The 57671-nt window shown below is 45.7% G+C and carries 42 protein-coding genes and 3 pseudogenes (2 of these 45 cut by a window edge); 31 read left to right on the plus strand and 14 right to left on the minus strand.

Annotation, left to right across the window (positions count from 1 at the left end; all coding sequences use genetic code 11):
* The 10 genes from H583_RS33900 to H583_RS37365 form a co-directional block, all read left to right on the plus strand.
* Window positions 1–187 carry the 3' portion of a YciI family protein gene (locus H583_RS33900; RefSeq protein WP_036710469.1) on the plus strand. Its footprint begins 113 nt before the window's first position, so 187 of the gene's 300 nt are visible here — the last part of the coding sequence; the start codon falls outside the window, past its left edge; the stop codon is at window positions 185–187.
* A gap of 1 nt (window position 188) precedes the next feature.
* Window positions 189–656, plus strand: a complete 468-nt coding sequence (locus H583_RS0121990) for a DinB family protein (protein WP_036710472.1) — start codon at window positions 189–191, stop codon at window positions 654–656.
* Between the two features lie 116 nt (window positions 657–772).
* Window positions 773–1249: an SRPBCC domain-containing protein gene (locus tag H583_RS0121995; RefSeq protein WP_028562353.1), complete on the plus strand. Its 477-nt coding sequence runs from the start codon at window positions 773–775 to the stop codon at window positions 1247–1249.
* A gap of 337 nt (window positions 1250–1586) precedes the next feature.
* On the plus strand, window positions 1587–3206 hold the full coding sequence (locus H583_RS0122000) for a response regulator transcription factor (protein ID WP_028562354.1): 1620 nt from the start codon (window positions 1587–1589) through the stop codon (window positions 3204–3206).
* Window positions 3206–5008, plus strand: a complete 1803-nt coding sequence (locus H583_RS33905; protein ID WP_036710475.1) for a sensor histidine kinase — start codon at window positions 3206–3208, stop codon at window positions 5006–5008. Before H583_RS0122000 ends, H583_RS33905 begins: the two co-directional genes overlap by 1 nt.
* Complete coding sequence (locus H583_RS0122010; RefSeq protein ID WP_051236832.1) at window positions 4992–5975, plus strand: substrate-binding domain-containing protein; 984 nt, start codon at window positions 4992–4994, stop codon at window positions 5973–5975. Before H583_RS33905 ends, H583_RS0122010 begins: the two co-directional genes overlap by 17 nt.
* Before the next feature lie 419 nt (window positions 5976–6394).
* On the plus strand, window positions 6395–7903 hold the full coding sequence (locus H583_RS0122015; protein ID WP_028562356.1) for a sugar ABC transporter ATP-binding protein: 1509 nt from the start codon (window positions 6395–6397) through the stop codon (window positions 7901–7903).
* Between the two features lie 25 nt (window positions 7904–7928).
* Window positions 7929–8924 carry an ABC transporter permease gene (locus tag H583_RS0122020; protein ID WP_028562357.1) on the plus strand — a complete coding sequence of 332 codons (996 nt, stop codon included), beginning with the start codon at window positions 7929–7931 and terminating at the stop codon, window positions 8922–8924.
* A gap of 63 nt (window positions 8925–8987) precedes the next feature.
* The gene (locus tag H583_RS0122025; protein WP_028562358.1) at window positions 8988–9995 is read left to right on the plus strand and encodes an ABC transporter substrate-binding protein; all 1008 of its coding nucleotides are present in this window, start codon (window positions 8988–8990) and stop codon (window positions 9993–9995) included.
* Window positions 9996–10112: 117 nt separating this feature from the next.
* Window positions 10113–15998 (plus strand): glycosyl hydrolase family 95 catalytic domain-containing protein, encoded by a 5886-nt coding sequence (locus H583_RS37365; RefSeq protein WP_081667431.1) that lies wholly within the window; start codon window positions 10113–10115, stop codon window positions 15996–15998.
* A 587-nt stretch (window positions 15999–16585) separates the two neighbouring features.
* On the opposite strand, the pseudogene H583_RS36235 reads toward H583_RS37365, so the two are convergent.
* A pseudogene (locus H583_RS36235) lies at window positions 16586–17405 on the minus strand (Rpn family recombination-promoting nuclease/putative transposase).
* Window positions 17406–18244: 839 nt separating this feature from the next.
* On the opposite strand from H583_RS36235, the gene H583_RS0122050 reads away from it, so the two are divergent.
* The 7 genes and pseudogenes from H583_RS0122050 to H583_RS36240 form a co-directional block, all read left to right on the plus strand.
* Complete coding sequence (locus H583_RS0122050; protein WP_028562361.1) at window positions 18245–18685, plus strand: GNAT family N-acetyltransferase; 441 nt, start codon at window positions 18245–18247, stop codon at window positions 18683–18685.
* Window positions 18686–19018: 333 nt separating this feature from the next.
* A complete protein-coding gene (locus tag H583_RS33915) occupies window positions 19019–21154 on the plus strand; it encodes a transglycosylase domain-containing protein (protein ID WP_081667432.1) in 2136 nt (711 codons plus the stop codon).
* A gap of 307 nt (window positions 21155–21461) precedes the next feature.
* A complete protein-coding gene (locus H583_RS0122065) occupies window positions 21462–22472 on the plus strand; it encodes a helix-turn-helix domain-containing protein (RefSeq protein ID WP_028562362.1) in 1011 nt (336 codons plus the stop codon).
* 142 nt (window positions 22473–22614) lie between these two features.
* A complete protein-coding gene (locus tag H583_RS0122070; RefSeq protein ID WP_036710479.1) occupies window positions 22615–23622 on the plus strand; it encodes an ABC transporter substrate-binding protein in 1008 nt (335 codons plus the stop codon).
* Window positions 23619–25694, plus strand: coding sequence for an iron ABC transporter permease (locus tag H583_RS33920; RefSeq protein WP_051236836.1), 2076 nt, complete (start codon window positions 23619–23621; stop codon window positions 25692–25694). The genes H583_RS0122070 and H583_RS33920 overlap by 4 nt, the downstream gene beginning before the upstream one ends.
* Before the next feature lie 55 nt (window positions 25695–25749).
* A complete protein-coding gene (locus H583_RS0122080) occupies window positions 25750–26928 on the plus strand; it encodes an MFS transporter (RefSeq protein WP_028562364.1) in 1179 nt (392 codons plus the stop codon).
* Window positions 26929–27101: 173 nt separating this feature from the next.
* Window positions 27102–27401 (plus strand): annotated as a pseudogene (locus H583_RS36240) (pyridoxal-phosphate dependent enzyme); the annotation flags it as partial.
* Between the two features lie 155 nt (window positions 27402–27556).
* Here the strand turns inward: H583_RS36240 and H583_RS0122090 are convergent.
* The 3 genes from H583_RS0122090 to H583_RS0122100 are packed head-to-tail and all read right to left on the minus strand — an operon-like array spanning window position 27557 to window position 29505.
* On the minus strand, window positions 27557–28240 hold the full coding sequence (locus tag H583_RS0122090; protein WP_028562366.1) for a hypothetical protein: 684 nt from the start codon (window positions 28238–28240) through the stop codon (window positions 27557–27559).
* 1 nt (window position 28241) lies between these two features.
* Window positions 28242–29111 carry an ATP-binding cassette domain-containing protein gene (locus H583_RS0122095; protein WP_028562367.1) on the minus strand — a complete coding sequence of 290 codons (870 nt, stop codon included), beginning with the start codon at window positions 29109–29111 and terminating at the stop codon, window positions 28242–28244.
* 7 nt (window positions 29112–29118) lie between these two features.
* Entirely contained in the window at window positions 29119–29505 is a 387-nt protein-coding gene (locus H583_RS0122100) for a GntR family transcriptional regulator (protein ID WP_036710482.1), read from the minus strand.
* A gap of 232 nt (window positions 29506–29737) precedes the next feature.
* Between H583_RS0122100 and H583_RS0122105 the strand changes: the two genes are divergently transcribed.
* The 3 genes from H583_RS0122105 to H583_RS0122115 all read left to right on the plus strand — a co-directional run bounded on the left by H583_RS0122105 (window position 29738) and on the right by H583_RS0122115 (window position 33502).
* Complete coding sequence (locus H583_RS0122105) at window positions 29738–30442, plus strand: ABC transporter ATP-binding protein (RefSeq protein WP_028562369.1); 705 nt, start codon at window positions 29738–29740, stop codon at window positions 30440–30442.
* A 2-nt stretch (window positions 30443–30444) separates the two neighbouring features.
* Entirely contained in the window at window positions 30445–32769 is a 2325-nt protein-coding gene (locus tag H583_RS0122110) for an ABC transporter permease (protein WP_028562370.1), read from the plus strand.
* Window positions 32770–32884: 115 nt separating this feature from the next.
* A complete protein-coding gene (locus tag H583_RS0122115) occupies window positions 32885–33502 on the plus strand; it encodes an acetate uptake transporter (RefSeq protein ID WP_028562371.1) in 618 nt (205 codons plus the stop codon).
* A 225-nt stretch (window positions 33503–33727) separates the two neighbouring features.
* Here the strand turns inward: H583_RS0122115 and H583_RS0122120 are convergent, their stop codons facing one another.
* The 6 genes and pseudogenes from H583_RS0122120 to H583_RS0122145 all read right to left on the minus strand — a co-directional run bounded on the left by H583_RS0122120 (window position 33728) and on the right by H583_RS0122145 (window position 39529).
* Window positions 33728–35032 (minus strand): catalase, encoded by a 1305-nt coding sequence (locus tag H583_RS0122120; protein WP_245585966.1) that lies wholly within the window; start codon window positions 35030–35032, stop codon window positions 33728–33730.
* Window positions 35033–35196: 164 nt separating this feature from the next.
* Window positions 35197–36165, minus strand: a pseudogene (locus H583_RS36245) (MFS transporter); the annotation flags it as partial.
* A gap of 257 nt (window positions 36166–36422) precedes the next feature.
* Complete coding sequence (locus tag H583_RS0122130; RefSeq protein ID WP_028562373.1) at window positions 36423–37319, minus strand: Rpn family recombination-promoting nuclease/putative transposase; 897 nt, start codon at window positions 37317–37319, stop codon at window positions 36423–36425.
* Between the two features lie 93 nt (window positions 37320–37412).
* Window positions 37413–38225: an NmrA family NAD(P)-binding protein gene (locus H583_RS0122135; RefSeq protein WP_028562374.1), complete on the minus strand. Its 813-nt coding sequence runs from the start codon at window positions 38223–38225 to the stop codon at window positions 37413–37415.
* Between the two features lie 59 nt (window positions 38226–38284).
* Window positions 38285–38731, minus strand: coding sequence for a MarR family winged helix-turn-helix transcriptional regulator (locus H583_RS0122140; RefSeq protein ID WP_028562375.1), 447 nt, complete (start codon window positions 38729–38731; stop codon window positions 38285–38287).
* Between the two features lie 114 nt (window positions 38732–38845).
* Window positions 38846–39529, minus strand: coding sequence for a DNA alkylation repair protein (locus H583_RS0122145; RefSeq protein ID WP_028562376.1), 684 nt, complete (start codon window positions 39527–39529; stop codon window positions 38846–38848).
* Between the two features lie 331 nt (window positions 39530–39860).
* Here H583_RS0122145 and H583_RS0122150 point away from each other — a divergent pair, with 331 nt between their 5' ends.
* Complete coding sequence (locus tag H583_RS0122150; protein WP_028562377.1) at window positions 39861–41729, plus strand: assimilatory sulfite reductase (NADPH) flavoprotein subunit; 1869 nt, start codon at window positions 39861–39863, stop codon at window positions 41727–41729.
* An 87-nt stretch (window positions 41730–41816) separates the two neighbouring features.
* Entirely contained in the window at window positions 41817–43550 is a 1734-nt protein-coding gene (cysI, locus tag H583_RS0122155; RefSeq protein ID WP_028562378.1) for an assimilatory sulfite reductase (NADPH) hemoprotein subunit, read from the plus strand.
* 137 nt (window positions 43551–43687) lie between these two features.
* On the opposite strand, the gene H583_RS0122160 is transcribed toward cysI, so the two are convergent.
* Window positions 43688–45148, minus strand: coding sequence for an MFS transporter (locus tag H583_RS0122160; RefSeq protein ID WP_028562379.1), 1461 nt, complete (start codon window positions 45146–45148; stop codon window positions 43688–43690).
* 193 nt (window positions 45149–45341) lie between these two features.
* Here H583_RS0122160 and H583_RS0122165 point away from each other — a divergent pair, with 193 nt between their 5' ends.
* The 5 genes from H583_RS0122165 to H583_RS0122185 all read left to right on the plus strand — a co-directional run bounded on the left by H583_RS0122165 (window position 45342) and on the right by H583_RS0122185 (window position 50952).
* The gene (locus H583_RS0122165) at window positions 45342–47999 is read left to right on the plus strand and encodes a winged helix-turn-helix domain-containing protein (RefSeq protein ID WP_342663548.1); all 2658 of its coding nucleotides are present in this window, start codon (window positions 45342–45344) and stop codon (window positions 47997–47999) included.
* 92 nt (window positions 48000–48091) lie between these two features.
* A complete protein-coding gene (locus H583_RS0122170) occupies window positions 48092–49003 on the plus strand; it encodes an NAD(P)-dependent alcohol dehydrogenase (RefSeq protein WP_028562381.1) in 912 nt (303 codons plus the stop codon).
* A 188-nt stretch (window positions 49004–49191) separates the two neighbouring features.
* Complete coding sequence (locus H583_RS0122175) at window positions 49192–49848, plus strand: TetR/AcrR family transcriptional regulator (RefSeq protein ID WP_028562382.1); 657 nt, start codon at window positions 49192–49194, stop codon at window positions 49846–49848.
* A gap of 10 nt (window positions 49849–49858) precedes the next feature.
* Window positions 49859–50224: a DUF4180 domain-containing protein gene (locus H583_RS0122180; RefSeq protein ID WP_028562383.1), complete on the plus strand. Its 366-nt coding sequence runs from the start codon at window positions 49859–49861 to the stop codon at window positions 50222–50224.
* A 26-nt stretch (window positions 50225–50250) separates the two neighbouring features.
* The gene (locus H583_RS0122185; protein WP_036710485.1) at window positions 50251–50952 is read left to right on the plus strand and encodes a formylglycine-generating enzyme family protein; all 702 of its coding nucleotides are present in this window, start codon (window positions 50251–50253) and stop codon (window positions 50950–50952) included.
* On the opposite strand, the gene H583_RS0122190 is transcribed toward H583_RS0122185, so the two are convergent.
* From H583_RS0122190 to H583_RS0122200, 3 genes are all read right to left on the minus strand, one after another.
* Window positions 50928–51863 (minus strand): bifunctional helix-turn-helix transcriptional regulator/GNAT family N-acetyltransferase, encoded by a 936-nt coding sequence (locus H583_RS0122190; RefSeq protein ID WP_028562385.1) that lies wholly within the window; start codon window positions 51861–51863, stop codon window positions 50928–50930. The genes H583_RS0122185 and H583_RS0122190 overlap by 25 nt on opposite strands.
* Window positions 51864–52050: 187 nt before the next feature.
* Window positions 52051–52791: a CAP domain-containing protein gene (locus tag H583_RS0122195; protein ID WP_425414539.1), complete on the minus strand. Its 741-nt coding sequence runs from the start codon at window positions 52789–52791 to the stop codon at window positions 52051–52053.
* 300 nt (window positions 52792–53091) lie between these two features.
* Complete coding sequence (locus tag H583_RS0122200) at window positions 53092–54297, minus strand: MFS transporter (protein ID WP_028562387.1); 1206 nt, start codon at window positions 54295–54297, stop codon at window positions 53092–53094.
* Between the two features lie 149 nt (window positions 54298–54446).
* On the opposite strand from H583_RS0122200, the gene H583_RS0122205 reads away from it, so the two are divergent.
* The 4 genes from H583_RS0122205 to H583_RS0122220 form a co-directional block, all read left to right on the plus strand.
* A complete protein-coding gene (locus H583_RS0122205) occupies window positions 54447–55043 on the plus strand; it encodes a TetR/AcrR family transcriptional regulator (RefSeq protein WP_028562388.1) in 597 nt (198 codons plus the stop codon).
* Between the two features lie 448 nt (window positions 55044–55491).
* Entirely contained in the window at window positions 55492–55944 is a 453-nt protein-coding gene (locus H583_RS35580) for a hypothetical protein (RefSeq protein WP_051236838.1), read from the plus strand.
* Window positions 55945–56193: 249 nt separating this feature from the next.
* A complete protein-coding gene (locus H583_RS0122215; RefSeq protein WP_028562389.1) occupies window positions 56194–57219 on the plus strand; it encodes a cysteine peptidase family C39 domain-containing protein in 1026 nt (341 codons plus the stop codon).
* Between the two features lie 303 nt (window positions 57220–57522).
* Window positions 57523–57671, plus strand: the beginning of a protein-coding gene (locus tag H583_RS0122220; protein ID WP_028562390.1) for an ABC transporter substrate-binding protein. 1171 nt of this gene lie beyond the right edge of the window; 149 of the gene's 1320 nt are visible here — the first part of the coding sequence; it begins with the start codon at window positions 57523–57525; its stop codon lies off the right edge, out of view.

A 57671-nucleotide genomic window follows, 5' to 3' on the forward strand; every position in this document is an offset into this window, starting at 1 on the left:
GGTACGTTTTGCGGGAAGCGGCCGTAAAATTATTTCGCAAGATTCGATTAACGATTACTCCGGAGACATATTCGGCGTTTCCATTATCGAAGCTGGTTCTTTGGAGGAAGCGATTTCGTTAACTTCGGATTGGCCGGAATTGCAATATGGAGGTAGGATTGAGATCGTAGAAGCGTTAGGTGATTAATATGTCCGATACCTATATATTGAATTTGTTTGCAGATCTTAGAAAACAAATATTGAGCGTAATAGCAAGATTGTCAAAAAGTCAAATGGAACACATTCCCAAAGGGTTCACTAACAATCTCCATTGGCAGCTCGGACATGTGCTGACGATAACTGATAATTTAATATTTGAGTTTTCGGGTGTTGGTTCAAGGATTTCACAGCACTATAGAACTTATTTTGCGACAGACACAAGTCCCTCATGCTGGCTGGGGCAACCGCCAGGGATCGAAATGATTCTTAAGGATTTGGAAAGTCAGATGGTGGAAATATGCGATAAGTATGACGGTCTGCTGGCGCAACCTGTAGCAGATGAGAATAACTTTCTTCAAGCAAGTGTAATCGGTGAACTTTTCCATGTTCTAATTGCACATGAAAGTATGCATCTAGGAATGATAATTGCGATGGACAAGGTTTTGCAGAATGAATAAATGGATAACGACTGCGATTTAAGGGTTCGCCCGCGATGTGATGATATGAATGGATCGAGTATCCTGTTGAACCTATTTTTATAGATGAAGAAAAAGGGAACGAAGGAGGTAGTTACATGGTAGATGCATACACTAACAAAAGAATTGATACTGCTTCAAGAGTCATTAGGGCGTCAGCACAAGTCATTTATCAAGCAATGTTGAAACCGGAAGCGCTCGCTTTATGGCTTCCACCGGAAGGAATGTCTGCTCAAATCGATACATTTGATACAAGGGAAGGCGGCATTTATAATATGACTCTTATCTACGAAGGGGATGAAAAGATACAGGGAAAAACCTCAGAAAATAGAGATGTCACTGAAGGAGTATTTTTGGAGCTAATTCCAGATGAACGAATTGTTAAAACCGTTCATTTTCATTCAGAGGACACACGATTCTCTGGTGAGATGATCCAAAAATGGCTATTAGAAGCCCATTCAGAAGGAACAAAAGTGACTGTCATTTGTGAGGATGTTCCTGAAGGGATACGAAAAGAAGATCATGACGTTGGTTTGAGATCCACGTTGGAGAATCTTGCAGTATTTACTGAGTGATAAAAGACTTTTTGTTATAGCGTATCGGAGCCACATTTACATGCAAGTTGAAGCCCGGCCTTACATGGTTTGGGCTTTTGTTCATATCTATAGATAAATCGGGACAATAAAAACAAAGCGTAACTACCTTTGTATGGTTAAGTATTGAAGCGTCATTGCAATGGCTGCGAGTACTTTTTAATCTCATTAGAAAAAGAGGGTTTGGTCTACAATTGGTGAAGTAATAAAATGAATATTTTGTTAAAAATTAATTGATTGCGCTTTCACATACTTTTGTTAACGTTTGGATGGTTGATGTCTATATGCAATGTACTTTAGATAACAAGGTGGGGATCTCATGTACAAGCTGTTGATTGTCGACGATGAGGCGCTGGTTCGTGAAGCGATAGAGGATCAAATGGACTGGCAAAAGCTTGGTTTTGAATGCGTAGGTACTTGCGAGGACGGTAAGGAAGCGCTTGATTTCGTCAACCGCCATACGCCGGATGTCGTATTGACCGATATCGGAATGCCGTTCATGGACGGAATAGAGTTGACCCGCGAGCTTGCTATTCGTTTCCCGAAAGTAAAGGTTATTATTTTTACAGGATACGATGATTTTGATTATGCGCAGCAGGCTTTGAAATTACAAGCTTTTGATTATATTTTGAAACCGGTTACAGCGGCGGAACTTGAACAGGTCATTTGTAAACTTCGTTCTGAGCTGGATAGCGAAAGAAATCAAATACAAGATTTCGAACAGCTGAAGCGTCAATTGAGGGAGAGTCAGCCTTTGTTGAAAGAGCGATTTTTAGAACGGTTTTCGACTTCGCCGATGACAGAAAAACAAAAGAACGAGAACTTCAGTTATTTCGATATTGAGTGGAACGGCTCCTTCGTGATCGAGCTGGCCATAGAAGTGGACGAGTTTGTATGGAGTCAACCTAAGACTTTGTCTGACGAGGAACTTATTCGTTTTGCTGTGTATAACATTACCCAGGAAATTATAGCTGACCTTTCCGGGGCACTTATTTTTAGAGATCGGGAAAATCGTGTGCACGTCATCATGTCTGGTCATCAGACGGATGAACTGCATGATCTGTCGACGCAGGTGGCTGAAGAAATCCACAATACGATTACCGGTTACTTGCCTGTTAAGCTATCTATAGGCATTGGACATGTATGCAACTTAACAGACAAAGTGCAGCGTTTAAATCAATCTGCTTTGTCAGCACTTGATTATCGTTTTGTCATCGGTACCAATCAAATTATATGTATATGGGATATGGAGCAGCGTAAGCGGCCGGAGTTGATGTCGCTCATGGATTGGGAAAGTGAACTGGTCACGAAACTGAAAACCGCTTCACCGGAAGAGATGGATGAATGGATTGGGCAACTATTCATCATGTTCCGGGAGCATGCTTTTCCATTCGATATTTGTCACATGTATCTGCAACGAATTGTATTGACGATTATGCACACGCTCTATGTCATGGGCATTGACAGTACACAAGTGTTCGGAGAGAGCCAAGATCCAATGACTGAAATGACTACGTTTGCGTCGATGGGTAAAGTTGAATTGCGGCTGAAGGATCAATGCGCGAAGGTAGTCGGATCAATCAAAAGCATGCGGGAGCACCAATGTGTGTTTCAAGTCGCGAAAGCGGTAGATTACATCAAATTGAATTATATGGACCCGAAGCTCTCATTAAAGTCGGTGTGTTATCATGTATCGCTGAGCTCGAGTTACTTCAGCAGCATATTCAAGCAAACCAACGGTAAATCGTTTGTGGAATTCGTAACCCATCTGCGTATGGAGAAAGCGAAGGAATTATTAATCGTGTCATCTTTAAAGAGCTACGAGATCGCATATGAAGTTGGATACAGCGATCCCCAGTATTTCAGCGGCGCATTTAAGAAGCATACAGGAGAAACCCCAACAGATTATCGTCATAAAAAAATAAAAGGGATCATGTGATGCGAGCGAGAATATTTTCGGGATTGCCCAGTATTCAGACAAATATGGTCCTTGCCTCGGTCGCGCTTATCATGATGACAAGTATTATGATGAGCGTTACTTCCTTTTACTTAACTAAAGATACTGTTAATTCCACAGCACAGACTTACACTACGGAGCTGGTGAAACAGGTAAACAACAATATTAAATCCTACATAAACGGCATGAAGTATATGTCTGACCTGGTAGCTGGCAATTATGCGGTTCAAGCTTATTTATCCTCAACTTCCTTTAATAGTTTAAAAGAAGAGAAGGATTACAAGGAAGCGATCTCAGAAATGCTGGGTGCGATGCTGGTATCAAGGACGGATATTAGCTCAGCTAACATTTTCGGTTATGAAGGACAGTTTGTGTCCGGCCGCAAAGAGCTCGAGTTAAATCCAAACGTTGATATTACAAGTATGAATTGGTACAGGAATGCGAAGAGCATGGGCGGGCAAAGCGTAATTTCATCTTCTCATGTGCAGCCTATTTTTAAAGACCGGTATCCTTGGGTCGTATCATTGAGCAGGGAACTAATCAGCAAGGATGGAGACAAGAAGCTGGGCGTTTTTCTGGTCGATTTGAATTTCAGCGTTATGAATGACATGTTCAAAGATATTCGGCTAGGTCAAAGAGGTTATTTATTCATCATCGATTCGGATGGGAATATCGTCTATCATCCCCAGCAGCAATTGATTTACAGTAATTTGAAAACAGAGATGATTGATAAAGTGCTGGAAGTTGGAAACGGAACCTTCATAAGCAAAGAAGGCAGCGAAAGCCGAATGTACACGGTTCAGAGTTCTGAGTTCGGGTGGAAAATTGTTGGGGTCTCCTACGTGAGCGAATTAGCTGAAAATCAGAATAATGTGCTACTCTCTATCATTGTTTTGGGAATCATCTGTGTGATTATCGGAATTATGATTTCATTATTTTTATCTCAACGTGTGAGCCAACCGATCAAAAGATTGCAGGGCTATATGAAGGAAGTGGAAAAAGGAAATTTCAATATCCATGTCCCCGTTCACAAAACGATAGAAATTCAAGGTCTTGCAAGAGCTTTTAATTTAATGGTAGGGAAAATTAAAGAACTGATGCAGCAGACGGTATTGGATCAGGAACAAAAACGCAAGAGTGAGATCAGCGCCCTTCAAGCCCAAATCAACCCTCATTTTCTTTATAACACGCTTGATTCCATTGTATGGATGGCCGAGAGCAATAAGTCCCGGGAAGTTGTGCTGATGACTTCGGCGCTTGCCAAGCTTTTCCGTTCATCAATCAGCAAGGGCGAGGAACTGGTTGCAATTAAAACTGAAATTGAGCATATAACGAACTATCTAATGATCCAGAAAATGCGGTATAAAAATAAGTTGGATTATCATATCGAAATATCCGAATCGGTTCAGGAATATCGGACCATTAAAATCATTATGCAGCCGCTTATTGAAAATGCGATCTATCATGGCATTAAGATGAAGCAGGGACCGGGTTTCATCCGGGTCGCTTGTGAAGAAACGGACACGGACATTATTCTGATCGTTGAAGATAACGGCAATGGGATGGACGAGGAGAAATTAAAGTCGCTTCATCTTCCAGCTGCCAGTATGGAGGGTGGAAGAGGAGTCGGTATACGAAATGTTCAGGAACGGCTCAAGCTTTATTACGGGGCGCAATACGGATTAACCTACCAGAGCGTTCCAGGAGAGGGAACAACCGTGTATATCCGTATTCCTAAATTACGCCAGGTTCTGGAGGACGAGAGACATGGCAGGTATTCATAAGTGGGTAACAACCGCCGCTGCACTCCTTCTCATCGCTGTGGCCGTTTTTGTATATGGTCATCATGGATTATCTGCGAAAAAGAAGATAGAGGTTACGGTCATCCTTAAAACCATTGATACATCCGTAGAGTTCTGGCAGGTATTAATCGACGGCGTGCACGAAGCTTCCCAGGAGTTCAATGTAAACGTTCAGGTATGGGGGACAAAGTCAGAAACGGACGTTAATGAACAAATTGCCCTTGTGGAGAAGGCGATATTAAACCGGCCGGATGCAATCGTATTGGCCGCGACCGATTATGAGAGACTTGTACCTGTCTCAGAGAAAATAAAGAAGAGCGGAATTAAGCTCATTATCGTCGATTCGGGAATCAAGTCAGATGCTGCCGACAGCATAGTAATGACCAACAACGTCAACGCTGGCAGAGAAGCGGGCGAAGCGATGAAAAGCTTGATCAAAGATAAGGCTAAAATAGCGATTATCAGCTATGTCAAAAGTGCTGGTTCTCATATCGACAGGGAAAAGGGCATTCATGAAGTATTAGAGAATGTTCCCGGAATCGAAATGCTAGGCACGTATAATGGCGAAGGGTCCGAGCAAAACTCCTATTTGCTGGCTATGGAAATTTTGCAGCGGCATAACGATGTGTTCGGAATTATCGGACTCAACGAGCCGACTACGGTTGGAGCGGGAAGAGCCATTCAGGAACTGGGATTAAAGGGGAAAGTGCAGCTGATTGGATTCGATAGTTCTTTCAACGAGATCAAGCTTTTGGATGAAGGCGTAATGAATGCTACCGTAATTCAAAGGCCTTTTCAAATGGGTTATCTCAGCATTAAAACAGCCATGGAGGTTGTTAAGGGCAAGAAGGCTGCGCAGTTTATCGATACGGGCTCATTGCTTATAACGAAACAAAATATGTATGAAGAGGAGAATCAGAAGCTGTTGTTTCCATTTGTTGGTGACTAATGGATGAACGAAATGGAGAACAGTGGGAGAGCGGCAGAGTAGGCGAAAGCCTGCTCTGTTTTTTTATTAACGACTAAAAAATTGAACTATAAAATGGCTCAATCTAAGAATCAGTGCTTGACAGCTTAACGTCGCACGAGCGGAGAGGAAGAGGGAGGCTGGAGAAGCGCAGCGGTCGCCTTTGTTCCCGGATTTCAACCGCTGAGGCGGTTAAATTCAAGAAATCCGGGAACAACAGCGATCGGTACTTTCTCGGAGCGTTCCCCCCAAGTTGGTGTCAATCACTGATTTCGATTTTGAGCCTAAGAAAAACATCCAAAAATATTCGACTTTTACAAGAAGAATTCACATGTAAGTGATGGAATGAACCGTGTAAAGTTAACGATAACAACATGAATATAGAGAGGGGAGATGAAGCGATGAGTGAAAGTCTTGTGCAAATGGAAGGAATCATGAAAAGTTTTGCCGGGGTTCATGCCTTAAAAGATTGTAAATTCGATCTGCGGCCTGGCGAAGTACATGCACTTGTCGGGGAGAACGGTGCCGGAAAATCAACCCTGATGAAAGTGTTGACAGGCGTGTATCAGATGGATGAGGGGCGCATTCTCTATCAGGGCAAAGAAGTACGTATTCCGGATACGCGGGCCGCTCAAAAAAAAGGAATTAGTATGATTCATCAGGAGATGAATCTTGCAGCCGATCTCACCGTCGCGCAAAACATTTTTATCGGCAGAGAGCCGCGGAAAGCTATAAAGCTGTTTCTGGACGATAAAGAGATGAATAGACGAACCTCCATCCTGCTGAAGCAAATAAATCTGGATATCGATCCAACCACGCTTGTATCGAAGCTGACGGTCGCGAAGCAGCAAATGGTGGAAATCATTAAAGCCATTTCCTACGACTCTCAAGTGCTCATTATGGACGAACCGACAGCGGCGCTTAGTGATGCGGAAATTGAGGAATTGTTTAAGATTATCGTTCAGCTGCGAGCTAAAGGTGCAGGCATTATATACATCTCCCACCGTATGGCGGAGCTAAAACGAATTACAGACCGTATCACGGTTATGCGAGACGGAAGCTACATCGATACAGTTGCGACGGCCGACACAAGCATCGATAAAATTATTTCAATGATGGTGGGCCGGGAGCTCTATCAATCGGATAAGACGAACTTGTTAAAGGACTCAACGGGCGAAAGCATGCTTGAGGTACGCAATCTAAGCCGTAAACATGTTCTTCACAATGTAAGCTTCTCGCTGCGAAAGGGCGAAATACTCGGCATAGCCGGATTAGTCGGTGCAGGAAGAACGGAAGTTGCCCGGGCAATCTTTGGAGCTGATCCCATCGATTCCGGCGAAATCTACGTTCATGGCCGCAAGGCGCGGATTAATGGGCCGCATCAGGCTGTGAAGTATGGCATCGGATATTTGAGCGAGGACAGGAAGCATTTTGGATGTCTGCTGGAAATGGATGTTGCAACGAATGCCACCTTGGCAACGGTTGGCCGTTTCACAAGGGCAGGTATTTGGATGAACGAAAAACGCATGAATGTGGTTTCGACTCAAATTGTTGAGGATCTTAAGGTGAAAACGCCTGGAATAAAACAGAAGCTGAAATTTTTATCCGGAGGGAATCAACAGAAGGTCATTATTGGGAAGTGGTTAACGAGAGACTGCGACATCCTGATCTTCGATGAGCCGACCCGCGGGATTGATATCGGAGCGAAAAGTGAGATTTATAAGCTTCTTGAGAACTTGGCGGCTGCAGGCAAATCAATCATTATGATCAGCTCGGAACTTCCGGAAATATTAAGGCTCAGTCATCGTATTATTGTGATGTGCGAAGGGAGAATTACAGGAGAGCTTATGAATGATCATCATGCGACCCAAGAACAGATTATGACCTATGCAACAGATCGAATCGAATAAGGCCGGCAGGGAAAGGAAGAGAAGCATGAATAACACAACAGTGGTTGAGCAGAAACCGCAATTTGCGATTAAGTCAGGGCTGCAGCAGTTCTTAGTATTTGGAAGCTTGATTTTGCTCGTTATCTTCTTTTCAATTGCATCGGATAATTTCTTTAATTTCTCCAATATTATTGGAATTTTGCTCTCCACCGCGGTTATCGGCGTACTGGCGTTAGGCTCGACGTTCGTCATTATTACGGGCGGCATTGATCTTTCGGTTGGGACAGTCATGACACTTTCCGCAGTCATGACTGGCGTTTTCATTACGATCTGGGGGCTGCCCGTTCCGGTCGGTATTGTCGGTGGTTTGCTGACCGGGGCGTTATGTGGATTCATATCGGGCTTTTCAATTGCCAGACTGGGAATTCCGCCATTTATCGCCACGCTCGCGATGATGATGATTGCCAAAGGATTAGCATTAGTTATCTCTGAAGCCAAGCCGATCTATTTCACCGACAATGAAGTATTTATGGAAATATCATTAGGATCGGTATTAGGTGACCTTATTCCAGGCTTTGATATTCCGAACGCTGTACTTATTTTTTTCATTGTAGCCATTTTCGGGAGCATCTTATTGTCCAAAACAATTGTTGGCCGTTACAACTTCGCAATCGGCAGCAATGAAGAGGCGACGCGTCTCTCCGGCATTAACGTGCGGAATTGGAAAATCGTGATTTACACGGTTACAGGTGTGTTTACGGGAATTGCCGGCATTCTTATGGCATCCAGGTTGAACACAGCGCATCCTTCTCTCGGCGCGGGATATGAGCTGGAAGCGATAGCAGCAGTCATCATCGGCGGTACCTCACTAAGCGGCGGCAAGGGAACGATCTTGGGAACCGTGATCGGCGCCTTAATTATGAGCGTATTGACGAACGGATTACGCATCATGTCGGTTCCTCAGGAGTGGCAGACGGTTGTGGTCGGTTTTGTTATATTACTCGCGGTATATGCGGATATTTTGCGTCGCCGCAAGTCTTGACAGCGGTATAGTCTCTTCGGGAGATTATATATAAATTCAAATAGGATTCATTATGAAGGGGAGATGAACATGAGAAAAGGTTGGATGATGGCGGCTTTGGTACTCGTCGTATTCATTAGTGCTTGCAGCTCGAACGGAGGCAGCAAATCACCGTCGGCTACAACTAAAAGCCCGGGCTCTGAAGCGCCTGCGAAGACGGAGAAATTGTATGTGCCGGTTATTTCCAAGGGATTTCAGCATCAATTCTGGCAAGCGGTCCGGATTGGCGCAGAGAAGGCTGCAGCCGAGCTGAATGTGGATATTACGTACGAAGGCACAGAAACCGAATCCCAAGTTGACAAACAGCTTGAAATGCTGCAAGTCGCATTGGATAAAAAGCCAAGCGCGATCGGTTTTGCAGCGCTGGACAGCCAAGCGTCCATTCCGTATCTTAAGAAAGCTAAAGATGCGGGTATTCCTGTTATCGCATTCGACTCCGGCGTGGACAGCGACATTCCGCTTAGTACAGTAGCAACAGATAATGCGGTTGCTGCTGGAGTTGCCGCAGATAAAATGGCTGAATTAATCGGTGGCGATGGTGAGATTGCGATTATTGCCCATGACCAAACAAGCCGTACGGGTATCGATCGGCGTGATGGTTTTAAAAATCGTATCGAGGAAAAATACCCGAATATTAAAATCGTTGATATTCAGTATGGTGGAGGAGATCACCTGAAATCGACCGACGCGGCAAAAGCAATTATGCAAGCGTATCCAAATCTTAAAGGAATCTTCGGTACAAATGAAGGATCGGCCATTGGGGTAATCAATGCAGTTATGGAAGCCAAAGCGGTCGGAAAAGTGACGATTATTGGTTATGATTCCGGTAAAGCACAGATCGATGCGATTAAGAATGGCACGATGGCTGGCGCTATTTCCCAAAACCCGGTCGGTATCGGCTATGAAACGGTTAAAGCTGCAGTGGCGGCTGCCAAAGGTGAAACGATTAAACCTGCTATCGACAGCGGTTTCGTTTGGTATGACAAAACAAACATCGATAACGAAGATGTTAAAGCCGTTCTTTACGAATAAATAAACAAGAGAATCATTACAATGCCATGTTGGGATTGTACGTTATGAAACGATTCCTTAACGACAGTCCCGATCATTTTATCCCCATCATTTTACGGAAATTGAGGAGGAAACTTCATGCTAAAAAGGCTTGTTAGTTCTACTCTTGCAATGATATTAACCGTGACAACCTTCACTTGCTTACCTGTATCTTCTTATGCGGACACTGTCAGCCCGGCGGGAAATCCAATGACTGATCCGGTGCCGCTTAAGTCTTGGTATACAAAAGCGGCAACGAACTGGGAATCCGAAGCGCTTCCGCTAGGGAATGGTTATATGGGAGCGATGGTTTTTGGAGGCGTCGATAAGGACCAAATTTTAATTAATGAAAAGACCCTTTGGTCTGGCGGTCCCGGTGCCAACCCCGATTATAACGGCGGTCATAAAGACGCCGCGGAACAGAAGCATGCTCTTCTGCAGCAAGCCAGAACACAATTACAGCATTTGATGACACAATTCTCATCAGGAACCCCTCCTTATAAGGACGAGTCTGGCAACGTTATTGCCCGTGACTATAGTAATGATGCATCGATCAGGAATTTAATCAATGGTGTTCAAGGATCGGGCGGCCTCATTGGGACGAAGAGAAATTTTGGCTCCTATCAGGAACTGGGCTCAATATGGCTGCAGGATGTGAAGTCTTCAAGACCGGCAATTACAAAGTTTTTTACTGCCCAGGATAACATGAATAATTCCGGTGAGAAGTTAGATAAATTATTCGATGAGAATGCGGACACCAAATATTTTGCCGATGGCCATCAGGGAGCCGAAGAGTATGTGATTGAATGGGAGTATGATAAGAAAATGGCTACGAAGTCCTATTCCATCACAACGGGCAATGATTCTCAGCCGAGAGATCCGAAGAGCTGGACAATTTTAGCATCCAATGATGGAGTGAGTTATTCGATAATCGATACTGTAAGCGCTTTCGAATTAGCAGGGCGGAAACAAACCCAACAATTCGAATTCGATGTGCCCGGCTCGTACCAATATTTTAAGATGAATGTAACTTCTTTGTACGGAACCAATCAGGCGCTTCAAATGTCGGGGTTAAAAATCATTTTCGACGAAAGCACCGTGCCGCAGGACGATCTGATTACCAATTACAAGAGGGAGCTTGATTTTAACAACGCTGTTGCCAGTGTGACCTACAATCAGGGCAGTGCAGAAATAAAAAGGGAATACCTTGTTAATTATCCCGATAATGTGATGGCGATACGTTTGAGCTCTACGGATAACGGTAAATTCAATCAGTTCGTCAGCGTGACATCGGCACAGACTATCAAGACGATCTCTTCATCAGGAGATACCATTACGATGACAGGTTGGCCGGCCGACCATAATAAGCCTGATGCAGCTCATAATTTTGACAATACGTTGCACTTTGCGATGCAAATGAAGGTGATTCCTGACGGTGGAACCATGATTGCGCAAAATGATGGAATCTTGGTACAAGACGCGGATTCGGTCTTAATTCTAATGACCGCCGGTACCAACTATCATCAGTCCATGGACGATTCATTTCACTATTTTACAGGAGTGAATCCTCTCATCGCAGTGGGTGACAGACTGCAAGCAGCTGCACAGAAGGGTTATACGCAGCTATATGACAGACACGTCAATGATTACAAACATTTATTTGACCGTGTTGATCTCAATTTAATGAATGCTCCTTTCCCTAACAAGCCAACTGATGAGCTGTTAGCCGGATATTCAAGGACCAATCAGCCTTTGGAAGACCGGTATTTAGAGCAGCTATACTATCAGTTTGGCAGATATCTGTTAATTGCGTCTTCAAGAGAAGGTTCTTTGCCTGCCAATTTGCAGGGTGTATGGGCTGCCGGAACCAATCCGCCGTGGGATTCAGATTATCACGCCAATATTAACTTGCAAATGAATTACTGGCTTGCCGAGCAAACGAATCTTTCAGAGACTCATGTTCCCTTGATCGAATATATTCAGAGCTTAGTGCCCAGGGGAAGAATTAGCGCGCAACATGGCTATGTCACACCTGCAGGCAATCCGGTAAGAGGATGGACGACGCATCACGAGAACAATATTTGGGGCAATACGGCACCTGCGGTAAGCGATGCGTTTTTCTCTCCCGAAGATGGCGCATGGCTGGCCCAGAATATATGGGAGCGCTATCAATTTACGATGGATGAAGCATTTCTTCGGGATAATTACAGTATCATGCTGGAAGCTGCTTTGTTTTGGGTAGATAACCTGTGGGAGGACACACGCGATGGGACATTAGTAGCGAACCCTTCTTACTCTCCGGAACACGGTCCATATTCTTTGGGTGCCACTGAGGTTCAAGCGGTCATATGGGGCATATTTGAAGAAGTGATTAAAGCCAGTGAAGTCTTAAACATGGATAGCGGGGAATTGCATGAAATCAGAATGGCACAGTCTAAGCTTGCGGGTCCCCAAATTGGTCTTGGCGGGCAGTTCATGGAGTGGAAGGACGAGGTCAACATGGACCTTACAGGTGACAACGGCCACCGTCATACGAACCACTTGTACGGACTTCACCCGGGTTCGCAAATTGTAGCCGGACGAAGTGAAGCGGAGGACGCATATGTTGATGCAATGAAAGTGACCTTGAATACCCGGGGAGATGGAGGTACGGGTTGGAGCAAAGCGTGGAAGATCAACTTCTGGTCACGTTTGCGTGATGGCGATCGCGCACAGAAGCTGGTTAAGGAGATTTTATACGAATCTACGCTTAGCAACTTATTCGATACGCACCCGCCGTTTCAGATTGATGGCAACTTCGGATCAACAGCGGGAATGACGGAGATGTTGCTGCAAAGCCAGGGCGGGGCGATAGAGCTATTGCCGGCGCTTCCTTCCAAATGGAGTACGGGCAGCGTGTCCGGTTTGAAAGCCAGAGGTAATGTGGAAGTTGGCATGACATGGGATCAAGCCAGCCTCACATCAGCGGCTCTCAAGACGGGAACAACTGGACCCATCACAATCAAAGGCGCCAATATCAGCACGGCTGCCGTCATGAATGGCAGTACGCCCGCCGATTTTACCATTGTGGATGACAACACGATTGTTATTTCAGCACAACAGGGGGATACGTATGTTATTCGTGATATTCAAGAGGCTGCCGCTTCGCATAATCCTTATGTGCTCATGAATGCGGTTGATGCGGATATCCTTTACGGCAGAATAAGCAAGAGTGATACAGCACTGCAAGACGCTGCTGCCGGAGATTATGCCATGTTCAAAAATGTTCAATTCGGCAATGAAGGAGCAAACAAGGTTCACCTCCAGGTCAGCTCGGATAAAAAAGTCCCTGAGGATTTGGGCAACATTGAACTGAGGCTGGATAGCCCCACCTCTCCAGTCATTGCAAGCATACTTGCAGACAACACGGGTGACCTTGGCACCTATAAAACGTTGTCCGCAAGCCTGCCTTTCACAGTAAGCGGCACGCATGATCTGTACATTTCTTTTACACGTCCAAGCAATCTAAAGTCCTTGCAATTTTTCACAAGTAAGGATAACGCCTCAATTACGGGGATAGACGTTTTGGGAAGTACATTGGTTGGCTTTCCATCAACAGGAAGAACGGATGTAAGCTATGCTGCATCGGTCTCCTACGCCGACGGCTCGACGGAGACAGGCAGCAGCAACGTGAAATGGAGTTTGAGCGGGAACTATTCGGGAGTGAAGATCAGCAGCGATGGCAAGCTGTCGGTTAAAGAAGGTGCCATTTCGCAGGAAATTATAGTGAGTGCCACATCTGTCAAAGAGCCGCAATGGACGAAGCATCTTCAAGTCCGGCTGGTCTCTGGCGAGATTCAGCCGCTCAAGATCAGAGGGATTGAGCGAAATGCGGAATCCGGCGGAACCGGCTCTAATGGAAAGATGACTTTTAATGCCGATTGGGTTGAGTTCCTTGGTTCCAATGGATGGTTGAAGTTCAATGGAGTGGACTTGAAGAATGGCCTTCAAAATGTCATGATCGGATATGCCTCGCCGTCTGCCTCATCAAGAGAAATCCAGGTCCGCATTGCCGAACCAAATGCGGGTACAGTGAATGAAGCTGTGAAGGTCGCGACCCTGGATATTAGCGGGACGACCGGCGGCTGGATGAATCTAAAAGAGGTGTTCACCCCGGATATTGCACAGACTCATGGGGTAAAAGATGTTTATTTGTTCTGGCCGCAATCCGGGTTTAATGTATCCTATGTGACTTTAAATGTTTTGCAGGCAAATCACGACTCTACGGTTTACCGTAACATCTCGTTTGATGTTTTGCCTGCTGACGCTGTAATTACGGTGGAGGATTTCGAAGGATACTTGTACAGCCCGGCAGGTAATGGCAAATCCTTCAGATTGCCGGAAGGAGTAGCTTACACCTATACCGCGGGCAAGGTTGGATTTATTTCGCAAAGCGCTGGCTTTACCGTTGATAATGACCGGGTACTGTCAATTAAATTAGAGGCTAAACCAGTACAAGAACGGCCAACCTGGCCTGCGGGAAGCACACTGACTGCCTCTCAAGTAGGCAAAACAGGAGTGACACTGGGATGGACGAAAGCAGCTGGCGATCATCCTGTGGCGGGTTATCGGGTATATAAAGGAACAGAACTTGTGGGCACGGTAGCAGGAAACGTATATAGCTATTCATTAAACGGGCTATCGCCGGGAACAAAATATACGCTCAAGGTCGAAGCAGGTGATGCAGAGAATAACTGGAGCATAGACGGACCTTCAACAGCAGTTACCACTGCCTCGGATACCGGAGGCGGCAGTTATAATGGAAGCGGAAATGGAGGTTCGTTGCCGCCTCCGGTTACAATTAAATCGAATCATATTAAGGCTTCTGTACCCTCAATCGATTCTTCAGGCAAGGCAAAGACTGTCATTGCTTTAGAGATATTTCGTAAAGCAAGGGAAGCTTCCCGGCAAGTTTATATTGAAATTCCAAGTGCTAATGGCGCTAAAGCCTATGAGGTTACGATTCCAGCAGCAGCCTTTGAAGCAGGGGAGGCGGCCAGCACCGTCGAGATCACGACTCCACTTGGGACTGTAACGGTATTCGGGACGATGCTTGGTGCTGCTGAAAAGATTGGAGCTGATAACGTCTCGATTACGATTACGAAGAAGGATGCGGGTAAATTGAATACTGCGGATCAGGCTAATGTGATGAATCGAATCGGAATTGAACTCAAGCTGGATGGCGCCAGAAAGTCATGGAGCAATCCAAATTCGCGGGTAACGATATCGATTCCTTATATGCCTTCATCTGTAGAATTGTCTGATACCGAACATATTGTTGTATGGGGCATCGATGAGACAGGCAAAGTCACTTCTGTACCAACAGGAAAGTATGACCCTGTAAAAGGCCAAGTCACGTTTACCACAACACAATTCGGAGATTTTGCAACAGCTTACGTGAAGAAAAGCTTCACCGATATTGCCAACTATGGATGGGCAAAGCAGGCGATTGAAGTATTGGCGTCCAAGGGTGTAATCAACGGTACATCAACTGACAAGTATACCCCTGACGCAGCAATTACAAGAGCGGATTTTATTCCTCAGTTGGTTAATGCCTTAGACTTAAGCGCCACAACAGAAGGGAACTTCCCGGATGTGAATCCAGCGGCTTATTATGCGGAAGCTGTGGCCGTAGCCAAAAAGATCGGCATAGCTTCCGGTATGGGTGACGGCAAGTTTAATCCGGATGCGAAGATGACAAGGCAGGATATGATGGTTCTTATCCAAAGGGCGATGGCATTCGCCAACAAACCTTTGCTTGCAGGCACGTCTGCTGACATAAATTCTTTTTCTGATAGAGACAAAATTGCAGACTATGCAGAACAAAGCGTTGCTACGCTGGTCAAAAACGGAATCGTCAACGGAAACGGCAGCATCATTAATCCACTCGGATATGCGACAAGAGCCGAGACTGCGGTACTGCTTTACAGAATTTACAACAAATAATTTTCGTGCGTTACAAGCAGATAGGCGTTTTTTTGAATGAGGGCTTAAGCAGTTTAGGAGGGAACCCCGAATAGGTTCGTCCGCTTGAACATGATTGGAAAAAATCGCTTCGGGGCTCCGTCTTTGGAAAAGATATTTGTGTCAGCAGGCCGGCTCGCGTATTGCTTTCGATTTTCAGTGAAACAGGTAATGGTGCTAGAGCTCATCGCTGGCAGCGATGCGATCAGGGGTTCGATCCTGCTAAGGTCCACCAAACTTCAAACGCTGAAACCCCTTGATACATAAGGGATTTTTCTTTTTGTCTCATAGAACGTGCATGTGGCAAAACACGATTTAGTGCTCCGTGATTACGCCCGTGTTCACCAAAGAATTTGGGAAGGTCTGGATCGGCTACAGATTAGATGTAATACAGCCTGGATACTGGTCTGAGGCTGGAGAGGATAACTTCGTCATGGAGGAGAAAGCTTGGGGAACGGAATGTCTGCCAGACCCCGTAGTAAAGGAAAGTAGCGTTTGAAGCAAGCGCTATCTGTCAATTCATAATAAACAAAGGCTGCGGAGAGCCAATCTCACGCAGCCTAAAGCATTCAATGTGTTCGTTTCAGTTTGTTTAATTGCTCGGCAGAAAGTCCCGTTAGTTCTGCGATGGTTGTAATATCCATGCTTTTATCCAGCATGTTCTGGGCAACTTCTAGCTTTTCCTTGGAGCGACCAATAGACTCGCCTTCTGCCCTAGCACCTTCCAACATGGAAGCTTCGTCATGAAGGGCTTTTTGTCTCATCTCGTATAAGCGACGGGCTTCTGCATCTTGGCTTAGATACTCCAACGCAGTCATTGCTTTACCCAAAGTTGGTTCGTTCACTTTCAATACCTCCCAGTTCGTCGTGTCTTCGCTTTTCAGAAAAAACAGCCAGTTGAGCAAGCCGCCTTCACTCGGTATGCTTTGTGTATTCAGCTTGGATAGTTCCATGATGTGAATTTCAATGTCATCGATCAGTGTAATGCCGCTATGGTCTTCCCGTAGATGGAAAATGTTATGGTAACGGTCATTAGGTAGAATGGAGAAGTTAAGGATATTGATCGTGACGCATTTCCTGAGCCGTTTGTAGGAATGTCCTTCTTCAAGCTGTCCTGCGTATTGCTTGCTCCAATAATAAAGCGTTCGCTTCTCATTGCATTTCTACATTAATTAGCTTTCCTTCTGTCGTTTTGGCTTGGATATCGAATATGGATTGCTTATCTCGCGGCGAATCCTTATCCGTGTACGGATTCATCAGGACAATCTCGGTCAGCGGCGGCTCTCCAGCCTCCATAAAGGTTCTGTTAAGGAAGGCGAGAAGGATATCCTTATTTTCTTCGCTGCCAAATATGCGCTTAAAAACGAAATCGTTCTTGGGGTCAAGCAGTCATGCATCCGAATCAACTCCAATCCTTGTCATTATTATTATACTATGATTCCCATTTGTGTTGCATATTGACTCGCCGCGCATCACATTATCTCGTCTTTTCTTGGCTCATGAGGCAAGTTAGGAATGCCTTGTCTGTTCTGACAGCGGCCAGTTCAACCCGTAAAGCCAATCCGATTTTCGTAAGAGCAGAGACAACATCTTGTACCGCTCGTAGTCCATCGTAGCCACAGAGCGATAAATGCTATCCAAAATGGCATTGATCATCTCTTCGCATGTTTTAATTTGAGTGTACAGTCAGTCTTCCTCAAGCAATAGAGCTTCATATTTCAGGTTGAGGATACAGTAGAACATACCGAAGTCCGAAAACCCGAATAGAAGTAGGCTTTCGGACACTTCGTTACACAGCAGGACACCGTGCTAACCACACTGGCAGCGAAGAGATAAGGGTCCGCCCACGCGCAGGGAGTGAAGAAGATCCTATGATGGAATGCTTCAACGGACGAGACGGCGTCTGAATTTGCCGCTAAAAGATTTCGTCGAGTTGCTTCGATAGCCATATAATCAGAGATTCGGACATTCCCCTATTGGCTCGACTAATCACACACGGCAGAAATGCCATTTTTTTGTATTTAAGCACTCCAGACATGTGGAGTGCTTAATATTGATGGTTCTGAACAAAAATAATGTACTGGGATTTTGATAAGTGTATGATTAAAGCAGTCAAGTAAATCTCATGAAACGATGAGTGCAATAATTTTTGAGAAGAATAGGATTAAACTGTACCAGGCCTAAATATGCGAATTACATAATAACAAATAAAGGAGCTGTTACGTTAAATGAAACAGATTACTCTTCGCCAATCCCAAAATTCCGATGTTGAGACAATTGCTAATTTAAGGGCAATTGTGCTGCGGAATGATTTAACCAGGTTAGGAAGATTTGATGAAGAAAAGGTCCGTCAACGCCTCCGTAATTCATTTGATCCAGATCACACTTGGATTATTGAGTCAGATTCTTCTTTTGTTGGATGCATAGCTCTTAAACCAACGTTAGATGGATATTTATTGGAGCATTTTTATATTGATCCCAATCACCAAGGTAAAGGCATGGGTAGTCATGTATTAAAAAAAATACTTGAGCAGAGGGATGTCAAAGGAAAACGTGTAACATTAAATGTCTTACAAGGAAGCCCTGCTAAACTTCTTTATGAACGGTTTGGTTTTAAAGTTGATCGTGAAGATCTCATAGATGTATACATGTCTGTGATTGTAGAGTGAGATAACAGAGCCTTCGAAGTGATGTAATTCATGAAAGTTGTATCCTATACCTTTAGTGCTATCGGGGAAGATGTCAATAAGGTAATGACCGGGGCAAATTTGCTCAGCCGTGGATTCGATCATAGAGATGAACGGCATCCGCGGCAGAATAAAGCTGCACGCTGTTTGCCTTAACAGTGGATTTACGCAGGTTGTTTCGCAAGAGTCGCCCTTCTATTAAAGTATTGGAAAATCTTAATTTGACTAGAAGTCGTATCTTTTCCATTATTATTATAGACTTGAAAATGATCTTTTTCTGGTTCATGATACGTTTTACCACAACAGGAGACATCTATGAAAGAACATAATTTACTTAAGGAACAAGGCAACATTAACAGAGGGTCCAGAGTGTCGGGCTTCTCCGGCTTTTATAAATTTCTGGTTAGATTTCGGATTTGGATCATTGGAATCCTTCTTGGACTTTTGTCGCTTGTGGCGATCGGGGTCTACTGGATAAGTTCTCTTGATATTGAGAAGCTTGTAGTTCCCATATTAGCCCCGACTCAATTATTAGACAGGAATGGGGAACCGAGCTCCCAGATCATTTCCGTTAAAATCGATCCCATGTCGATTGACCAAATTCCGCTGCATATGCAGCAAGCCATCGTCGCCGTCGAGGACAAGCGGTATTACGATCATACGGGAGTGGATGCTTTCGGCATCATTCGAGCTGTGTTCCGCAATGTGAAGGAAGGTGGCGCAGCACAGGGAGGAAGCACGATTACTCAGCAGCTCGCCAAAAACGTTTTTTTAACGGGTGAAAAAACGTTCTCGCGAAAGCTGACGGAAGCAGCCTATGCCATCAAGATCGAATCTGCTTATAGTAAGGACCAGATTCTCGAAATGTATTTGAATCAAATTTACTTCGGAGAAGGTCAATGGGGAATACAGAGAGCCGCTAAGCGGTATTTCGGCAAAGATACGAAGGACTTGACGTTGTCCGAGTCCGCCCTGTTAGCCGCATTACCGAAAGCTCCCAGCCGGTACTCCCCGCTTAAAAATAAGGAACTCGCGGTGGAGCGAAGGGATCTTGTACTCGGCTTAATGCGGGATGAAGGTTTTATTTCGAAAGCAGAGTATAACCAAGCGATCGTTGAGCCCGTTCAGGTGCTTAAGGAAGTTCCTGCGGAACAGCAAAATTATTTGCTGGGTCAATATGCTTCATATACAGATGAAGTGATTGATGAAGCCATTGAATTATATGGATTTACGGAGCGCCAGTTGTTAGCCGGAAATCTGCTCATCTATACGGAACTGGATCCCGTCGTTCAGAGTGCGATGGAAAATACGTATCGTAATGATGCTCTGTTTCCCGAAAGCGCCCCCGGTCAACTCGTACAGAGTGGAGCAGTTATTATGGATCCTTCTACTGGTGGAGTTCGCGGAATTGTGGGGCAACGGGGCGAACATGTATTTCGCGGCTTCAATCATGCGACACAGCTTGTAAGACAACCAGGCTCGGTATTCAAACCCCTGATGGTCTACGGACCTGCTTTGGAAAAGGGATATGATGCGAAATCGATGCTGTACGATGGTCCGTTAGATATTAATGGTTATAAGCCTAATAATTCAGATCGCCGAACTTTAGGGCAGGTATCGCTTCGGGATGCAGTTATTCATTCGAGGAATATTCCAGCCGTTTGGTTATTGAACGAGATCGGCCTGCAAACTGGAAAAGCGTTTGTTGAGAAGCTCGATATTCCGTTGAGTGAAGAAGATAATAACTTAAGTTTGGCGCTGGGTGGACTGTCGCAAGGGCTATCCCCGCTTCAATTGGCGCAAGCCTACAGTGTTTTTCCTAATCTGGGGACAAAGGTTCCGGCGCATACCATAACCAAAATTACGACGACAGATGGACAAGTTTTAGCTGAAGCCAAGTTTCAACCGGTTTCGGTTATGTTGCCGGAAACTGCTCATGCAATGACAGAGCTGTTGATCGATGTTGTCCGGGAAGGAACAGGAAAGAACGCGGCAATGAATCGTCCGGTGGCAGGAAAGACGGGGACGACACAGCTTCCACAGAATAAACAGTTCGCAGGGATTACTGGAGGTTCTAAAGATGCCTGGTTTGTCGGCTACACGCCAGAATTGGTCGGGGCAGTTTGGCTTGGTTATGACAATACGGATAGCAAACATTACTTAACCACCTCAGGTGGACAATATCCGGCTTTAATCTTCAAAGAGATGATGTCACTGGCCTTAAAGGATGTTCCGATATCCGGGTTTATTAGTCCTGTGGCCGGGAAAATAAAAAAAGGGAATGTCCCTAAAGAAAATATAAAAGGGGACAAGGGGAAAAAAGATAAAAAAGAAGAAAAGGACAAGAAAGATAAAAAGAAAAAAGAAGAAAAGGATAAGAAAAAAGAGAAAGATAAAAGAGATAAGCAGGATAAAGATAAAAAAGAAGGGAAAGGGAGAAAAGAGGAGTAATAGCCGAATCCGCATTTTGGAGCTGGGTGAGAATTAAGAAGAACTCGATCAGTCGGCAGAATTGTAGCTTAGAATCTTAATCAGGGAGGATGTCAGCGGCGATAAGCCAAGGCTGGCATCCTTTTTATTCTCAAAATCCTTTCCGCGGCAGCCTTTATCGAATTAAACGGAAGGGAGCAATAAGTCTTTTATGTCCATAGCTCAGCTGGGGAATTCCAGTTTCGACTTACGTTTGATCTTCATCTCAAATTCTTATAATATATAATGAGAATGTTTTTCAATTAAAATTTGAAAAGGAAAGTACCCTATGCAGCATCAATTTACATTGGCAGATGTTCACGAATACATGGATCTCTTATCAGTAGGGATGCAAAGCAAGCTTTCATTAACCGGGTGGGAACAGCATCTTGTTCTTCCGGAAAGTGTGGGTAGCGGCTATATTTCGCGAATGAAGATTCGGCCAGGAATGGAAATATTGGTTGAGAATATGGTGCTGCGTGATAACCTAAGGCTGCACATTGAGCAGGAATGTCAAGTTCTTGGCCTTGCTTACCAACTCAGCGGGGATGTTTATTGCGAGTGGAACGGCAGAGCCGTATCTACTTCAAATTCCCCAGGAAATACGGTGTTTTTTACTGATCATACAAAGGTCTATCTTGAAACCAGCTCAATGTCCAGAAGTTATGGCATTAAAGTAAGGCTTCGTCCAGAAGAGCTAGGCTTCTATTTTGAAGACAAGGAAGAACGGGAGAGGCTTGCACACCTGTTAAATTACTATAAGAATACGGTTCATAGTTATGCAATGACCTCTGAAATTGAAAAAATTGTATCTGATATTCTGGTATGCGGCTATCAAGGGCCACTGAAGCGTTTATTTATGGAAAGCAAAGCTTTGGAGCTTATTATGTTATTTGTTCATGAACATGAAGAGGGAAGACAATCTGGGAAAGTGCCACGCGTGCATGGGAAAAATGATTTGGAAAAGCTGCATATGGCTCGGAAAATCATCGTTAATCATTTAGAACAGCCACACTCCATTCAACAATTATCTAAAATTGTAGGATTGAGTACAACCAAGTTAAAGAAAGGCTTCCGTGAATTATTCGGAACGACTATCTTTGAGCTTGTACGTGAACAGAGATTAAAAAAAGCCGCATGGCTCCTGGAAACGAATCAAATGAAAGTATGTGAGGCAGCCGTAGCTGTCGGGTATAGTAATCCAAGTAACTTTGCCACGGCATTTCGAAAACAATATGGTTGTAATCCCCGCGATTTTATACAACAAACAAAAAAAACGAATATGCTTCGTGTTCGTTGATATTAATGCGATTTTGACCGCAAGCGGTTGGAATCGTATTTTTTTTGGTCTTCAGCAGGTGAATAAAAATCTTTAGCAGGTAGATAGAATACATGTTATTTGTGATAATTGTTCTCAATTACACATTGGGAGGATATTTAAAATGAAAGCAAAGCCAATTTTAATCTATACGATTTTTTCCATCCTGGTATCCATTATGACAGGCTGCGGGTCTCTTTCAGAAGGGGAATCTACTGAAAATAAGATGATGCCTTCTTCTAATCCAGAAAAGATTCGAGTATTCAAGCATCCCATGGGAGAGGTGCAACTGAAAGGTATTCCGCTGAGAGTGGTTACACTGGATTTTAATTATACAGAGGATTTACTCGCACTTGGCATCCAACCGGTTGGCGTAGCTGACATAGCATCTAAAACAGGGTTTAATTCACTGGTTAATATTGAACCTGGACTTGCTGAAAATGTAGCAGATGTTGGTGGCCGTCAGGAGCCGAATCTGGAGAAAATTGCCGAACTTAAGCCGGATTTAATTATAGCAAACCTCTATTTTGTGAAGAAAAACTATACGATGCTTTCGGAGATCGCACCTACGATGATCTTTGATCCATATCCGTCTGAAGGAAAAAACCAGTACGAGGAAATGGTTGAGACCTTCCGGACAATTGCAGATATGCTAGGAAAAAAAGAAGAAGCAGAACAACAGCTTGCTCACTTGAAGCAAACTTATGAGGAAGCAAGAGTTGTGCTTGCAACAGCAGGGAAAGAAGATTTGCCCGTTGTACTTGCTCAATTATTCCCTGGTCAAACTGGACCAACGATTATGCTGTTCTCTCGTAATTCACAGGGCGCAAACATACTAAAGGAAATTGGTTTGAACAATATTTATGAATCACCAACTTTTGAACCATTGGGCGGTACAACAACGACAGTGGAAGCCTTGACAGCTTTGCAACAGGCGAACTTTATATACATGAACACAGATAGCAGCGGCGGTCTGGAAACACTGCTTAAACAGAATGCACTTTGGGAACAGCTTGATTTCGTAAAAGAAAAACGCGATTTTCCATTGGAAAGAACAGTGTGGGGGTATGGTGGACCTTTGAGTGCAAAGCTGCTTGTCCAAGAAATCGTTAAGGTGTTAACCAGACAATGATTCAGGCATTGATTCTTTCTCAGAAAGGGAACAAGGGCTGGAAGATCGCCGGAGGCGTGGTGTTCAGTATTCTATTCCTGATCCTAATGATGATGATCAATCTGACACAAGGGCAAGCCCAAATCGGATTAACCGATTTGATTAATATGGTTCTTTATGGGGATGGAACAGCCATAAGTCATATGGTATTGGTTTCGCGATTGCCAAGAGTTTTTGCAGGGTTGCTATGCGGAGCAGCCTTGGCAGTAGCAGGTGTATTGCTGCAAGCTGTGCTCCGCAATCCACTGGCATCAGCAGGCACACTCGGTATTAATGCAGGCGCATATTTTGCTGTTGTTGCAGGAACGGTATTTTTCCCGGCTTTCATATCTCGTTTTCCTATGGCGTTTGCTTTAATTGGAGGATTTGCTGCGGTTTTAATGGTTTACATGCTGGCAGGAGGGAGACGATCGACACCAATACGCCTCGTATTAGCTGGCATGATCGTTACTCTTCTTCTATCCTCTTTTACGAGTGTAGCTCAAATTTTATTTTTGGATGATGCCAGACATCTGTTTGCATGGGGATCTGGATCACTAGCCCAGAATAATTGGGATACGATTCATTCCGTATGGCTGTGGATTGCATTAGGTTTAGCTGCTGCCTTTATGTTCGCGAAACGATTTAATTTAATGGAGCTTGGCGAGGAAACGGCAGCTTCTCTCGGCCAGAGAATTCAAACAACAAAACGTCTCGGTATGGGGATAGCGGTAGTTCTGGCAACAGTAAGCGTAAGCGTGTCCGGACCGATTGGCTTTATCGGTTTGCTTGTGCCTCATATGGTAAGACTGATGGGCTTTCGCAATCACAAGATACTCATACCGTTAAGCGCTGTATTGGGATCTGCACTGCTACTCGGAGCAGATGCTTTAACCTACCCGTTTCAAGCTGCTTATGGAAATCTTCCTGTTGGTGCTGTTACAGCGGCAATAGGTGGTCCATGGCTTGTTTGGATTATATTGCGAATGACAAAGGGGAGAAGCGGAAACGGCAGAGTTAACTGGGCCACAACACTATCTGCGGGATATACATCTAGAGAAAGGCCTTTTTGGCTGTTCTATATGCTTCTCGGGCTTCTGCTTCTTTCTCTTTTGATTTATGGGTGCATGATAGGTGGCGGAAGCATGTTGTCCATTAAACAGTTGATGCTGGCTGTCAGTGGTAATGGGGATGATCAGCTTCGTCATATCGTCTTGAATATGCGATTACCCAGAATTGCCGCGGCCTTGTTTGGTGGAGCTGCACTTGCGGCAGCCGGTCTGCTCATTCAGGGAGCCGTGCGGAATCCTATGGCTGATCCTTCCGTAATTGGAGTAACGTCTGGTGCGGGCGTCGGGGTTTTATCTGTGCTTGCTATTTGGCCCTATGCATCCGGAGCCATGTTGGCTGTGTCAGCATTTGCTGGAGCAATTGGAGCAGCGGTCATTGTATTTGCGATAGCATGGAGAAGTGGATTTAGTCCCGGTTTATTTATATTGGCTGGTATCAGCGTTACGGCGGTTGGATCGGCTGCCATCCAGTTTCTTGTATTAAAATCATCCAGCCATACGGCTGCATTAATTTGGTTGGCCGGAAGTACGTATGCACGGGGCTGGACGGATACGACTCCTCTTATTATCGTTTCTCTGTTATTAATGCCGTTGGCATGGTGGCTGGGAAGACGGGTGGAACTGTTGGCCTTTGATGATGCTGTTTCGCTGGGGGTGGGCCTGCATGTACAACAGGCGCGGCTGCTTTCAGCTGGCATAGGTGTCGCACTTGCTTCTGTTGTGGTGGCTACGGTTGGTACTGTCGGCTTTATCGGCTTGCTTGCACCGCATGCAGCAAGATTCATATCTGGTCAGCAGCACCGTAGAACGTTTATTTTTGCTGTCTTAACAGGAGCCATTTTTTTGTTGGCTGCTGATATATCAGGACGATTAATTGCATCACCTAAGGAAATTTCATCAGGGCTGATGGTAGCACTGATAGGTACACCTTACTTGATTTATTTATTAAAGCCGGGTGGACGCGGGGGAGGGCGAGGAATTTGATAAGAACAGACTATGTGAACGTGCAAGTTTCATTTAAAAAGGAGTGAGTACGCTAATGAAAAAGCATTTTATTGTTATTTTCGTTACTGTTCTTGCGGCCATGATTTCGATCGCAACTTTTAATCCTATTTTGGGATTACTTGCGCGGAGCTTGGGTTTGACTGAGATTGAATCAGGCAGCCTGGTTACAATTACTGGAGTATGCTGGATTTTAGGAAGTTTCTTATGGGGCAGATGGGCACAATCCGGAAGAAAGCTTATTATGATAACGGCATTGCTTGGCTATACGGTAATGGTGACAGCATTTGCTTGGATCGCAGATGCAGCGCAAAGGGAGAGCTATTCAACTATACTGCTTTTTTGGACTTTTTTAGTTCTACGTGCATTGGCTGGCTTTTTTTTTGGAGCTATACCCGCTATGGCACAGGGATATTTAATGGATTGGACAACGGCCCATACTCGTGCAAATGGAATGGCCATATTTGGAGCTGCTAATGGACTTGGTTTTATACTTGGTCCAGCAATTGGAGCAGCTCTATCTGTGGCTGGTCTTACAGCTCCGATCTATGTTTCAGCGGCGTTATTGCTTGTGGTGATGCTTGTTTTTACAATTATGATTCCTGGAAATCAAGCCATTTCTGTACAAAATAGTGTGGTCAAACTGACTCCGTTCGATTCTCGAATTCGTTTGTATCTTGCAATTGGACTGGTTCTGTCCACTGTGATGATTATTTTACAAGTAACGAGCGGATTCTACATGCAGGATCGGCTTGCTGTTTCTGTCCCTTCCGCTACCCGAATGACAGGATTAGGCTTATCAACCGCCGGATTATTCGTCGTTGCGGCTCAGATACTGATTGGGCGTTTTTTGAGTTGGCAGTCAAGCCGGCTTTTGAAGTTTGGATTAAGCGCCCTTGGTGCGGGTTTCCTTCTATTTCTGGTTGCCCCAGCCTGCTATGGGTTTGCATTTGCAAGCCTGGGCATTGGCATTGGTTTTATTATGCCAGGTTATACGACTGCAGCCTCCCTTGCCGTTAGTGAAAACGAACAAGCCTCTGTGGCAGCTTTTGCTGCAGCAGTGCAAGGCGTAGGCACTTTTATTGGTCCGATAGTGGGGACTCTGCTATATTCGCTTCAAACTAATCTTTCCTATAGCTTTTGTTTAATACTAATTGTATGGTGCATTTCTTTTGTTATAAAGAAAAAAGAAAACCGACGTTCAGTCGAACACTAAACAAAGGATGCCTCTTTACCAGCGAAAAGCAAACCCGCCATCTATGAACAAGTTGACGAGTTTAATTGTTGCAAATGCAATAAGAAGTACTGTATTTTTTGAAGCAGGCCATTATTTGTATTGTACCGGAGCAGAAGAAAGTATAGAAAAATTCAGGGCATATATGGAAGAAATCACCTGTATTATCAGGAGGCCAGCCAGGGCCCCTCAATATTCAAGGGATAGGAATAGGCTTTGTTCCGGATAACTTTAAACGGAAAATCGTAGATGAAATCATAACGGTTACGGAAAAAGAAGCTTTTGAGTCCGCAAGACGGGTAGCCAGCAAGGAAGGCATATTAATTGGAGTATCCTCTGGGGCAAATATAGCTGTCGCACTTAAGCTGGCCCGGAAGCTCGGCAAAGGCAAAAAGATCGTTGCCTTTGCTCCGGATAGTGGAGAAAAATATGTATCCATAGGGTTATACGAGTAAGAATCTCCAAATATCATAGCAAGTCAGAGTAAAACAATAATATTTGAACTGAAAACAATGAGCTAATATTGAGGGCTTAAACCTCCAAATTGATGTCTCCTATACACATTTAATTTGGAGGTTTTACTGCGCCTGTCTATGTTGATCTGCCTCATTTAATACGTTCTTCTTTTGGTAAAAAGCCAGCATCCGGCCACAAAAATGAAATAAAGAATCAGGTTAAATCCAATGCCTGTCAGCAGTGAGCCGTTGAATAACAGTGCTTTGAAAAAGCTGGTGACATGGACACGCAGCGAAGGAATCCCCGTTCCGACCGGGATTGCCGTAAGGAGCACCACCCACAACAGCCACCCGGCAGGATGGGAGTAACCGGAGATGAGCATGCTTAGAAGCGCCATGACCATCAAATAAAAGGCGGTTTGGTAAAGAAAAGAACCGATAAAGCCAAAGTTATTCCAATGAAAGGCTTCAATAAGATCTACAGTATTCGTGTAATTCCGGATCACTTTCACTTCAAGTACAAACCATAAGGAATTGACCAAAGCGATGGCTGCTGCCCAGACGGCAAACACAAATTGAAGTGCCTTGAAATATTGTCCCCGGCTTGCTCCCAAATTTACGATGCGATTGTAATAACTTAACGGCAGTATGATAGCGATCAGGAGCAAAATGAGAATCAGCATATTGCCGTCGGAAAGCCGGGTACCTCGGCCGCTGTCTATATTTATACTGACAATGAAATCTGCCAGCCTTCCAAGCAGGATAAGAATAATGACGCCCCAGATAAAAATCCTCATTTGCAAATAGGTTGCCTTTAAATGCACGGCCAATGCAGCCAATTCAGTGACCTCCTTCGATCAAATACGAGAAAAACTTTTGCAGCGTCAAATTTTCAATCGAAATATTCAATTCACGGGCTTGCTGCATGTCACTATCGTCCAACGGTTCATAAATAGCGGCAAGTGTGCCGCGCCCATAGCTTTCTTTATGCAGAACACGCTTTCCGGCAGTAAACGAAGCTACCGCTTCCGCCTTTCCCCGGATCAGATGAGCAGCCATATGTATCCGGTTCATCTCATCATGAAGCAGAATAGAACCGGCTTCAATAATATATACCTTTTCGGCGACCGGAGCGATTTCATCAACCAAATGCGTAGAGAGCAGAATCGTGCGGGGAGAATTGGCGTAGTCCTCCAGAAGCGCCTTATAGAACCTTTCCCGCATCAATACATCGAGTCCAAGCACCGGTTCGTCGAATAAGGTTAGAGGCGCACGGCTGGCCAGGCCGATGATATTGCCTACGAGCGATTCCGTGCCTCTTGAAAGCTGTCTGATTTTTTTGTCCGGATCGAGCCGGAACGTTTCAAGCAGCTCATGGGCAAACGTCCAGTCCCAATTGGGATGAAAACTTGCAGCAAACTGCAAAATCTCGCGAACACGCGCTCCGCCGAAGTATTTGCTTTTCTCGCGTACGAAGCAAAAATCCTTCGGCAGCTCTCCTTTGCCGAGCTTTTTTCCTCTGACTTCGATTGTGCCGCCATTCGGGGTGATTCCGCCTGCAATCGTGTTAAGCAGCGTCGTTTTTCCGGCCCCGTTTTGTCCGAGTAAACCGTAAATCACATTTTCCTCCAGCTGCAAATCCAGATTTCGCAATGCGTAAGTCCGACCGTATTTTTTATTTAAATTGCTGCAAGTTAATGCAATGCTCACGGTGCGTTTATTCCCCTCTCAACTGTTTGATCATGTCAAAAATATCTTGAGTTGTCAGTCCGAGTTTGTCGGCTTCATCGAGCAGATTGGTCAACAGTTCTTTGTAGAAACGGTCTTTTCGCTTCATCTGGATCTTCTGTTTCGCATCCGCCGCCACATACATGCCAAGCCCTCTTTTTTTATACAGAATGCCTTCATTTACGAGCAGAGCGATTCCCTTCACCACGGTAGCCGGATTGATTTGGAACAGTTGTGAAAACTGGGCCACAGAAAGAATTTGCTCATCAACATGGAAAGTTCCATTTAGAATATCATCCTCAATTATGTCGGCAACCTGTTGGAAAATCGGTTGCTTATCGTCGAAAGTGACGTTCATTGCCTCACCATTCATCATATTAGTATGTTACTCATCTAACATACCATATTTTATACATAAACAATTGTCAATACCCGATGGTTTGATCCTGAATTGGCAAGTATTATGAACAAAAATCGCATATTGACAATTATACAGGCTCGAATTATAGTATGCTACATGAGTAACATACCGACATACCAAGTGTGAAATGAATTGAGAAAGAGGAATTTCAATAATTCCAATAAAATGATCCGGGGAGATGTCAGAAGTGAAAAATTTAATTGAGTTCAAAAACGTATCGAAACAATACACGATCGGGGAAATTCACATTAAGGCGCTGGATGGTGTTGAATTTTCTATTGCAGAGGGAGAGTTCGTCGTTATTCTGGGCGCAAGCGGGGCAGGAAAAAGTACGATTCTGAATATACTTGGCGGTATGGATACGGCTACCTCGGGTCAAGTTTTTGTTGGTGATCAGGAACTGACAAGTTTGGATGAAAAAAAATTAACCCAATATCGTGGCGGGAAAGTAGGCTTTGTATTTCAATTCTACAATTTGATTTCAAATTTAAATGCTCTGGAAAATGTGGAGTTTGCCACGGAAATATGCAAAAACCATCTGAATGCCAAAGATATTTTACATCAAGTGGGATTGGCGGACCGGATCAAAAACTTCCCTTCCCAGCTCTCCGGAGGGGAACAACAAAGAGTGGCGATAGCCAGAGCGGTTGCAAAAAATCCGTTGCTTTTACTCTGTGATGAACCAACCGGAGCTTTGGATTATGTTACAGGCAAGTCTGTCTTAAAGTTGCTTCAGGATTTGAACAGGGAAACGGGGAAGTGCGTCGTCCTGGTCACACATAATTCCGCCATTGCTCCCATGGCCGATAAAATTATTAAGGTGAAAAGCGGGAAAATAGAGAGCGTAACGATGAATGAGGTCAAGCAAAGCGTTGAAGGGATTGAGTGGTGAGTATGAAATTATTTATTAAGCTGTTCAGAGATATTAAACAATCAGCAGGGCAATTTTTGGCCTTTGTTTTGGTCATTGCTGTAGGCGCTTTTTTCTATGCGGGACTGGTAACCTTGAGCGATAATCTTAACGCCTATACGAAGGCTTACTTTAAGAACCATAATTTAAGCGACTTAAATGTACATTACAGTCAAATTTCCAGACAGGAGGCGGATGGGTTAAGTGAAATCGAAGGCATCAATAAATTGGAAGGGCGCTACACCTTTGATGCCACGCAATCCTTTGGAGATTATAAAACCTCATTGAAAATTCATTCAATCCCTGCGGATAATGAAATCAATACACCTGCTATAATAGAGGGCCGTATTCCGTCCAAAAAAGGTGAAATCTTGTTGGATTCCCATTATGCCAAAGAACATCATTATCGTGTCGGCGATGAGATCAGCTTGGGTGTGAATGGTGAAATTTTGGAGTTTACCATTAGCGGCTTGGGTGAGAATGTTGAATATGCGAAAAAGAACGCCATACAAGATCATAAAGCCTACGGTATAGCCTATATTGGCGAAGCGAGCATATCTGAAATCTCGGACGGCTTTTTCTATAATGAAATCATGTTTGATGCTGAAGACGGCTACGATATCGCCAGATTAAGTCAATCTATTGAAGCACAGTCCAGACAGCTTGCTTACTTAAACCAAGTCATCAAAGAACGGACTTTCAGTTATTCGGAACTTATGGCCACCATTCATAATAATAAATTGATGAGCAAGGTGATACCCTTCGTTTTCTTTTTGATCGAAGCGATTATTTTATTTCTTGCGATGTCGAGGATTATAGATTCCCAAAGAAACCAAGTAGGCATTATGAAGGCTTTGGGTGCACAAAACAGAAGCATCATGCTTCACTACATGGGATACCCTGTGCTGGTCGGTATTATAGGTTCCATCCTGGGCTTTGTCCTTGCCGCATTCGTATTTGTTCCATTCATAACGGCGTCAAATGCAAAGTCCTATTCTCTGCCCGGCATTCAATTTCAGCTTTCCATGTATACACTCATTCCTCCCATCATTATCTCTAGCGCGTTTGGGATGCTATCCTGCTACTTAAGCGGCAGAAGCATACTAAACGAACATGCGGCCCAGGCGATCCGTCCTAAACCGCCGAAAACGATGAAAAAGATTTTCATAGAAAGAATTCCGGGTATTTGGAGTCGTATTCCTTACAGCTACAAGCTCATTCTGAGAAATATATTCCGCAATAAACAAAAGGCTCTGGCGAGCTCGGTAGGCATTGTAGGAAGCACGGTTTTATTGGTAACGGCTTTCGGCACTCAAACGGCCCTGCATAAAGTAGCGAGCCAGATTGAAGATGTGTATGCCTATGATTTGAGAGTGGATTATAAAATGGGAGCATCTTTAAATGCTGCAGAGCTGCCCTCCGGCATTAAAAACAGCTATTCCTTATCCACCTTCCCTGTAGAATTCATAAAGGATAATGAGGCAGTAAAGGCTGATTTAGTCGTAACGGAAAAAGAAAACACGCTTATTCGTTTCTTTGATGAAAATGACAATCGAATATACTTGGAAAATGATGGTGTGCTGGTCCCTCAATCATACGCTGACACCTATCAGATTTCGGAAGGGGATCTCATCCAAATAACGTTTACAGCACCAGAGCTTAAACATAAATCAGTACAAATGAAGGTCTTAAAAATATCCGCACAGTATTCAAATCCGTCATTTTATATGACACCCGATTATTTAAAGAGTTTTGGGCTGGAATATATGCCAACCTCACTTTTAGTTAAAGCAAATAGCCCGGCCGATGTGGCCAGCATCCGTAGCTTCTTGGAACTAAGCCCTCTAACAGAGACTATTTCAGATAAGACGGATTTGGAGAAACAAGCCCGGTATATTTTGAAGCAGAACAGTTTTATATTTATCATGTTTATTATTTGCGCTGTCATCCTATCCTTTGGCACCATCTATACGATATCGTCGATCAACATTTATGAAAGGAATCGTGAGCTTGCAACTCTTAAAGTATTAGGCTATCAAAAAAATAGAATAAACAGGCTTATTTTTTTTGAAAATATCATTTTAACCGCATTTGCGATACTTGCTGCTGTACCCATTAGCGGCTATATGTATGCGACTGTTATAAAGGCGCTGTCCAGCACGCATCAACAAATTCCGGATAAACTCCATATTTCCGTCATCATGCTTTCCGTTCTTCTGGCATTTCTGCTCACCATTTCAGCTAACTTGCTGCTTAGGAGGAAAGTGAACCATATTAACATGACCGAATCATTAAAAAGTATGGAATGATGGAAGAATTGCTCATCAAATGTGACAAAATAGATACGGATATATTCAGTTTGGTGGATATGTGATAAAATAGGTCGTTCATTTGATTTTGTCTAAATCGGAGGCTTCTTAGTTTATGACAGCACAGTCGCATCAACATGTAAAAATCGTATCAGCAGACCCGAGCGCAATTGGATTGTTCGGTCTGGCCATCGTCACGCTCGTTGCTTCATCGCAAAAGCTGGGCATCACTTCCGGATTGGGTTATGTGATCCCTTGGGCTATCTTCCTCGGCGCATTTGCCCAACTGTTTGCCTGCATTCAGGATGCCAAGCATAACAACACATTTGGAATGACAGCGTTTGGGGCGTATGCGTTCTTCTGGTTTGGAATGGCAGCAAGCTGGATGGTCAAATTGGGTGTTTTTGGCCCGGAACTGGCATCCGGACTCGATGTGAAGCAGCTGGGATTTGTATTTCTTGGCTATCTGATCTTCACGCTCTTTATGACCATTGGCGCAATGGAAACAAACAAGGTGCTTTTCGTCATCTTTGTATTGATTGATCTCTTGTTTTTGGGCTTGAGCCTGGATTCGTTCGGTGTAGGAAATGGAGCTTTCCACGACCTGGCGGCCTACTCGGAGATGGCCATTGCTATTGTATCCTTCTACGGATGCGGCGCTGCCGTGCTCAACACGCATTTTGGACGTGTTTTTCTGCCAATTGGCGCTCCTTTCAGAATTTTCAAGAAATAGTTGTCCGATCAAAAACTAGAATCCTGCTGGGGTCCGAAGCGGGGATCATATATAAAAACAGGAAAAGCGAGACATAGTGAGTTTCAATAAGATAAATAGTAACCCGCGGGAAAGACACTTTTGCAAAAGTGCTCTCCGCGGGTCTTTTTTTTTGTATGAGTTTCACGCGAACGATGGCAAGTCCCTTCAGGGTGTTTCACGGTTTTGTGATGTGAACAACATCCTTTATGCTTGAATTTTCCGGGCTACCCGTTCCCCGAGTTCTGCCGACGCATTGGACAGGTAACCCAATACAACCCGTTGTGTTTCAGCGGAAATGCCGCCCAGATCGGCAGCAAGGTTGTCAACGAGATGTTCTTGCTGAACGGGTGACAACATGCGATAATAATCGCCTGCTTGTGTAAAATCATCCGTCTTAGGCAAGTCGGACCGGACGAGGCGGCCTTCTACGAACCGTCCGTTGCCGCTGGTCTGCAAGGATGCAGGTGTCCAGTCCTGCTGATCATTGATCGGCACGCTCCGAAAATCCGGTCCCATTCTTCTGCGCTGTGAATCCCAGTAGATGTTGGCACGTCCCTGCAGCATCTTATCGTCCGAAAGCTCGGCTCCTTCCAGAAGATTGGACGGCGAGAAGGCGATCTTCTCGACTTGTTCCATATAGTTGTCCGTATTGCGGTTCAACACGAGACGCCCGACCGGCTGATAAGGATATTGCAGCTCATCCCACACCTTGGTGTCATCCAGCGGGTCATAGGGCAGATTGGCCTCATCTTGGGGATTCATTAGCTGCACATAAAGCCCGTATTCGGCCGTTTTGCCTGAAGCCAAATGATTATACAGCTCCTGACCGGCATAATCGGGGTTTTCTCCCGCCAGTCTTGCTGCTTCTTGACGGTCGATGTATTGGATACCCGCAAGAGGATACCAATGGTATTTCACATAAGTGCGGTCGCCCTGTGCGTTTCTCCAGACATAGGTGTTGACGCTATGACCGGGCATATTTCGAAGACTCTTGACTGTCCCGGCGTCCGAGTACAGCCGCACCAGAAAATGCGTGGCTTCCGGCGCTCTGGCGATGAAGCTCCAAAATCGCTGAGGATCGATCAGATTGTTGACCGGCGACGGGAGAAAGGCTTTGATCGACTCCGGAAAGCGGATGGCATCCCGAACAGAAAATACAGGGTTATGATTGCAAATCAGATCGAATACCCCGTTATCCGTATAAAACTTGGTGGCAAATCCGCGTACGTTCCGGGAAGTGTCCGGGGTACCCCTGTTGCTGACAGCTAGCGAGAACCTTACGGTGACAGGAACCTGCTGACCAGGCTGTTGCAGAAAAGGAAGCTTGGTATATGCCCGCATATCATGGAGGGTCTCAAAGTAGCCGAAAGCGCCATAGCCCTTCACATGTACAGGTCTCTCGATAATTTTGCTATGTACGAAGGTTTCCAGGGTTTCGTGCAAAATATTGTCCTGCTCCAGTACAGGCCCCCGCTCGCCGACAGTCTGCGAATGAAGAGTTGCCGGCATGTCTCCTGCCCATTGCGGGTTATGGGGGACGGGAGAGGAACGGGGAGCATTTTGATCTGTAGTCCTCCGGGAAACGTCTCTATTTTCTTCCATTCTGTAACCTCCTTATATCTTTGTCCTAAATATATGCCGGGGCTGAGGCTATCATGTTGCTTTTGCAGCAGACCCAATGCTGCAAAACAAACCAGGCAGATCATGACGCTGATTTTAAAAATCGATTGAAAGTCAGCGTACACGGGCATCTGTCCAGTGTGACCGCTTATCATACCAAGACCTATGGCTGCACCCAAGAACATCCCGGAATTGCGTGTCAACGCAATCATGCTTCCAATCGAACCGGCATACACCAAAGGCACTTCTCTCATGATGTAACTGTTGTTTGGCGCAGCCAGGCATCCCATGCCAATTCCTATCAAGGCGAGCACGGAAACCAGGCCAAAAGTCGGCAGTTGAGCGAGGGAATAAGAAAAAATAACAAGCCCCGTCACGATACAACTTAACCCGATGAGCATGAGCAGTTGGGAATTCATCCGATCAGATAAATAGCCCGCAAACGGGCTTGTCACTGCAAATAGAAGGGGATAAGCTGTTATGATTAGTCCGACATACAATGGCGTACACGAGGTCATTTGGGTTAAATAAAACGGCATGACCATAAGGACGGTATTAATCAGAATAAAAGAAATAAAGCTTGTTATTAAACCGGATGAGACGGAAGGGATTTTTAAAACTTGTACCGGTAAAAAGGGAGCGGTTTGACGTGATTCCCACAGCAGGAATAGTGTGAGTGCAATAACTCCCGTAATAAAAGCGATAATCATCTCTGCGGAAAGCCAGCCTTGAGCATTTCCGCCAGATAAGCCATAAATCACAGATGCAATCACAATGAAGAATAGGATGGCGCCGATCCTGTCCATGGGTGCCGGATTGCTATGGAGACGCCGGGCAGGAATGAACAGCCAGGCAAGCCAGACAGCTGCGGCCGCAACAGGCAGATGAATCAGAAATAACCAATGCCAGCTTAACCACTGATCGGCAAAGAAACGGTAATCTCTATAGCAGCCATTATTATTTTGCTGGTTGCTATCTTTCTTCCTTTTAGAGAAACGGGATAAACTGCAAGGGGTGCTGATTAGTGCAAGCTAATTGATGCAACAGAGACTGACAAGCTTGGGAAGTCAGACGGCTATTCATTTTTTTATGGACACACGAAATAATGGTATGGCTTCTGAACTTCAGGCTTCATCGTATTTAGGCGGTCATTTCCAGCGCTTCAGTGCCGCTCTGACGGCTGACTAAATTGGTACGGCAACTAGATAAAAAAAATCGCATTGCCTTACGAGAGGCAACGCGATTTTTTTTAGTTTGTAGACGTTCATAGCCCAATTATTTATGGGCTCATCTTTAATTTTTTGATCTCTGCTTCCGATAGGCCGCTTGCTTTGGAGATAACCGGGATTTCTATTCCCATGCCAAGCATGTTTTTGGCAATTTCAATTGCTTTTTTCTGTTCTCCTATAGCCTGGCCTTTCTCAATTCCTTTCTCAATTCCCTTTTCTATTCCTTTTTGCATCCCTTTCTCAGTAGCCCATTCAATCATTGAAGCTTCATCATGCAAATATTTTTGACGTTCTTCATACAATCGCCTTGCTTCTCTGTCCTGACTCAAAAATTCCAGTGTATCCATAGCTTTTTTCAATGTTGGTTCATTCATCTTCAGCACCTCCCAATTCGTCTTGTCTGCTCCTTTTAAGAAAAGCAGCCAATTGATTAAGCCGCCTTCTAACGGAATTGAACGGTCATCCAGCTTGGTCAGCTCCAAAAAATGGACTTCGATATCATCGCTTAGTTCAATACCGGTATGGTCTTCCCTAAGATGAAACACATTATGATAACGATCATTTGAAATAAACGAATAATTTAAAATATTAATGGTTACGCATTTTTTCAACTCTTTATAGGACTGCCCCTCTTGCAGTTGGCTAGAATAGCGCTTGCTCCAGTAATAAAGTGTTCGTTTCTCAATATCATATTTATTAAATAGCTGCATTTCAATGTTGATGAGTTTGCCCTCGGCAGTTTTGGCTGAAATATCAAAAATGGATTGCTTATCAAGCGGTGAATTTTTATCGGTATAGGGATTAAGCAGAACAATTTCAATCAGGGGAGCTTCACCGGACTCCGCAAACGTACGATTAAGGAAAGACAAAAGTACATCTTTATTATCTTCACTGCCAAAAATTCGTTTAAAGACGAAATCGTTTCGCGGGTCGAGTAAGTCCGGCATCAAGTAATCAACTCCGTTTTATTTTATTATACCATTTTTGGAGCTTTAATTTTGTAAAATTACACTACACTACACTACACCTCATGCCTAATGCTATATTCCCAGAAATACCCTAAGACTCTCAGTAAGCGAAGTAGCCGGGCGACCCATTAATCGTTCCAGATCTCCAGACGTTGAAGTCGTATCAACTTTTTTTAGAAAACTGTAAATCCAATGCGTGGCCTCATCGATTTCGCGCAGGGAGACTGATTTGCCCGCAAGTTCCGTAAGTGCCGAAACGACCTCGTTAAATGTAAAGGAAACGGGAGCAACGAGCTCATAGGTTTTGTTGTGATGGCTTTCACTTGCCAAGACCGCTGCTGTTGCAGCGGCGAGATCATGACGGTTAACCGCATTGAATGTCCAACCACCGGGGGGGACGGTAAGGGTACCGTCCGAAATAGCATCCTTTAGGTTAAGTACCCCGAGAACATCCATATACAGACCGTTACGAAGGAACGTGTGCGGAATTCCGGTGGTGCGAATCGCGTGCTCGGTTGCCAAATGCAGATGAGTCAGTGGAATATCACTATTTTCAGAGAAGGCGAAGCCGGTATAGAGCAAGTGGCTGACGGCAGCTCTTTTCGCTGCTTCGATCATATGGGCATGCTGCCGCAGCCGGACAGTATCATCCGGATCAGGGCTTGAAATAAGCAGCAGCCGGGAAACCCCGGCAAAAGCTTGCCCGATAGAATCCGGCTGGTCGTAATCGCACTTGCGTACTTCAATTCCCTGTGCAGCTAATTCGTTCCCGGCCTCCAGATTGCGGACACAAGCAATGATTTGCCCGGCAGGAATCACCTTCTGCAACTGTTCTATAATCAGACGGCCCAATTTGCCGTTGGCTCCGGTAATGGCGATAGACATAGGGGGATCCTCCTCTAAAAATTAGTTAAGCACTTAACTAAAAGCATAAAAAAATGCATCTATCCATGTTTTAATTTTTGCAGCAAAGCAAGAAGCTGATGCAGTTCCTGCTCATCCAGTGCCTGCAATTTTTGAGCTATTTGCTGACGGTTAGCGGGCAGATGCTGAAGCAGCAGGCTTTGTCCTTCTTTTGTAATAGTGATGACTGATTTTCGTCCGTCCGTAGGATGTGTGTCCCGGCGAATGAAACCGTCCTTTTCCAGCGGGATAAGCAGCAGGCTGATGTTGGCTTTGGTAACCCCGATTTTTTGGGCAAGCTTGGAAGGCAGCAGCGTTCCGCCTTCTTTCATCAGTTCGGCTAATATCCGGATTCGTGCCCCGTTTAACCCTTGAGCGTGCCAGTATTTTTCCGATACGTCCACTAATGCGGCAGTCGTTTCCACGAGAGTGAAGAATACCTGGGCAGGCAAAGGCAAGTCCAAGACATAATGCTGTAAGTCTTTCAATACAATCACATCCCGAAATAATTAAGCTCTTAACTACTTTTAATTTAACCGGAATCTATGGATTTGTCAAAATGAGATTGAAACTGAGATGTTACATGCTGCGACCCATTTTACTTATTTCCGCTTCATGCTGCGAATTATCTGTTTCGTTTCCGGATCGATCCGGTAGGATTCCGTTATTTTTTGCAATGCTTTATTGAAGGTGAAGTTGTCCAGCGAATTTGCTTTCAAATAGGCCATCGTTTGAATGGGGAATTTGATGAAGCAGATCGAAATTGCCCACGCGACCGCCATTTTAACATAGTAGGCTTCATGCTTGATACGGTCCAGCAGCTCCAGTACCCGGGGCAAATAGTCTTCCTCAACATAAAAATCCAGCAGCATGACGACACCAAAGCGAATTTCGTATTCCTTGTCCGATGCCAGATAGGGTTGAATAAAATCCCATACCCGGTCCCTATTCGTTTTTGTCCATTTTAAACTTATACAGAAGCTGTCGCACACGGACCAGTTATTAATTTTCGGAACAAAGCCGGCCGTATACTGAAGGAGTTCTTCGATATCCGTTTTGACGTAGCCAATGACCATGCCTTGCAGCATTGTTTCTTCAAAATAATCATTCTCCGCCTGCTTAAGATAAGTCCGCCAGTCTTCGCGGGCTATTTTTTTTGCTATTTTGCGCAGCTCCGGAAGCCGGACACCTAAAATGTTATTTGTATTTGGAATGAGGGAGGAGGTAAATGCTTGATAGCCCTCGTCCTGCAGCTCCAGCAGTTGTTCCCTGATTGTCTTGTCCATCGTTTTGCTCCTTGGTTAGTTACTTGCTTGCTATTATTCAGCCTGTTATAAATTATAAGGCTTTCATTCTAATCATACCGCAATCAGTACCAATTTGTATGAAGAAGCAGTATGAGAGCAAGATTTGGATAGTTTTAATTCTCGCATCATTCGTGTAACTTATATCTCTTTCATAGCTTTATAACGAAAAGTAATAAATCTTTAAATATTTCTTATAGACAAATCTCGACGAAATATATTGAACCTTGAAGGAGACTGCGATAGTATTAATACAGATTAAAACAAAGTAACGTGGTCGGATTTTCTAACGATTGATGCGAGGTGGATGTTGTTGCAACTTCAAGTGACGAATAGTCCGTTTACGAGCGAGCAGGCGGAATTAATCAACAAGCTGCTCCCGACATTGACGGAAACGCAAATTAATTGGCTCGGCGGATATTTAACCTTTTACCGTGCAGGCGGCAGCGGCGCTGCTGTAGCTGTACCTGAAGCAAGTTCTGTACCCCACGCTGTACTGGAAGCGCCTGCGGCCGCAGCTCCGGCTGTACCGCAAGGGCCGCGGGACGCGACCATATTGTTTGGATCGCAGACCGGCAATTCCCAGAGGCTGGCTGGGCGCTTGTCCGACAAGCTGAAGGGCGAGGGCTTCGAAGTTACGTTGTCGGCGATGAATCAATATAAAACGAATAACCTGAAAAAAGCAGGCTACCTGTTTGTGCTCGTCAGTACGCATGGTGAAGGCGACCCGCCGGATAACGGATTGACGTTTTATGAGTTTTTGCATAGCAAACGTGCGCCGAAGCTGGAGGGCACGAAGTTCTCAGTACTGGCTCTCGGCGATACCTCGTATGAGTTTTTCTGCAAGACGGGTCAGGATTTTGATGCCCGGCTTGCCGAGCTTGGCGCAGAACGGATCGTAGATCGCGTCGATTGCGATGTCGATTTTGAAGATGCTGCAGCGGGCTGGCTGACAGCCGTAACCGGCGTATTAACATCAGCCGCGGCACCTTCATCCGCACCGCAAGCTGCAGCCGGAGCTGATGCTTCCATTTCCACGGTTCAAGGGGAGTCGGTGTATACGCGGGCTAACCCGTTTATGGCTGAAGTGCTGGAGAATCTCAATCTCAACGGCAGAGGCTCCGATCGCGAGACTCGCCACCTGGAGCTGTCGCTTGAAGGATCAGGCCTGTCTTATGCGCCTGGCGATGCCGTTGGTGTATATCCGCAGAATGATCTTTCTTTGGTGGATGACATTATTTCGTTCTTGAAATGGAATCCGGCTGACGCTGTAGTAACCGGCAAGGCAGGCGAGACTTCCCCGCTTCGCGAAGCGCTGCTGCACCATTACGAGATTACAGTATTGTCCAAGCCGCTGCTGGAAAAAGCGGCAGCGTTCAGCGGAAATGCCAAGCTAGCCGAACTGTTAAAACCGGAAAATAAAGATGAGTTGAGAGCCTATGTAAAAGGGCGCGATCTGCTCGACCTGCTTCGCGATTTTGAGCCATGGACGATTAGTCCCGGAGACCTGGCGAATGTGCTTCGCAAAATTCCGCCGCGGCTGTATTCCATCGCGAGCAGTCTGAATTCACACCCAGATGAAGTGCATTTGACGATCCGCAAGGTTGAATATGAGGCTCATGGACGGGAACGCAAGGGCGTGTGCTCGGTATACACCTCAGAGCGGCTTGAGCCGGGCGGCAAGCTGCCGGTCTTTATTCAGCAGAACCCGAACTTCAAGCCGCCGGTCAATCCGGACACGCCGGTCATTATGATTGGTCCGGGTACAGGCGTAGCGCCATTCCGGGCTTTCCTGGAGGATCGCGAGGAGCTTGGAGCGGCAGGGAAGTCATGGCTCTTCTACGGAGACCGCCATTTCGTAACGGACTTCCTGTATCAGACGGACTGGCAGCGTATGCTTAATGACGGCGTACTGACGAAGCTGGATGTTGCTTTTTCCCGGGATACGGAAGAGAAGGTCTATGTGCAGCAGCGGATGCTGGAGAACAGCGAGGAGCTGTACAAGTGGCTCCAGGAAGGCGCGCACGTATATGTTTGCGGAGACGAAAAGCATATGGCGCATGATGTGCAGGCGGCGCTTCTGGAGATTATCGGGAAGCATGGCGGCAAATCCCCTGAAGGGGCGGCAGCGTATCTGACCGAGCTGCAGGAGCAAGGCCGTTACCAGCGGGATGTATATTAAGGGACTTATAGCGCCGAATGTTAGGCGTGCGCTTTGGATAGAGGCAATAAGCATGACTTCATCATGCGGGCAAAGGAGTTAACAGCAATGGCAAAAAACCATAAGGCAGAGCCAATCGGCGGACCGCCGAGCGACGTGGAGCATTTGAAGAAAGAAAGCAATTATTTGCGCGGATCATTAACAGATTCTTTGTCTAACCGGATAACAGGCGGACTGCCTGAGCTGGACAACCGGCTGCTGAAATTCCATGGCAGCTACATGCAGGATGACCGTGACTACCGCAACGAACGGGAAAAGCAGAAGCTGGAGCCATACTTCCAGTTCATGCTCCGTGTCGTGACCCCTGGCGGCGTAGCGACACCAGAGCAGTGGCTCGTAATGGATGAGCTGGCCGAGAAATACGGCACCGGAAGCCTTCGTGTTACGACCCGGCAGGCGTTCCAGCTTCACGGCGTACTGAAATGGAATCTGAAAAAAACGATTCAGGAAATTAATGAGGCGCTGCTTACAACGCTGGCTGCTTGCGGCGACGTCAGCCGAAACGTAATGTGCAACCCGAATCCTTACCAGTCCGAGATTCACAGCGAGGTTTTTCACTGGTCGCAGCAGTTGACTACACATCTGGCGCCTAAAACCCCTGCCTATCATGAAATCTGGCTGGACGGCGAGAAGGTGGTAGACAGCCTGGAGCAAAATGGCCAAACAGCTGAAGTAGAACCCATTTACGGCCCTGTGTATCTGCCGCGTAAATTCAAGATCGGCATTGCAGTACCACCATCGAATGATGTGGACGTATACTCGCAGGATCTTGGCTATATCGCAATCGTAGAGGGTGGCAAGCTGGTCGGCTTCAATGTCAGTGTCGGCGGCGGCATGGGGATGACACACGGAGATACCGCGACCTATCCGCAGCTTGCCAAGGTGATCGGCTTTGTAACGCCGGACCGCATTCTGGATGTAGCGGAGAAGACTGTTACGATTCAGCGTGATTACGGCAACCGTTCTGTACGGAAATATGCCCGCTTCAAATATACGATTGACCGTCACGGTCTGGATTGGTTTGTAGATGAGCTCCATGAACGTCTGGGCTGGGAGCTTGAGCCTGCGCGTGAATTCACTTTCGATCATACGGGTGACCGCTACGGCTGGATCAAGGGCAAGGATGGCAGATGGAATCTGACGCTCTACGTCCAGAGTGGACGGATTGCAGATACAGAAGGCTATCCGCTGAAAACGGCGTTGCGTGAAATCGCGAAGATTCATACCGGAGATTTCCGCTTGACGGCTAATCAGAATCTGATGATTGCGAACGTAACCAGCCAGAAGAAGACGAAGATTGCTGCTCTTCTGCAGGGATATGGTATTGTCGAAGGTACCCAATACTCAGCACTTCGCCGCAGCGCGCTGTCCTGCGTAGCGCTGCCGACCTGCGGTCTGGCAATGGCTGAGGCAGAGCGGTATTTGCCGACACTGATCGATAAGCTGGAGCCGATTCTGGAAGAAGCGGGTCTGCGCGATGAGGAAATCAATATCCGCATGACAGGCTGCCCGAACGGCTGCGCACGTCCTGCGCTGGGCGAGATCGCGTTTATCGGGAAATCGCCAGGCAAGTACAATATGTATATGGGTGCAGGTTTCTCCGGCGACCGTCTGAGCAAGCTGTACCGCGAGAATATCGGCGAAGATGAGATTATTGATACGCTTAAGCCGATGATTAACCGCTATGCGGCAGAACGTGACGGCGGGGAACATTTTGGTGATTTTGTAGTCCGTACTGGTTATGTGCAGGCTGTAACAGACGGTACGAATTTTCACAATTAATAAATTAATAATAAGAATGGCGACACAGAAGCAGCTTCTGTGTCGCCATTTTTTATTCATCATGAAGCATGGATAAGATTCTCATAAGACTGTCCTGAACAGCCCTGCCATACACACCGTGATCGCCAGCCAGTGCATCAGGCATCCAATGCATGCTGCTCTTGTTTGCTGAAAGCGACGAAGGCTGAGAAAGCAAGGAGAATGAGGCCAGTGAATAAGAACCCCTCAATAATTGTGAAAGACAGCCAACCCAGCAGGGAAGATCCTGCCACCACGCCGAGCGAGAAAACCGCATAGAAGTAACCGTAGGCTTTCCCCCGCAGTTCCGCTGGTGTAGATTTGATCAGCAGTGTATTAATTGACGGGAACAAGAAGGCAAAGCCGACGCCGTACAACCCAAGCACCAGGTAAAGCGTCAATGTGGTCGAGGACTGGCTGATCAGCAGCTGGCTGATGCCCATCAGTCCAATCCCGAGCGACAGCGTCCGGGCTGGTGCGACACGGTCAAAAATCCGGTTCGTCGGAAGCGCGAAGATGAGAACGGCAATAATGCCAAATGTGCTCATCAGCGTGCCGCTTAACCGGGAATCATAGCCGAGCGTCTGCACATGCAAGGGCAGCAAATAGGCGATGACGCCCTGAGAGAACATCAGGAAGAACGCGCCGGCATATGCTTTGCGTACACCTGAATTGAAGATGGAGCCAGTGGACGGAACATTTCCGGCCTGCTTCTCTTTTTTTGGTATTTTGAATGTCCTGAAAAATACGGCTGCGAGCACAGTCAGTAAAAATCCGACGACGGCCACACATGTAAATACAAAAGGCACAGAAGTTCTGCTCGCCATAATGCCGCTGAACGCCGGGCCGACAATCGCGGCCAGTCCGACAAAGGAACCGGTGAAGGCAACTTTTTTGCCTTGCTGGTCCTTTTTCGTTGTATTTGCAGAGAAAGTAAAGGCAGCAGGAACAATTAATCCGGCAACAAAGCCGTGGAAGATCCTAACAAAAATGAGCATGGTTGGCTGGTCAACGAATCGGTACAAAAGCAGGGCAATGCTGGATAAGAACAGTCCGGCCATCAAAATTTTAAAAGGGCCGCTCTTGTCCGTAATAATTCCGGAAATAATATTGCCAAGCGTATTTGCCAAGGAATACAGTCCAATGACAAAACCGACAATGAAGGAGCTTGCTCCGACGGATGCGGCGAACGTACTCATGACCGGCAGCTGCGAGAATAAATCAAAGAACGAGAAAAACACAATGCTGTAAACGAGCAGGGCATAGTTGAAAGGTTTGATCTCCAACCGGTCCTGAACTTTCTTGAGTCTCCAGTCGAGTACAAAGTTGGCAAATGGTACAAAAGCCGCTGCAACTGCCGCCGCAGGCCATAGGAGATTCCATTTGACCCGCACAGCCGCGTACAGAATCGCAGCTGCATACAGGCAAAAGATTCCCCCGTGAATACTGCCTACAATCGTGACCGCCTTTTCGAACCCCCAAACATATTTCAAGGGCATGGCGATGCCCAGCAAGACCAGCAATGAAATCCCGTCCAAGAGACCTGTTATTCGTAAAAAATAAATTGGATGTATGCGCACTTGTTGAATGCTCCCTAATCGTTATTCTAAAATATCCATTATCCAATTGTATCACTTTATCAGTCAAGTAAAAGAGAATACATTCAGGTTAATTTTACAGATTTGAGTCATTCACATAAGTACATAATAGATGAAACTCCAATTGACGCGTTTCTGAGGTGAAAATTATAATTGTTGTATGATGATGCCAATTATGTGGACCAAACTATATATCCCGCAGCCCCGCCCCAAAATGGTGTCCCGTCCCCGGCTGACCGGACTGATGGATGCGGGGAAAGAGCGCAGGCTTACGCTTATTTCAGCTTCTGCGGGCTGCGGTAAAACGACGCTTGTCAGTGAATGGCTTACTGCTTGCCCGCTTCCGGCAGCCTGGATTTCGCTGGAGGAGGGGGAGCGTGATCCGGCGAGATTTCTGACATACTTATGTGCCGCACTGCAGACTATCGGTGTGGATACAGGCGAAGGATTGACGAATATGCTGCAGTCCGCCCAGCCTCTGCCGTTGGAACCTGTTCTTGCGGCGATTTTGAATAAAATTGCTGCTGCTGAGCATAAATTCATACTCGTGCTGGATGATTACCATGTTTTGAACGGCCAGATGGATGCTGTCTTGGGTTTCCTGCTTGACCGGATGCCGTCCCGGATGCATCTGGTCATCACCACACGTGAAGATTCCAAGCTGCCCATTCCCCGGTTGCGTGTCCGCAATCAGCTCACCGAGATTCGCACCGAAGACCTGCGGTTTACAACATCCGAAGCTGCTGAGTTTCTGGGGCGGGTCATGGGTCTGAACCTTGGTGAAGAGGATATTGCGCTTCTTGAATCCCGTACCGAGGGCTGGATTGCCGGTTTGCAGCTGGCTGCGCTATCCATCCAGGGTCAGCAGGATACAGCCGGGTTCATTCGCGAATTTAACGGCAGTCACCGTCTTGTTCTCGATTACCTGATCGAAGAAGTGCTTCATCAGCAGCCGGAGAATGTACAAGCGTTCCTGCTGCAAACTTCCATTCTGGAGAGCATGTGCGCTCCTCTTTGTGATGCAGTCATTGGTCATAATGCAACTGGCAAGGCCGGGGATTCCGGACAAAGCATGCTTGAGTACCTGGACCAGGCCAATTTATTTATTGTTCCGCTCGATAATGAGCGGCGCTGGTATCGCTATCACCATCTGTTTGCCGGTTTGCTGCGTACACGGCTGAGCCGGGGTTCTGCCCTGCCTGCAACTGAGGCGGAATTGCACATTCGTGCGAGCAGGTGGTATGAGAATAACGGATTCATTCTCGAAGCCTTTCAGCACGCTGCTGCTGCCCGTGATATTGCGAGTGCAGCGAGGCTGGCGGAAGGAGAGGGAATGCCTCTCATTTTCCGGGGAGCGGCTGCGCCTGTTCTGAATTGGCTGGATACACTGTCCCAGGAGGAGCTGGAAGAGAGGCCCTCATTGTCCGTCATGCATGCTGCTGCATTGCTGCTGGTCAGCCAATTGGGCAACGTCGAGCAAAAGCTGCAAGCTGCCGAGAAAGCTTTGAAAGGCGGCCGATATCGCGATGCCACGGTTGCAGCGCATGATCGTGATCTGATCGGACATATTGCTTCAATTCGCGCTGTCCTGGCTGTCAGCAGGCATGACGCAGAAGTAATCCGCGCTGAAGCTTCCCGCGCTCTGGACGATTTGAATCCGGATAATTTGCCAGTACGCACGGCTACAGTCTGGGCTCTCGGGTATGCCTATCAATTGCAGGGAGACAGGGAAGCAGCAGCGAAGGCCTATGCGGAGGCCTTGTCAAACAGCCGGCGGATCGGACATGTCATCATTATGATCATGTCCACACTCGGCGTGGCCCAAATGCAAGAGTCTGACAACAAGCTTCATCAAGCTGCGGATACATATCAGCATGTGTTGAAGCTGGCTGGCGATCCGCCGCTGCCGGTCGCTTGCGAAGCGTATTTGGGACTGGCACGGATTTCATACGAATGGAATGATCTTGATGCTTCCAGACGTTACACGGAGCAATCGATCCGGCTGGCCGGCCAGTTCGAGCAGACAGATCGGGTAGTTGCAGGTGAAGTGCTTTTGTCAAGAATACAGCTTGCCCAAGGTGAGGTGCAGGAGGCAGCAGCCTTACTGGACAATGCAAAGCGAATAGCGGAGCAGCAGCACTTTGTTCATCAGCAGCCGGTTATCGCATCCGTGCATGTACAGCTTCTGCTTCATCAAGGCAAATTGGAGACAGCATCCCATTTGGCACAGAAGCATGGGCTGCCTGTCAGCCAGGCACGGGTAAGTCTGGCCGAAGGAAGCTTCGCGGAAGCGATCACGATCTTGGAATTATGTCTTGCCCAAACAAAAGCAAAGGGGCTGGCGGATGAACAGTTGAGAGTGAAGGCACTGTTTGCGCGTGCCCTTCATGCCGGCGGCAGAAAGCCGCAAAGTTCGCATCTGCTGGCGGACGCGCTTGAGGAAGCGATGCCAGGAGGCTTCCTGAGGATTTTTGTAGACGAAGGCCAAGAGATGGGCCGATTGTTGCGGGACATTGCTGTCCCTGCGGACTTACAGGGTTATGTCAATCAACTCCTGACCGCATTTCAGACGGGACAATTAAACGGGGGTCAGGAACGCCGCTCTGGCATGCAGCAGCCAAAGGCTGCGGGCGGGCTTATGGAGCCGCTCAGTGAGAGGGAACTGGAAATACTGCGCCTGATTGCGGAGGGACTCTCCAACCGTGAAATCAGTGAGAAGCTTTTCCTCGCCTTAAGCACTGTCAAAGGGTACAACCGCAATTTGTTTGACAAACTCCAGGTCAAGCGGCGCACGGAAGCCGTCGCATTGGCCCGCAGCCTGAATTTGCTGTAAAGTACGGCTATTTGAAAAACATACTTTAGTATCTACCTCCAAGGTGCAGGCAAAGCTATACTAATTGCAAATACGTGTTTGGAGGAAACCCCATGAAAGCAATCATATGCACCAAATACGGCGCACCAGAAGTTCTGGAGATTCACGAAATAGCCCAGCCTGTTCCCAAAGATAATGAAGTATTAATCAAAATACATGCGACAACGGTCACATCCGGGGATGTCACCATTCGCGCTGCTAAAGGTCCGGTTCTGTACCGGCTTCCGATGCGCATCATACTCGGTTTTACCCGGCCAAGACAGCCGGTACTCGGAACCGAATTATCCGGGGTAGTGGAGGCGGTGGGCAAGAACGTAACGCGGTATGAAAAAGGGGACCCGGTGTTTGCCTTCAATGGAATGCGCCTTGGTGCTTATGCGGAATATATTTGTCTGCCTGAGGATGGCATGATATCGATCAAGCCTTCTAATGTCAGTTATGAGGAAGCCGCGGCAGTTTTGTTTGGAGGAACGACGGCACTGCACTTTTTTAGAAAAGGGAATATCCGTCCGGGGCTGAAGGTGTTAATCTTTGGAGCTTCCGGAGCGTCAGGGAGTTCTGCAGTCCAGATTGCCAAGCACTACGGCACGGAAGTGACAGGCGTATGCAGTACGGCAAATGTGGAGCTGGTGAAGTCGCTCGGAGCAGATGATGTCATGGACTACAAGAAAGAGGACTTCACAGAGAGCGGCAAGAAGTATGATATTATTTTTGATGCGGTCGGGAAAATATCCAAATCCCGCTGTAAAAAGGCGCTCGCACAAGACGGTGTATTCCTGACCGTGAATGGGCAGGGGATTGTCAAGGAACGTGTTGAGGACGTCACGTTTATTAAAAAGCTGATGGAGGCCGGCGAACTAAAAGCCGTCATCGACAGAGCCTATCCGATGGAGCAAGTCCGCGAGGCTCACAGGTATGTAGACCAAAGGCACAAAAAAGGGAACGTTGTTCTTAAAATGATATAAAGATTTCGGCAAGAGGGTAACCGGCTATCGCTGGTTACCCTCTTTTTGATTGTGGCCAATTTCAAGAGGGAATAGGTTTGGGGTGGGATATTTAGACGCATAATAGTAATTCTTCATTGACAGAATGATAAAGAATGGTTTACATTTTATTTATTCCGACTGGACAGTATAAATAAAGAGGTGAATGAATGCCCAAGTTAGGGATGGAGCCAAAACGCCGGGCAGATGTAATCAACGCTACTTTAACCTGTATTAGCCTTTACGGGATTGATGGCATGACGCTGGATAAGGTAGCTGAACATGCTGATTGCTCCAAGGGAGTAGTCACTTACTATTACAAGAACAAGGATCAGCTGACGATCGAAGCCTTCAAGGCCTTCATGGCTTATTACGGGCTGAAGATTCAATCTGAAATTAAAACGACGATGAAGCCTTCGGAAATGATGGACATCACGTTGCAACATATTTTGCCGCCCTATCAGAAGGATACCGGGAATCGCATTAATGTCTCTCAGCTTGATGGAATTGAGAATATGTTTATCCCGCATGAGGATCAGGCAAGACTGTTTTTGCAATTTTTCTCCAAGGCCGCGCTGGACCGGAATTTGCAGGAGGTCGTATCCGCGAGTTATACAGCCGACCTGGAGGGCATAGCCAAAATTTTCGGCTACGGCAACATGACGGGAACAATGTCCGTACAAGATCCCAGAAGCGCGGCATACGGACTGCTGGCAATGGTTGTTGGGCTGAGCTTTTTTAGAGTAGCAAATGTACCGCCGGTGCATGGCGAGGATAACCGGTACATATGTGAGGAGTATGTAGGCCGATTCTCAACTGAATTTTAGGAGGGTAAAGATGAACATTTCAAAGGTAGAAAATAAGGGCAAGACAATTGCGGTTGTAAGCGGCAGCGACATTCTGATTGAGGATGTCCAATCTGCCTTGGACTTGATGGCAACTGTACGATATGAAGTGGACTGCGACCGTATTGTACTGCATAAGTCACTGTTAAGCGAAAGCTTTTTCGACCTGAAAACACGGCTTGCCGGTGAAATTCTTCAGAAGTTCGTCAATTATCAGGTGAAGGCTGCTATTGTTGGAGACTTCTCGGCATATACAAGCAAAAGCTTGAAGGACTTCATTTATGAGTCCAATAACGGGAAGGATATCTTCTTCTTGCCGACTGAGCAGCAGGCGGTCGAAAAGTTAGGCGGAGTATAATCGAGGTGAAAGCAGGGGCAACACAGATGTCCAACATACAGCAGCAGGATACAGATTATCCAATGGTACCGATTCAAGCAGGGGAAGTCGATTTACGGGATGATCGGGTCAAGACCGCATGGAAGGCGCAGGTGAATTCATTTTTACTGTCACCGGTACCGGTGACACAGACACTTTATGACTTCATTATGCAAGGCGTAATTCCATCTGCAGATCAGTCCCGAATTCCGGCAGTGGACGTCTCCTGGATCGACGCGATCCGCTTTTGCAACTTGTTTTCCCGGCAATCAGGCTTCAAGGAATGTTATATCATCAGCGATGAAGACGAACATGTTCTCTGGGACAGGGACGCTGACGGCTACCGTCTGCCCACAGAAGCGGAGTGGCAGTACGCATGTAAAGCAGGAACAGGCGGCTACCGCTACGGCGAGCTTGATGAAATCGCCTGGTATGATGGCAACTCCGGGGGCGGGGCACAAGAGGCAGGTCAAAAGCAGCCGAATCCGTGGGGGCTCTACGATATGCTGGGGAATGTGTGGGAATGGTGCTGGGATTTATATGATGTTAGGGTGTATGGCTCTTACCGGATATTTCGCGGCGGGAGCTGGGCGGAAGAGGCCAGGGGATGCGGAGCGACCTGCCGCCGTCGCAGCCACCCGACGTTTCGTATTGATGATTTGGGCTTTCGTATAGCCCGGTCGCATTATGAAGTCAAATTAAGCTCATAGACTTGCTCTACATGATCCACGCCCCATGCATGATTCCGATGTTCGGAGATCTTCGTGAAGCCCGCTTTTTGATACATTCGAATTGCGGCTTCCTGATCTTCTGTCGTCTCCAGAAATACTTGATTGTAGCCTTTATCTTTGCAATATTGCAAAGCCCCCTCGAGAAGCGTCTTCCCAAGCCCGATCCCCCGGTAGTCGGGATGCAGAATAAACCATCGGATCTGCGCCTTTTGAGTGGCCTGGCTGATGACCGCAATCGCGCCAATGATCTCTCCGTTCAATTCAGCAAGCCAAATCCGGTCCTTATCCGGATTGTACCGGGTGAAAAATTCATAAAACGTTTGGCAGACGTAGCCTTCAAATATATGATTATAGCCACATTCCTTGGCGTATATGGAACCATGCAGGCTGATTAGAGTTCCTGCGTCTCCCGGCTTCAGATCGTGGCGAATGTGAACATTGTGAACTTTGCCGTTATGGCTCGACAGAACCTTTTCAATGGAAGTCATGCTCTTCGCAAGAGCGGTCTTATCTTGTTCAGACAGCGTGCTCATCAACGTGCGAATTTGGTCGTTCGAAAGCGCGTCCAGTGCAGCAAGGGCCTCCTTTCCATGCTCAGTCAAATGCAGGTAATAGAGCCTGCCGTCTTCCTCCGACTGTAGCCGGTATGTGAGCTCTTGTTTTTCAAATCGCTTAATAATCCGGCTCATATAACCGGCGTCGATATGAAGCTTGTCAATCAGCTTCTTGGCCGTGCATTTCTCCGTATTCTCAATTTCATAAAGCACTCTCGCCTCAGATAGCGAAAAATCACTATGGAGTAAATGGCTATCCAGCAACCCCAGAATATTGGTATAGAACCGGTTGAATTTTCGGACAGTGTGTATGAATGTAGTCGTTTCAGAATTCATATGAGCCTCCTTAATTTTTAGGAATGATATCAATATAATAAAAATAGTTGACTATGTCAAATTATTATTTGATTAAGTCAACTATTAATGGAGGGAGTTGTCTAGCAGTATCTTTACAAATTAAACGTCCAAGCAAAAAACACGCTCAAGCAGCGTGTTTTTTTGTAGCAGCTTTTCAGCCTATATATCAGCCCGTAAATTCCTGAACCCATGTATTGTTGTAATAACCGATGCCGATGTTTTTGAATGTGTTGTTTAGAATGTTGGCACGGTGTCCCGGGCTGTTCATCCATTGGCTCATTACTTCCTGTGGACTTGTTTGTCCTTTGGCAATGTTTTCCCCGGCTGTATTGTAATTGACCCCATAAGACTTCATCATATCGAACGGGGAGCCATAGGTTGGAGACTGGTGATCAAAATAATTGTTGTCGTACAAATCTTTGGCTTTATCCAAGGCTACTTTGTCCAACTTGTTGTCTGTAGATAAGGAGTTAAGTCCGGCTTTGGAACGCTCCTGATTAACCAAATCCAGCACTTGCTGAACGAATGCGGAGGAACCGGCTGTCTGGTTTGTATTGTCCGTTTGATTGGCCGGTTGTTTCGCTGGTGTGCCCGGAACATTCGGAGCGGCAGGAGCATTAGGAACAGCCGGATTTATTGTGCCAGGCACACCCCCCAAACCATCACCGCCAATTAACAAATCCAGCGGATTGCCGCCACCTGGGACCTCTTTCATTCTCACTGAGGATTTCCCCGAATTTGGCAGTGCAGTCGAAGAGGCTTGAGTTACATGTGTTTGTGCTTTGTGTACCGTATGGCGGGATTTGGTCTCTACCCTGTTCGGTTTGATATTCATTGGCTGGTTCGTGCTGGAACAGCCTGCGATGAGCAGCAATGTTGCTGTAATGGCGATGAGCTTCTTCATCATAACTCCTCCTATATTCGGTTTGAGTAATGGACAAAGTTTTTGCATCACACCATGAATTTATACAGAACTGAAAATAAATAATTTTATTTGCAGGTTCATTTCCTCTGCGGTTGAACAGCTTGAAGATTAATTTAGCGGCTATAAGTTCAATATTAGCTCTGATTCTAATATTAAAACGCACTCCTGGAATGGACATCGGGCAGAAGCATTCGGCTTATCCAATGGTATTCAGGGGTGCGTTTTACACTGTGGAGGCTGTTAAGCGGCACCATAGCTCGCATATGGATTAACGATTGCCTGTTAATGCTTTATTGCCGGTGATGGCTTGAAGGCAGCGAATAATATTTTATAGCCTAATAACGCGATGACCAGTGCAAATGTACCTGCGATAACGGCGACCGCAAAGCCGGTTTGTACGCCAATGTTATCAATGACCCAGCCTGCTGCTGACGATCCGGATGCGACCCCGATTCCAAGGCCAGTGGTAGCCCAGGTCATGCCTTCAGTCAGCTGATGCTCGGGCACGATCTTCTCAATCAGTCCCATGGTAATAATCATGGTCGGGGCTACCGTCAAGCCGGAGAAGAATACGGTAATGGCCAGATTGACCATGTTGTTTACGAGCAGGAGCGGCAGCAGTGTCAGCGTCATAAGCGCAACAGCTATCATAAACTGCCGCTGCAGCGGCAGTTTGATTTTTAACAGACCAAATATCAAGCCTGCAAGGCAAGATCCGGTTGCGTAGACAGCTAATACATAGCTGGCTCCGACTGTATACCCCTGGTATTGCGCAAAAGCTACGGTCACAACATCAACTGAACCAAAAATGATGCCTACAGCAACAAATGTAAAGGCAAGCATTCGAATGGAACCGAGCCGGATGACAGAGCCGCTTCTTCCCTCAACCTGTGGCCGAATGGCCGGCTCACTGCTTTTTTGCATGGTGAAGAGGGTTACACCGATGAGCAGCAATATGATAGCGGTCAACGGGCCGGCTTCCGGGAACACGGTCACGCTAAGACCCACGGACAAAATTGGACCAATAATGAAGCAAATTTCGTCGACTACTGATTCAAAGGAAAAAGCCGTATGTAACTTCGGTGATCCTCTGTACAGCTCGGTCCAGCGGGCGCGTACCATGGCAGGCATGCTGGGCATGCAGCCGGCAAATAATGCACATACAAATAATGTCCAATCCGGCGCGCCAAATCTCGAGCATAACAACAAAGCTCCAATAGCAGTTGCACTTACTGCGGCGGCAGGCAGCAGTATCTTGGATTGCCCCATCCGGTCAACCAGCCTTGATAACTGCGGTGCAATCAAGGCCGTAGCCAGCGCGAATACAGCGGCAATTGCCCCGGCAAGACCGTAGCCGCCTCGTACTTGGGAAAGCATGGTGACGATTCCGATGGCGGTCATGGAAATCGGCATTCTGGCGACAAAAGCAGCGGCCGAAAATAATTTCGAGCCTGGTGGCGTAAAAATATCCTGGTAAGCCTTAAACATTAACGATCCTCCTTATTTAGCAATGCGTACTCTATGCGTACTCATTGACATGCGATTCGTATGTAGATAAAATGATATTACACATACGTCGCGTATGTCAATGAGTGAAAAAACTAAGAAAGCCAACATTAATGGCCAGGAGGATCCCCATGACCCGCAAAGCCAGGATGGACATGATTGCCGAGACACGCACTAAGCTTATTGGTGCTGCAAGACAAGCCTTTGGGACAGACGGATATGCGAACACGTCTATGGATGAGCTCACAGCTTCTGTAGATTTGACTCGGGGTGCACTCTACCATCATTTCGGCGATAAGAGAGGGTTGTTGGCTGCCGTCGTGGAAGAAATAGATCTTGAAATGGATCAGAAACTGGATTATATTTCCGGCTCGATAATAGACAACTGGAAAAGCTTCACCAGCCGCTGTCGCGCATATGTTGAAATGGCGCTGGAGCCTGAAATTCAGCGCATCATGCTCCGGGATGCTCCGGCGGTACTAGGCGATGCCTACTCGCAAATGTCGCAGTCCAATTGCCTCGAAACAATGGCCAGGATGCTTCAACAATTAATGGACGACGGTATCATTGCGAAGACGGACAGTACTTCCTTGTCACGGCTTATAAACGGAGGATTAACGAACACTGTCTTTTGGCTGGCGAATTCAGAGCACTCAGAGAGCAGCTTGAACGAGGCGCTGCACAGTCTGTCCATATTATTGAACGGCCTGCTCCTAAGAAACAAATGATAATCCCCATTTCCCCAATAGGCAACAATCATATGATGATTAATAATATGAAAAAGAAATTGGCACGTCAGTTATGGTAAAAGACGGCTGGAACGTGAAGTTTCAACAGGCAGATGTCTCCATCACTTTTACCAAGTGAATGACATAAGCGTTACCATCTTCAAAAGGGTATCCTATTACGCCTCACTCCTGATTGAGTGGGGCGCTTTTGCTTTAGAAGCAAAAGAACGTGCAGCATTTAAGCAATCAAGGTTTGCTGACAGCATGAAATGAAATCGCAATTTGGTTATAAAATTGAATCCGGAAGAATTTTACGTTCTAATTCAAACTATTTATATATATTTTTGTGAATAATAGGTAATTTAGACTATTAATATAATTGTATTTTTATGTCAAAATTGTAATAGATCGCTGGCCGGCATCAAATAATCTAATCGGAGGATAAATCATGAAATTGAAGAAACTATTTATCGCAGTTATGGTTATTTGCATGTTGTCATTTTCCCAATCGGCTTTTGCAATTACGGGGATTGGAGATACGAGAGACACGGCGATACCGATCTCGATGTGTCCGCCACTTACAGGTTGTCAGGGCATTAATCTGTTTCTTTCAAATGCTAATGATGTAGACTGGTTCAAGTGGGAGAATAACACTGGCGCAGCCAGAACGATTAATGTCGTTTTCCAGTCCCCATCCAATGCAAGTTACGTTATTGGTGCAACAATGATGCTTAATAATCATCTCTACGGGACATTGTACCCTAAAGAACATTCTCCTGGCCAATTACTGGCATTTACTTATTATGTTCCTGCAGGTGCTACTTTTTACGCTGTAGTTGAGGCGAAAACATTCTCAAGCAGCTCAGATCAATACACAGTGGCTTTTATGAGAATAAATTAGCTTTTAAAATTGCAAAGGCCCAGGCCCCCGAAGGGGCCTTTTACTTGTTGGGCATATATAGCCCGCCCAGACTGGAGATATAGCGGCATGAAGCCTGATCTATGGTTTGTTTGTTTAAAATATATTCAAATATAGTTAATTAAACTTAAAAATACTAAAAATTGAAAATTGAAACTTTGAGTGATAAAATATATTTATGACTCTAAATTTTTAAATGATAGGTTAATAAATATTAGGGGGCAGGGCAGTGTGGATTTGATAAAAAAAATATCTGTAATCAAACCCGAAATTACTTCATATCAGCATCATACAGCTATTCTTTCATTTTTAGATCAAAATGATATTAGCGACCAATGGGTGTTTGCCAACTATATTCAATTGTTTTCAATTTGGGAGGAGAATAGAATATCATTTTTTGATTTTTACTCCACCAGCTACATCATTAATTCTTGTCCTTGGATAAAAATGCAGCATTTTAGCAGGGAACAACTTGCTGAAAAGGATATTGCAACTTTCATTATAGATTGCATTAATGAGAACAAGTATGTATACCTTGTAACCGAATGCAAACATATTTCTGTTCATAATTATGATCACCCGTTCCCGCATCCTTTAATTATCTTTGGTTATGATCGTTCAAGGGACATATTTCATATTGCTGACTTTTTTAATGGTATTTTTTCTTTTCAAGAAGCTTCATTCTATGAGATTGAAGCAAGTTATGCTCAATATATTGAAGATAGTTTTTGGTGGTCGGGAGCCAAAGTGTTTGAGAGAACTACAACGAGCTTTCCCAATTCCTGTTCACTTTCACACCTGATTTCTATTTTCTCAGATTATATAAATTCGACAAACAATGCTGATTATAAGTTGAATTACGGGAGCGATGAGCATCACTTTATAAATGATATCAATTATAAAAGTATTGGAATCTCGGTGTATAATGACATTATAAAAAACATTGAAAACAACATTGAAAATAACATTGATAATTTCGATTTTAGAATCATACCTATACTTACAGATCACAAAAAGAATATATTAAGTCTGATTACTTATTTGTGTAAAAATGAAATCATAAGTTCATACCATTTAAACAATTTCAATGAAGTTTTTGATAATATTATGAAAGCAAGAAATCTATTCTTAAAAGACATCATCACAAAGCAATATAAAAATAAACTAGCTATAGTCGAACATATTAAAAAAGTGAAAAACTTGGAATATGAAGCGATGTCCCTTTTAATTCAGGATTTGCAGAAGTCAAGCACATAAAACACTACGAGCCTGCAAGGGGACTGCCCCTGTTTTTAAGACGGGATTAAAACATCTTGCAAGTTTAAGCAGCCAGTCGTCGATAATTAATCGGGGACTGGTTATTTTGTTGCCAACTCACCCCCCCTCAAGATTATCCCCATCTCTTACGGCATCGTTCTATTTTAGAAATTCACATTCTCTTCTTTTCCCGAATCGTAGTTTTTGTTAAAAAATCGTCCTTTATATCAAAGACTCTGTCGAAAAAATGCTTTAACATTGCACGTGTAAGCAAATAATCTTTCATCAAGGGGGATATCACCAATGAAAAGAAAACGCTTTATACAATCCACGCTGTTAGCGGTTTTGGCTTTGATTGTCATCGCCACGACTGGCTGCGGCTCAAATGGAAGCGCTTCAAAAGGTGCGGATGAAAATAGCGGGGGAGACATCGGCCTCACCTTCGGACATTT

The organism is Paenibacillus pinihumi DSM 23905 = JCM 16419, from assembly GCF_000422505.1.
GTDB lineage: Bacteria > Bacillota > Bacilli > Paenibacillales > Paenibacillaceae > Paenibacillus_D > Paenibacillus_D pinihumi.

What these genes read in the sequence shown, in the direction of transcription:
- H583_RS0121990 (WP_036710472.1), top strand. Translation starts at nt 189, where the DNA reads ATGTCCGATACCTATATATTGAATTTGTTTGCAGATCTTAGAAAACAA.
- H583_RS0121995 (WP_028562353.1), top strand. Translation starts at nt 773, where the DNA reads ATGGTAGATGCATACACTAACAAAAGAATTGATACTGCTTCAAGAGTC.
- H583_RS0122000 (WP_028562354.1), top strand. Translation starts at nt 1,587, where the DNA reads ATGTACAAGCTGTTGATTGTCGACGATGAGGCGCTGGTTCGTGAAGCG.
- H583_RS33905 (WP_036710475.1), top strand. Translation starts at nt 3,206, where the DNA reads ATGCGAGCGAGAATATTTTCGGGATTGCCCAGTATTCAGACAAATATG.
- H583_RS0122010 (WP_051236832.1), top strand. Translation starts at nt 4,992, where the DNA reads ATGGCAGGTATTCATAAGTGGGTAACAACCGCCGCTGCACTCCTTCTC.
- H583_RS0122015 (WP_028562356.1), top strand. Translation starts at nt 6,395, where the DNA reads ATGAGTGAAAGTCTTGTGCAAATGGAAGGAATCATGAAAAGTTTTGCC.
- H583_RS0122020 (WP_028562357.1), top strand. Translation starts at nt 7,929, where the DNA reads ATGAATAACACAACAGTGGTTGAGCAGAAACCGCAATTTGCGATTAAG.
- H583_RS0122025 (WP_028562358.1), top strand. Translation starts at nt 8,988, where the DNA reads ATGAACATGAGAAAAGGTTGGATGATGGCGGCTTTGGTACTCGTCGTA.
- H583_RS37365 (WP_081667431.1), top strand. Translation starts at nt 10,113, where the DNA reads ATGCTAAAAAGGCTTGTTAGTTCTACTCTTGCAATGATATTAACCGTG.
- H583_RS0122050 (WP_028562361.1), top strand. Translation starts at nt 18,245, where the DNA reads ATGAAACAGATTACTCTTCGCCAATCCCAAAATTCCGATGTTGAGACA.
- H583_RS33915 (WP_081667432.1), top strand. Translation starts at nt 19,019, where the DNA reads ATGAAAGAACATAATTTACTTAAGGAACAAGGCAACATTAACAGAGGG.
- H583_RS0122065 (WP_028562362.1), top strand. Translation starts at nt 21,462, where the DNA reads ATGCAGCATCAATTTACATTGGCAGATGTTCACGAATACATGGATCTC.
- H583_RS0122070 (WP_036710479.1), top strand. Translation starts at nt 22,615, where the DNA reads ATGAAAGCAAAGCCAATTTTAATCTATACGATTTTTTCCATCCTGGTA.
- H583_RS33920 (WP_051236836.1), top strand. Translation starts at nt 23,619, where the DNA reads ATGATTCAGGCATTGATTCTTTCTCAGAAAGGGAACAAGGGCTGGAAG.
- H583_RS0122080 (WP_028562364.1), top strand. Translation starts at nt 25,750, where the DNA reads ATGAAAAAGCATTTTATTGTTATTTTCGTTACTGTTCTTGCGGCCATG.
- H583_RS0122100 (WP_036710482.1), bottom strand. Translation starts at nt 29,505, where the DNA reads ATGATGAATGGTGAGGCAATGAACGTCACTTTCGACGATAAGCAACCG.
- H583_RS0122110 (WP_028562370.1), top strand. Translation starts at nt 30,445, where the DNA reads ATGAAATTATTTATTAAGCTGTTCAGAGATATTAAACAATCAGCAGGG.
- H583_RS0122115 (WP_028562371.1), top strand. Translation starts at nt 32,885, where the DNA reads ATGACAGCACAGTCGCATCAACATGTAAAAATCGTATCAGCAGACCCG.
- H583_RS0122120 (WP_245585966.1), bottom strand. Translation starts at nt 35,032, where the DNA reads ATGCCGGCAACTCTTCATTCGCAGACTGTCGGCGAGCGGGGGCCTGTA.
- H583_RS0122130 (WP_028562373.1), bottom strand. Translation starts at nt 37,319, where the DNA reads ATGCCGGACTTACTCGACCCGCGAAACGATTTCGTCTTTAAACGAATT.
- H583_RS0122135 (WP_028562374.1), bottom strand. Translation starts at nt 38,225, where the DNA reads ATGTCTATCGCCATTACCGGAGCCAACGGCAAATTGGGCCGTCTGATT.
- H583_RS0122145 (WP_028562376.1), bottom strand. Translation starts at nt 39,529, where the DNA reads ATGGACAAGACAATCAGGGAACAACTGCTGGAGCTGCAGGACGAGGGC.
- cysI (WP_028562378.1), top strand. Translation starts at nt 41,817, where the DNA reads ATGGCAAAAAACCATAAGGCAGAGCCAATCGGCGGACCGCCGAGCGAC.
- H583_RS0122165 (WP_342663548.1), top strand. Translation starts at nt 45,342, where the DNA reads ATGTGGACCAAACTATATATCCCGCAGCCCCGCCCCAAAATGGTGTCC.
- H583_RS0122170 (WP_028562381.1), top strand. Translation starts at nt 48,092, where the DNA reads ATGAAAGCAATCATATGCACCAAATACGGCGCACCAGAAGTTCTGGAG.
- H583_RS0122175 (WP_028562382.1), top strand. Translation starts at nt 49,192, where the DNA reads ATGCCCAAGTTAGGGATGGAGCCAAAACGCCGGGCAGATGTAATCAAC.
- H583_RS0122180 (WP_028562383.1), top strand. Translation starts at nt 49,859, where the DNA reads ATGAACATTTCAAAGGTAGAAAATAAGGGCAAGACAATTGCGGTTGTA.
- H583_RS0122185 (WP_036710485.1), top strand. Translation starts at nt 50,251, where the DNA reads ATGTCCAACATACAGCAGCAGGATACAGATTATCCAATGGTACCGATT.
- H583_RS0122190 (WP_028562385.1), bottom strand. Translation starts at nt 51,863, where the DNA reads ATGAATTCTGAAACGACTACATTCATACACACTGTCCGAAAATTCAAC.
- H583_RS0122195 (WP_425414539.1), bottom strand. Translation starts at nt 52,791, where the DNA reads ATGATGAAGAAGCTCATCGCCATTACAGCAACATTGCTGCTCATCGCA.
- H583_RS0122200 (WP_028562387.1), bottom strand. Translation starts at nt 54,297, where the DNA reads ATGTTTAAGGCTTACCAGGATATTTTTACGCCACCAGGCTCGAAATTA.
- H583_RS0122205 (WP_028562388.1), top strand. Translation starts at nt 54,447, where the DNA reads ATGACCCGCAAAGCCAGGATGGACATGATTGCCGAGACACGCACTAAG.
- H583_RS35580 (WP_051236838.1), top strand. Translation starts at nt 55,492, where the DNA reads ATGAAATTGAAGAAACTATTTATCGCAGTTATGGTTATTTGCATGTTG.